Below are 57,671 nucleotides of genomic sequence, written 5' to 3' on the forward strand. Positions count from 1 at the left end.
ATCGTCGCGAGCGGACCGGCGAGGATCCGCGTGAAGTCGGCTATCCGGACACCCTCGAGCGGTCGGGCCAGGGGTGGCGCACCGTCCGGAGGTCGGGGAGCGGCGCCGGTACCGGGGCGGGAGAACCCGTGGTCCTCCGGCACGCCTCGGTCGTCCTCCTGGGATGGTCGTGGGTCGGGATCCGCCGCGGGGCACATGAGTGGAGCCGCCGGAACCCGAAGGCCCCAACGGCTCCAATCACCATTATCGCCCCTCTCGCTGCTTCCGGTCAAGTCCGGATCGGGCCCTTCGGCGGCGCCTTCGGACGCAACGGGCGGGGGTGGCGGCGACGCTGGGAGGTCTGCAACGATGGAGCCATGAATCAGGAGAGCCTGGACCGTGCGAACGCGTTCCTGTCGGTCGTGGCATCGAGGACGGAACCCGGAGAGATCTCCCCGGTGACCCCTGCCGAGGTCGGCAAGGAGCTCGGGTTCGGCCCGCCCCTCGTCGCTGCTCGCGCCGTTCGCGCCCTCGTCTCGCGCAAGCGGATCGAGCAGATCCCTGGGGACGGCTACCGCCTCCTCGATCCGCGCCCGGTTGCTCCCGGAGAGCCCGAGTCGGTCATCCGCCCTCGGCGCCCGCGGAAGAAGAAGACGCGATCCGGCGAGGGCGGTGCGGCGGCGAACGGTTCGCGGTCGGAGGACGTCACGTACGGGGAGTTCGGCCGGGAGGTCGTCGATCGCGTGATCGATCTCGGCCGCGAGGTCGGCGAGCTACGGGGGAACCTGAAGTCCACGCGAGAGGAAGCGCGGGATGCCCGTGAGGCCAAGGCCGATGCAGAACGCCGGGCCGTCGAGCTCGGCGCCCGCGTTCGAGAGCTCGAGGCACGAGCGGAGATGGCCGAGAGCAACCTGCGCACCCTGCTGGCGACCGCTCGTGGCGCGGGGCGGGGCGACGATGCCCCGGTCGCGGCGAACGAGATGGAAGCGATCCTCGGCGTGCTCAAGGGTGACGGCGGCGCCCCGGCCTGAGCCGGGTCAGACGTCGTCGATCAACGGCTCGGACGTCGCTCCCGGCTCCCCGTTCGGCACCGATGCCGACACGCCGGCGCCACCGGTGACGAACGCCAGGTGGCAGGCCGTGAAGTGCCGCTCGCGCAGTTCCTTGGGGAACACATCCTGTTCCCCGCACGCTCCCTCGACCCCCGCACGCGCCGCGTCACCGTTCACGACCGCCGGGCAGCGAGGATGGAAGCGGCACCCCTCGGGGATCCGTGTCGGATCGGGCGGCTCGCCGGTGAGGTAGGGACGTTCGGTCGCGTCTCCCGTGTCGGTGATGACGGCAAGCAGCGCCTTCGTGTACGGGTGGAGCGGCGCGGTGAGGACGTCTTCGGCGGGGCCTATCTCGACGATCCGCCCGAGATACATCACCGCGACGCGATCGGCGATCGTCCATGCCAGGCCGAGGTCGTGGGTGACGATCAGGATCGTGATCTGCAACTCGTCCCGCAGCTTCAGCAACAGCGACAGGATCTCGCCCCGGACCGAGGCGTCGAGGTTCGAGACCGGCTCATCGGCCACGATCACCTCGGGATCGAGCGCCAGCGCCCCGGCGATCACGACGCGCTGGCGTTGCCCTCCGGAAAGCTCATGCGGGTAGAGCAGGTAGAACCGCTCGGGTGGGCGCAGTCCCGCCCGCGAGAGAGCGCGCGCGACGAGTTCCTCTTCGTTGCCGGGAACCTTGTGGATCCGGAGTCCCTCGGCCACGATCTCGTAGATCGTCTTGCGGGGGTTCAGCGATCCGGTGGGATCCTGAAACACCATCTGCACGCGGCGCCGATAGTCGCGCAAGCCGCGACCTCCCATGTCCAGCTGCTTGCCCTCGAAGCCGATCGTTCCCGCGTTCGGTTTGATCAACCCCATGATCGCGCGCGCGAGCGTCGTCTTGCCGCAGCCGGATTCGCCTGCGAGGGCGAGGATCTCGCCGCGGCGGATGTCGAGGTCGACGCCGTCGACGGCTCGAGCTTCGCTGCCGCCGCGGCCCAGCACACCGGAGAGCAGCCCGACCCGGCCCGAGAAGCTGACCTTGAGGTCGCGGACGGAGATCAGTGCATCCGTGGGGACCGCCGTGCCACCGCCGGACGCGATCCGTGTGTCGCTCATCGGGCATCACCGGCGTCCGAGGAGACGGGTGGTGGAGATCCACCGGCGGTCGCGAGTGCTCCCTCGACCCGGAGGCACGCCGCCCGGCGGTTCGTACCGGCGGAGTAGAGCTGCGGATCGATCCGGTGGCAGTCGTCGAAGACCTCCGGACACCGCGGGTTGAAGGTGCAGCCCTCCGGGAGCTTCTGCGGATCCGGTGGGTCTCCCCCGAGCCCCATCGGCCGCCCGCGGAACCGTTGATCGCCGATCTCTGGGAACGCTGCCGCGAGGGCCTTGGTGTACGGGTGCGCCGGCGTCTTGAAGACGTCCTTGGCGGGCCCTTGCTCGACGATACGACCCGCGTACATGACCGAGAGGTGGTCGGAGACCTCGATGAGGACCGACAGGTCATGGGTGATGAAGAGCATCGCCAGGCCGAGGTCCCGCTGCAGTTCCTTCAACAGCCGGAGCACCTGCGCCTGGACCATCACGTCGAGCGCCGTGGTCGGCTCGTCGGCGATGATGAGACTGGGATTGCATGCCAGGGCCATCGCGATCATCACGCGCTGCTTCTGCCCGCCCGACATCTCGTGGGGATAGTCGAGGATCCGCCGCGGCGGCAGCCCGACCTGTTCGAGGAGCGCACCCACCCGCACCATCGCTTCCTTCTCCCCGGCCTGCTGGTGCACGGTGATCGCTTCGGCGATCTGCTCGCCCACCCGTCGGACGGGGTTCAGCGCGTGAAGGGCCCCCTGGAAGATGATCGAGGCACCCGTCCACCGCACGGCCCGCAGGCGTCCCGGCTTCATCGCGAGCACGTCGTCGCCGTCGAGCACGATCGAACCCTCGACTTTCGCGTCCTTGGGGAGCAGGCGCAGGATCGAAGCGGCGATCGTGGACTTGCCGCAGCCGGATTCGCCGGCGAGGCCGAGCACCTCTCCCCGTTCGATCGACAGGTCGACGCCGCGAACGGCCGGCACGCCGCCTCCGCCCGTCGAGTAGGTGATGTGCAGGTCCTCGATGTCCAGGATGCTCATGCTCACCGCTTCCGAAGTTTGGGGTTGATGATCTCGTCGAGCGCGAATCCGATCAGCGTGAACGCCAACACGACGGCGCTGATGCAGGCCCCCGGGAACGCGAGCCACCACCACCAACCCGCCGTCGCAGCCTGTCCACTCGAGGCCTGCTCCAGGATCTGTCCCCACGTCACTCGGGTCGGATCGCCGAGCCCGAGGAACGACAGCGCTGATTCGGACAGGATCGCGATCGCGACGATCAGCACCGCGTTGGCCATCACGATCGGCATCACGTTCGGCAGGATGTGACGGGAGATGATGTGCCAATTCGAGGCGCCGAGCGCCCGGGCCCGCTCGACGTAGTTCCGTTCCCGCACCGAGAGCGCTTGCGCGCGCACCAGGCGCGCCGTGCTGGGCCAGGTGGTCACCCCGATCACGAGCACGATCACGAACAGCGAGGTGCCGAAGATCGACGCGAGGACGACCGCGAGCACGAGCCAGGGGATCGCGAGGCCCCAGTCGGTCACACGCATCAGCACGACATCGGTCGCCCTGCCCCGGTAGCCGGCCACGATGCCCACCAGGGTGCCGATCACCATCGTGATGACGGTCGCGGAGAGCCCGACGAGCAGGGAGACCGGGGTTCCGTGGATCACGAGGGTGAGGACGCTTCGCCCGCTCTCGTCCGTGCCCATCGGATAGTCCAGGCTCGGCGGCGCGCCGATCGGCCCCTCCGCGTTGATCCGTTCGGTTCCGGTCTCGTCGGCGAACAATGCGAAGATCGCCACCGCGACGAAAAGAACCAGGATGGTCAGGCCGAGCATCCCCAGCTTGTCCTTGCGGAACGCGTGCCAGAACCGGAGGGCGGCGGCTCGACGCCGGGTCCACGCGATCTTCCGCGGCGATCCGGGTTCGAGCGACGCAGGAGGGAGGGGATCCCCCGTCAGGGGTGTCTCGACGTCGGTGTGGAGCGGGGGCGTCTGCATCAGGCCTCCCGCACGCGCGGATCGAGGTAGGCATACAGCAGGTCGCTCGCGAGGTTCGCCAGGATGATCGCAGCGGTGCTGAACAGGAAGATGCCCTGGAGGAGCCAGTAGTCGCTGGCTTGGATCGCGGTGTAGGTGAGCAGCCCCAGCCCTTGGTAACCGAAGACGACCTCGACCGTGATCGCACCCCCGAGGACATAGCCCAGGCTCAATGCGACGAGGGTTACCGTCGGGAGCAGCGCGTTGCGAACGGCATGCCGCCGCAGCACCATCCGCTCCTTGACACCCTTGGCCCGCGCGGTCGTGATGTACTCCTCGCCCAGGACGTCGATCAAGGATGACCGCATCACGAGGTAGTACTCACCGAGGTAGGCGAGCGACAGGGTGAGGGCAGGCAGGAACAGGTGGTGGGCCATGTCGGCGATGTAGCCGAAGGTACCGAGACTCGACGAGTCCAAGGAGATCCGACCCGACACCGGGAACCACCCGAGCGTCGAGGAGAACAGCAACAGCAACAGCATCCCGAGCCAGAACTCGGGCATCGAGTACAGCAGCAGGGAACTCCCCATCGAGAACCGGTCGAACGCGCCTCCGCGGTTCCACCCCGAACGGATCCCCATCCAGATCCCGAACACCGTGGACACGATCGTCGCGACACCCACCAGCAGCAGGGTCGGCCACAGGAACCGGAGGAACACGTCGAGCACGGGCTCGCCCTGGTAGAAGCTCGAGAGTCCGAGGTCGCCCCGGAGCGTATCCCCGGCGAAATCGCTGAACTGCCCCCACGTGGACTTGTCGAGCCCGTAGTTGCGGATGATGTCCTGTCGTTCGGCGAGGCTGAGCTGCGCGCCCTGCCCCCGGGTCAGGAAGCTGACCGGGTCTCCCGGTGACCAGACCCGGAACAGGAAGAAGTTGAAGATCGTCACGGCAACGAGGGTGAGGAGCGCCTGGCCCACCTTCTTGAAGACGTAGCGGCGCGTCCCCACCCCTGTTGCCTACCTCTCCTTCGCCCCGACCCTCAGCGGATCAGGCCTCGTCCTCGTCGCGGCGCCGACGGTTCATCGTGACCCCGACGATGATCGCGACGACGACCACCGCGGCGATGATCCCGATGATCAGCCCCGTATTGCCGCCACCGTCGTCACCGCCGGCCGTCGATGCCGACACGGGGTGGACGTTCCGGTACGAGTACGTGCCGTACTGGAACACCAGGTACCCCTGCGGCTCGGGCTGCTCGACGAACCCGGTCCAGGAGTTGTTGTACGCCTGGAGCGTGCTCTCGTAGTACAGGACGATCTCCGGCTTGTCGTCGTAGAGGATCTGCTGCATCTCGTCGGTGATCGCCCGGCGCTCTTCGACCGTCGCGGCCTTCCGCTGCTCGTCGTAGAGCTTGTCGTACTCCGGGTTCGAGTAACATGTGTCACTCCAGACACCGCACTGACCCTCCGTGTACGTGGAGAGCTGGAAGTCCGGGTCGGGTTCGACACCCCATCCCCAGATGTACATGTCGTAGTCGTTCGCGTACCAGATGTCCGTGAGCTTCGTGTCGGTCACCGGCTGGGTCTCGGTCCCGATCCCGATCTCCGCGAGCCATGCGGTGATGTACTCACCGGCCTTGATCGTGTCCGGGTTCTCGGTCCGCACGATGAACCGCATGTTGAGCGGCTCGCCGCCGCCCGGCATCTCGCGAACGCCGTCACCGTCGGTGTCCTCGTACCCGGCCTCGTCGAGGATCCGGTTCGCCTCCTCGAGGTCCTGGGTGTAGGGGTTCTCCGGCTCGAAGTGCCACTTGTTGGTGCTCAGCGTGACGGTGGTGCCAGGCACGCCGTAGCCGCGCCGGACCTGATCGACGAGCTGTTGCTTGTCGATCGACAGCGCGATCGCGTCGCGCACGTCCTGGTCGAGCAACGCCGGGTGCCCGGTGCTCGGGTTGTCGGCGCAGTACTCCACCTCGTCGGTGCACTGGTTCATCGACATCTGGATGAAGTAACTCTGACCCGCCTCATGCAGGGTGATGTTCGGCTCGTTCGCCAGCGACGGTGCGAGGTTCACCGGGATCGAGTCGGCGAAATCGATGTCTCCGGCCTTCAACGCCTCGACCATCGACTCCTCGTTCTTGAAGACCTGGAACCGGAGCTCGTCGATGATCGGACCACCGTCGATATAGTCGGGGTTGGCCTCCAGGATCCAGAACTCGCCGCGTTCCCACTCCGTCATGTGGAACGGACCCGAGGTGATCGGGGAGGGATCCTCGAACCCCTTCCACTTGTTGATCGCCTCCTTGTCGGCGAACTGACTGAACAGCGACTCCGGGAGGATGAAGATGTAAGGGGGGTACAGGGGTGCGCCGGTCGGCTCGGTCGTCTTCCAGATCAGCGTGTCGTCGTCCTCGGCAACGATCTCGTCGGTGAACGGCAGGTAGTCGCTGAACGCGCCGAACTCCTCGTCGAGGATCAGGTTGTAGGTGAAGGCCACGTCGTGCGCGGTGACGGGAGTGCCGTCCGACCACGTCTGTCCCGGGCGGATCTCGAAGGTCCAAGTGAGGCCGTCTTCGCTGCGCGTAGGCAGCTCCGCCACCTCCGGGATCGGGTCCATCGTCTTCTGGTCGAAGCCGAGCAGCAGGTTGTACTGCGCTCCCGCCGCCTCGTACTCGGGGGTCTCGATCATCTTCAGGGGGTTGAAGGTGATGGCATCGTTCACCATGCCCACGGTGAAGGTCACCTTCTCGCCGCTGTCTGCCGGGGTCTCCTCCTGCGCCAGGGCGGTGCCCGCGGCCGTGATGATCGCCGCGGTCATCGCCATGACCAAGAGGGTCGCGCCGGCACGGATGTTCTTACGCATCGCGTGTCCTCCTCTGCCCTCGTTCCCTGACGTGCCCGATCCCCCGTTCCCAGGGGGGTGGTTCCCTGTACCTATCTACGTCGCGCCTCGTAGCGCGGGTTCGCCGACCACGAGGCTGCGTGCATCGGCGTCCAACGTCGCCTTCACCCCGAGGGGGAGGGTCGCGAGATGCTTCCCGTGCCCGAGCGGGAGCTTGTATAGCACGGGTACCCCGAGGGGTTCTAGGCGTTCTTCCAGCACGTCTTCGAGGCTCCGGGTCCGGGGAGCCTCCGGCCGCTGCTCGCTCCAATCGCACCTGGCCATGTCCCCGACGACGACGCCGGCCACCCCCTCGAGCTTCCCGGCCTGGCCGAGGTGCCAGAGCATGCCGTCGACGATGTAGGGGGGTGAGTCCACGTCCTCGAAGAACAGGATGCACCCTTCCGCGGAGAACTCCCAGCGGGTTCCGAGGCTGTGCTGCAGCAGCCAGAGGCACCCACCCACCAGGGGGGCGGTGACCTTCCCGCCGACGATCGTCCGACGGTACGGGTCATCGGGGTCCGCGGGCACCTCGCCGGAACCGTCGCCTTGGAAGTACTTCACGTGGTACTCGCGGTCCCACTCCGGGCGATCGGCGTCGCCCATGCTCTGCAGGTTCAACCCATAGAACGTCGCGAGCCCGCTCTCTCCGCGGATCGCGAGATGGAGCGCGGTGATGTCGGAGTAACCGACGAACGGCTTCGGGTTGTCCCGGATCACATCGAAGTCGATGTGGGGCAACAGGTGGGCGGCACCGTAACCACCCGTCGAGCACTGGACGAGGTCCACCTCGGGGTCCGCGAACATCGCCGTCAGATCGTCGGCACGGTGATTCGCGGGACCGGACACGTAGTCGTCTCGCTCCCAGAAGTGGTCGGAGAGCTTGACGCGGAACCCCTTGGACTCCCACCACTCGATCCCTCGGAGCACGTCCGATCGGTTGAACCACGGCCCGGAGGGAGCGGGAACCCCGATCGTTCCCCCGTCGGGCAGAGGAACGCCGAAACGGTCCGCCGCGACCTGCATCGTCAAGCCCTCGTTCCCCCTCGTTCTCGGTGTTCTCGGTCGCCGACCGGGCGGTCGCGCCCTCGAGACACCCGGACGTCCCTCACCCGGCCCCCCTCCCCCCCGGAGCCCGTGGCCGGGAGAGGATCGATCCGTGCGTTCGACGGGTTCGCCGGCCGAATCAGGCGATCCGTCCGGCGTCAGACCCGATCGGACCCGGATTATTCAGCAACCGGCCGCCGCGCGCTACCCCTCCTTCCCGGCAACGACCGCCGGGCAGGCGGGGGTGCGGTCGGAAACCCCGTGAGGTTAGTCGTTGAGCACGGCCGCGAGGTCGATCTCTTGGTACGGGGTTTCGCACGGGTTCCCTGGGGCAACCCACATCCGGCCGCTCTCGAGCTCGGCGACCATCGAGAACATCACGGCGGACGCCTCTTCGCCCTCGTCGGGGTCGGGGTGCAGGCAGATCGCCTGGGGGTCGGATCCATGGTCGGTGAGGATCCCCATCACGTCTTGAACCGTCGTCGGGCGACGTTCAGCGAGCAGATCATCGATGCGCCCCAAGCGCGCCGCGCTCCCCTCGGAGGGTGCCGGCGCGATCGCCGCCAGGCCGGGGTCGCGGTAGTGGTTCGTGTGCGCTCCGGGTCCTGTCATCACCGCTTCGCGCGTTGCGGTCGTTTCGATCGTGACGGCATCGCCGCCCCGGAACCCAAGGACGTGTCCATAGCCGCCTGCTCGCCCCGCAACGCCGGCCTTCGCGATCGCGTCCTCGCGATCGCGAGCTGTCAGGGTGGAACGAGAGACCATCACCCGCGGGATCCCCGGGCCGTCGTCCGACGCCGTGAGCGACCCGATCCCTTGTGCTGCACCGTACCCGTTCGCTCCCACCGCAGGGAGGCAGCACACGACGGTGGGCGAGATGACCGGAACGTCGTCGCCGGGAACGTCGACGACGACGGCCACGTTGTCGAGGTCACCCGCGAGCCAGTGTTCGTTGTGCGCGACGATCGTCGATCCGGGAACCGACACGGTGAAGCTCGAGCAGTGCTCTGACCGTCCCGCCGCACCCTCGGTCGCCGGGAGCGAGGGCGGCGCGGTGTAGCCCTCCTTGCGTTGGAGGAACAGGAGTTCACCCTCGGGGGATTCCAGGAGCGGTTCCAGTTCCTCGAACGCGTTGACCGCGAACAGTTCGAGGACCGGCACCATCGCTCCCGCGGACATCCCCTTGAGAACCTCCATCGACGAGGGGTAGGTCGTCTCGGCGGCGGAGAGGTACGGCGTCAACAGCTCGGTCAACTCCGACGAGGACACCCCCCGCTTGTGGAGGTACCGATGGTAGAAGTCGATCGAGGTGTTCAGAAGGTCGCGCAGCTCCGACCCCACGATCGAGCCCCGCGTGAAGGGGTCCCCTTCCGCCCGTACGAGCCTGAGTTCGGCCACGATCCTCCTCGTCGCTTGGGGGTGCTGCAGCCGTGCCTTCGAAGGGCAGGCGAAACCCCTCCAAGTGTCATCGGCGCGTTCGGCCCCTGTGCTGAGCGGAGGCGGGAGGGTTCCGCCGCCGTGCCCTTTCAGCTCAGGCGTCGAGTACCTGAGGATTGAGCACGGTCGGGGGCCGGGTGCCGTCGAAGGCCGCGAACACGTTGTCGACTGCGAGATTTCCCATCGCGTCGCGCGTGTCGAAGGTCGCGCTGCCCAGGTGGGGGATCACGACGGCGTTCTCCAGCTCCAGCAGGGCCGGCTCCACCTCCGGCTCCTTCTCGAACACGTCCAGGCCGGCCGCGAAGATCTCGCCGGCGCCGAGCGCCTCGGCGAGCGCCGCCTCGTCGACGACGGGACCTCGCGAGGTGTTCACGAGCACCGCCGTGTCCTTCATCCGCCCGAACTGCTGCTTACCGAACAGGTGTCGGGTCTCCGGCGTGAGGTTCGTATGGATCGAGATGAAGTCGGACTCTACGAGCAGATCGTCGAAGTCGCGGCGCTCTGCTCCGAGAGGCTCCGTGACGTCGGCCGGCAGCTCGATCGCGTCGTGGTACAGCACGCGCATCCCGAACCCGTTCGCTCGCCGTGCGACCGCCTGGCCGATCCGTCCGAAACCGACGATACCGATCGTCTTGTGATGCAGGTCCTGCCCGAGCATCATCAACGGACCCCAGATCCACCGCGGTCTGGCACGCAGGAACCGCTCGCCCTCGCCGACACGCCGCGCGGCTGTCATCAGCAGAGCGAACGCGGTGTCGGCGGTCGTCTCCGTAAGGACGTCGGGCGTGTTCGTCGCCATCACGCCGGCAGCGGTGCAGTCCTCGAGCACGATGTTGTCGAACCCGACCGCGTGGTTGGCCACGATCTTCAGCCGCGAGCCCGCCGCCCTCAGGAACTCGGCGTCGACCTTCTCGGTGAGCATCGTGATCACGGCGTCGTACCCGCTCACCACATCGAGCAGCTCCTCCCGCGGGATCCCGAACTCGTTGTGGTGGACCGTGAGATCGCAGCGTTCCTCGAGGCGCCGCGTGGGTTCGGGCATGATCGGTCGGGTCACGAGGACCTTCGGTCGCTGGCTCATCGGTTCCCTCCGTGGGTCGGTCGTCGCCGCCGGTTCGTGCCGGGACGCTACGGAGGTCGCCTCACGCGAGTCAAATCCCGTTCGCGGCCGCCGGTCGGGTTCGGACCGGGCGCTGCTAGCATCGCTAACTCCCATGGATCTGCCCGAGGAACTGCGCAATCGTCCACCCCGCAAGGCGGGCCAGGAACCCACAGCCAGCTTGACGCTCGATGCCTACGGCAGGCTCAAGCATGAGCTGGACGGCCTCGCGGTCGACGGCCGCGAGCACATCGCCGACCGGCTGAAGGCCGCGCGCGAGCACGGCGACATCCGTGAGAACGCCGAGTACGACGCCGCGAAGAACGAGCAGGGGCTCATGGAGGCGAGGATCCGCCAGCTCAGGGAGATCCTGCGCGACCCGGAGATCGTGGAGACGCCGGCCGCCGCCGATGCGCTCGGTCCCGGGATGCTCGTCACCCTGCGACCCCTCGATGACGACGAGCCGGACGATGAGCTGTACCTGCTCGCCGAATCGAAAGAGGAACGGGCGTCGGGCGCGAGGACGGTGACGACGACGTCGCCGCTCGGCAAAGCTCTCGTGGGTGCCGCCGTCGACCAGGAGGTCGTCTACGAGGCACCGGGAGGCAACTTCCGGTACGTCGTGGTCGGTTTCGAGCCCCACACGGGCTGACGATCCGGGCCTGACTCCGCACGAGCGGCCGGGTCCTCGGTCGATGCCGACACGGGTAGTCTGGCGCCGCGATGTCCGACGAGCGCCCCCGGCCCCGAACCCGTCGATCCGGCGAGCACGGCCGGACGGAACCGCCGCCACGAGTGCGGGACATGCCCGCTCCGCGCCCGAACGAGAGCGTCGCGGCCCCGTTCCTCCGCCGCACCCTGTTGTGGCCCTATCGCGTGGTCCTCGCCGCGCTGCTCCGCCTCGGTGCGCGTCCGTGGCACCTCACGCTGGCCTCCGTTGCCCTCTCGGCCGCCGCCGCCGTGGGGATCGTGACCGGGCGATGGGTGATCGCGGCGATACTCGTGCTGCTCAGCGGGATGTGCGACGTGTTCGACGGCAGCGTTGCTCGCTACCGCGGCGAGCAGCGCCGTTCCGGGGCGTTCCTGGATTCGGTGCTCGACCGCGTGTCGGACATGATCCTGTTCGGGAGTCTGTTCTGGGCGTTGTCCGCGGAGGGCAAGGAGCTCCAGGCAGCGCTCGCGCTGGTCACGCTGGTCGTTTCGCTGCTCGTGAGTCACCTGCGAGCCGAGGCCGAGGCGGCCGGCGTCGAGCTGACCGAAGGCGTGTTCCAGCGACTCGAGCGGGTGCTCGCGCTGATGGTCGGTCTGCTGATCCCGGGCGCGATGCTGGTGGTCCTGGTGCTCCTTTCGGTCCTCGGAGCGGCCACGGTCATCCAGCGTGTATGGACGGCGTTCTCGAGACTCGCGAGGAAGGGTCGGGCCGACCCCGCCTGACGAATCGGGGGTTGCAACTGCTCGGCGCGACGGCCTACCGTCGGTTCCTCGATGCGTCGTTGGGCGGCGACCTTCACGGTGGTGGCCTGCCTCGGACTCCTCGTCGGGGTAGGAGTCGTTCTCGCCGAAGCGGCTGACGAAACGCCGACCTGCGACACCTCCCCGAGCCCCACCGACTCCCCGAGCCCCACCGACTCCCCGAGCCCCACCGACTCCCCGAGCCCCACCGACTCCCCGACGACCTGTCCGAGCCCCACTCCGAGTCCGAGCCCGTCTCCCACAACGGTCCCTCCGGGTGTCGGGGTCTCCTCAGACTTCAACGGGGACGGCTATGCGGATGTGGCCGCCGGGACCCCTCGCGAGAACATCGGGACGAATGTGGACGCTGGATCGGTCACCGTGCTCTATGGCTCAGAGGAGGGGCTCCGCGGCGTTGGCTCGCAACTCTGGCACGAGGGCTCGTCGGGTGTTCCGGGGAAGCCGATCGCGGGCGATCTCTTCGGGTTCGCTTTGGCGTCCGGGGATCTCGACGCCGATGGGTTCGCCGACCTTGCGATCGGCTCGCCGTTCGACGACCCACGCTCGCTGCGCAACGCGGGCTCGATCAACGTTCTGTACGGGAGTACTGAAGGGCTGCAGGTCGATCGCGCGCGACAGTTGTCGCAAGACACGGTAGGCCTCCCCGACTTCGCGGAGGAGGGAGACCGGTTCGGTCATTCGCTCGCCGCTACCGACCTGAATGCCGACGGGTTCGTCGATCTCGGTGTCGGCTTGCCGGGGGAGAGCCTCCCGGCCGCGTCGGGGATCGTTCAGAAGAACGCGGGGGGACTCCAGGTGCTCTTCGGTGGTGCGTCGGGACTCACGACATCGGGAGCGGTGCTCCTGTCGCAGGCCAGCCGCGGAGTTCCCGACGACCCCGAACCCGGCGACGGCTTCGGATCGACGATCGAAGCCGGAGACCTCGACGGGGATGCGCATGGAGACGTCATGGTCGGTGCCCCGTCGGAGGACGTCGGCGGAGCGATCGACGCGGGAGCCACCACGGTCATCCCCGGCGCCGACGAGGGAGTCCGCTCGATCGATGCGTCGATGCTGCATCAGGGGAAGCCGGGTGTCGCCGAGAGGCCGGAGGGGGGGGATCTCTTCGGCTGGACGATCACCGTCGGGGACCTGAGCGGTGACGGTCGGGACGAGTTGGTCGTGGGCGTCCACGGGGAAGGCGTTTCCGGGGTCGGTCGCGCAGGAGCGATGCACGTGTTCCCCGGCGCGGAGGGAGGAGTGAGCCGGGCCGGCTCGGCGCTCTGGCACCAGGACGTCGAAGGGGTCGAAGGGACTGCGGGCAACGCCGACGCGTTCGGCAAAGCCCTCGCCGCCGGGGATCTCAACGGGGACGGGCTGGACGATCTCGCCGTGGGGGCGAGGTACGACGACGAGGGAGGAGTCCCCGGCGCGGGTGTCGTGCACGTCCTCTACGGTTCCCCGACGGGGCTGACCACGACGGGATCGCAACTGTGGAACCAGGGGATGACCGGATCGGATCTGACAGGAGATGGCAAGGACCACTTCGGGAACATCCTGGCGATCGCCTCGCTGCGAGGTGACGCGATCGCCTCGCTCCTGATCGGCGCGCACTTCGAGTCGTACGCCGGTCATGCGCACGCCGGTGTGTTGCACGTGCTCCCTGGCGCGGCCGGTGGAGTCACCGTGTCAGGCACTCAGCTGTGGACCCAGGACTCGACCGACGTGCCCGAGGAGATCGACGGAAACGATTTCTTCCCGTTCTCGCTCACCGGTCACTGAGCCTGCTGGATCGCTCCCGGAGGAGTGACTAGTCGATTCTACTTGCGCCCATCGGCGTATGCCGAATAGCGTTGTTGCTCGATGCGTCGCTCCATGCTGGCTCTCGTGGCGGTCGCCCTCTGTGCGCTCCTCATCGGTGCGGGCGCCGCCATGGCCGACATCTCGAACAACAAGCCCCCCTGCCCGCATCCTCCCTGGGCGGGGGAGGAGGCGGTGGGCCGGATCCGACCCCCACACCCAGCCCGAGCCCAAGCCCGACCCCCAGCCCTACCCCCAGCCCGAGTCCGAGCCCAAGCCCTACTTCCAGTCCTACCCCGAGCCCGACTTCGACCGAACCACCTCCGAGCGCGTTGGGGGTGTCGTCCGACTTCGACGGTGACGGGTTCGCAGACCTCGCGACCGGAACGCCGAGGGAAGACATCGGCGGGATCCGGGACGTGGGCTCGGTCACGGTGCTCTACGGGACCGCGCAAGGACTGCGCGGTGCACGATCGCAGCTGTGGCACGAGGGATCCACCGGTGTCCCGGGGGACCCCTCGACCAGCGATCTGTTCGGGTTCGCACTGGCGGCGGGGGACATCGACGGGGATGGCTACGCCGACCTGGTGATCGGCTCGCCTTTCGAGGCCGTCGGGACGAAGACGAACGCGGGAGCCATCGTGGTGCTGTACGGCACGGACGAGGGCCTCGGCGCATCCGGCGCGCAACGCTTCACCCAGGACACCGCGGGCTTACCCGATGTCGTCGAGAAGGGCGATCAGTTCGGCTACTCGGTGGCCGCGGGCGATCTCGGCGGAGACGGGTTCGTCGACATCGGGTTCGGAGTGCATCGCGAAGACCTGCCCGGCGAATCGGGCACCGAGCGAGCGAATGCCGGAGCGGTGCAGGTCCTGTACGGAAGCGCGGAAGGAGTGGCGACCTCGGGAGGCCGGCTCATCTCACAGGCCACCGCGGGGATCCCGGACGACGCAGAGCGGGGAGACGCGTTCGGTTCGGCGATCGTCGCCGCCGACTTCGACGGCGACGGCTCCGACGACCTCGCGGTCGGCGGCGCGGACGAGGACGTGACCGGGGCGAGGGATGCAGGCATCGCGATCGTGATCCCCGGAGGAAGCGGCGGGATCGATCCGTCGGCGGCGATCGCCGTTCATCAAGCGAGAGCCGGGGTCGCGGACGAACCTGAGAACGGCGATCTGCTGGGATGGGCTCTGGCCGCGGGAGATCTGGACGGCGACGGGCGAGACGACCTCGCGGCGGGCGTGCACGGTGAGACGATCTCCGGCCGTTCGAGCGCGGGCGCGGTGCACGTGATCCCCGGGAGCGCCGACGGGATCCGCCCGGGATGGTCCGTCCTGTGGCACCAGGATGTCGCGAACGTCGCCGGGACCGCGGGGACGGCGGACGCGTTCGGCAAGGCCCTCGCCTCCGGGGACCTGAACGACGACGGGCATGACGATCTCGCGATCGGCGCGCGGTACGACGAGGAGGGAGGCGCACTCGGCGCGGGTGTCGTCCACGTGCTCTTCGGCTCCGCAACCGGACTGACGCCCGCGGCCTCCCAGCTATGGACGCAGACCGCGACCGGGGTGGGTGAGACCGGTGAGGAGAAGGACCACTTCGGCAGCATCCTTGCGATCGCCCACGTCCGGGGAGGTGTTCTCCCCGCACTGGTGATCGGGACCCACTTCGAGTCTCTCGGGGGGGCCACGTACGCGGGGGTGTTCCACGTCCTCGCCGGAGGCACGGGAGGGCCGACCGCGTCGGGCGCGCAGCTGTGGAGCCAGGACTCGACCGACGTGCCCGAGCAGGCGGACGCCAACGATTTCTTCCCCTTCTCGCTCGCCGGTCACTGACGACGTCGCCCGGGTCCGTGCCATGCGCGCTCGACGGGTAGCCTTGCGCGCATGGAGTTCGTCCGCGTCGGCGCCCTCGCGGAGATCCCCGACGGGGAGCTTCGCGCCTACGAGCTTCCCTTCGGGCGGGTGGCGGTCGCGCACCTCGGCCACCGGCTCTACGCGGTCGGCGATACCTGCACACATGCCGGGTGCCCCGTGTCAGAAGGCTCGCTGTCCGACACGGAGTCTGCGGTCGTCTGCTCGTGCCACCGGAGTGTGTTCGATCTCGCGACCGGCGAGCCGATCGACGGACCGGCGACCGATCCGCTCGCGATCTATCCGGTGCGGACCGATGACGGCTGGGTCGAGGTCGCCACCGAGGCCGGGACGGATCCGTGAGCCGCACGGCGGAGAGCACGACGTCCGGCGTGGTCCACGCGGCCGAAGAGGAACGTCCCATGCCGCAGGTGATCGTGATCTTCGGCGCGTCCGGTGACCTCACGCGCCGGAAGCTGCTTCCCGCCTTCTACAACCTGTATCTCGACGGGCGGATGCCCGAAGGGTTCGCGATCGTCGGGTACTCGCGGAGCGAGCTCTCGGACGACGACTTCCGCCGGATCGCCCGCGACGCCGTGGCCGAACACACGTCCCACACACCCGATGGGCAGGTCTGGGCGAGCTTCGCCGATCGGCTTGCCTACGTTCCGGGGGAGTTCTCCCAACCGGGGGGGATGAACCACATCTCCGAAGCGCTCGCGCAGATCGATCTGCGGGAGGGAACCCTGGGCAACCGGTTCTACTACGCGGCGACACCACCGGCCGCGTATCCGGACATCGTCCGCCGGATCGGAGAAGCGGGTGAGGCCGACGGCGCGAAGGTCGTCTTCGAAAAGCCCTTCGGTCACGACCTCGAATCTTCCCGTCGGCTGAACGATGTGACCTCCGAGGTGTTCGACGAGTCTCAGGTGTTCCGGATCGATCACTATCTCGGGAAGGAGACGGTGCAGAACATCCTCGCGTTCCGCTTCGGGAACGGGTTGTTCGAGCCGGTGTGGAACCGTCGCTACCTCGACCACGTGCAGATCACCGTCGCGGAATCGATCGGGGTCGGGACGCGGGCCGAGTTCTACGAACAGACGGGGGCGATCCGCGACATGGTGTCGACGCACCTGTTCCAGATGATGACGTTCCTCGCGATGGAGCCGCCCGCCTCGTTCGACCCCGATCGGCTGCGCGACGAAACCGTGAAGGTGCTTCGCTCGGCCAAGCTCTGCGATCCCGACTGTGCGATGCGGGGCCAGTACCGCGGGTACCGGGACGAGTCGGGGGTCGCCGATGACTCGGTGGTCGAGACCTATGCAGCGGTGAAGGTGGAGATCGACAACTGGCGTTGGGCCGACGTGCCGTTCTATCTGCGGACCGGGAAGAACCTTGGGAGCAAGGTCAGCGAGGTCACGCTGAAGTTCCGGAAGGTGCCGTTCAACCTGTTCGAGGACGTCGGTGTGGAGCACCCCCGACGCGACCACCTCACGTTCAGGATCCAGCCCGACGAGGGGATCACGCTCGCGGTGAACGCGAAGAAGCCCGGTCCCGGGCTCGAGTTGGGGCGTGTGCGGATGGACTTCGACTACGCGGATGAGTTCGGGGGCGGGATCTCCGACGCGTACGAGCTCCTGTTGCTCGAGGCGTTGGAGGGTGATCACACGCTGTTCCTGCGCCAAGACGGGGTGGAGCGTGCGTGGGAGATCCTCGAACCCGTCCTGCGACACCCTGGACCGGTCGCCCCGTACGAGCCCGGGACCTGGGGGCCACCGGAGGCCGACGCGCTGATCGCGCCGCGCAAGTGGCATATCTCCGGCCTCCCACCGCAGGGATAGCCCCGCCGCCCCGGTCGTTGTGGCGAGCGGCGGACCGGGGTAGGTTCCGACGATGGACGACGACCTGACACCTTCCACGTCAGCGCCCGAGAACCACGACGCCCGACCTCCCGTTCGCCACGGCCGGGGGCCTCTGATCGTCGGGATCGTCGTGGCAGTGGTCGCGCTGGCGGCGATCGCAGGATCAGCGGTCGCACGAGGCGTCGATCCATCGCTGCCGAAGACGTTCCAGGCGACCGATGCGGTGCCGTACTCCTTCCGCTACCCGCAGGAGTGGACGGCCGAGGACGCCGGCGCCGGACTGGTTATCGCCTCGCCGGTCTCCGACATCGCACAACTCACGCCCGAGGCTCTCGCGGAGATGCTGCGCTCCGTCCCCGAAGAGATCGTCGTGTTCCAGGTGTTCGGCGTCGTGCCGAACGAGACGTTGCCCAACGTCAACGACCTGCAGGGCGAGCTCGAGATCGGATCGGACGAGGCGGTCGAGGTCGACGGTCGCGACGGCCGAAGGATCGTGGTCGGCGGCAAGGTGTTCCGAGCGGGAGATCAGGGGCCCGACAATCACGGTTCACTCACGCTGTGGACCGTCGAGCTCGACGCGAGTCGCTCCGCGCTGTTCTTCTTCACCGCGACCGAACAGGCGGAGGATCAGAAGCTGTTCGACGACATCGTCGACACGATCGACTTCGACACGCCGCAGATGGAGGCCACGCTCGCCCAGCCGCCGGCGCCCGCCGGCATCCCGAGTCCTCCGCCGGCGAGCGCTCCGAGCCCCGCCGGCTGAGACGGATCGCCTCCGTTCGCCGGTGTTCGGCGTTTCGCTCGCCCCGTGTCCACCCTAAGCCGCCGTAGTCACAAGGGATCAGTGGCCGGGGGACGTGCGTGTCGGCCGATCGGCCGGATCCGTGCTGCAGTTCCGACCCCTCGGATGCCGATACCCCCTCCAGACACTAGGGAGGGCCGGACCGTGAGCCGGCACCCAGGGGGTGACAGATGGAGCACCGACCGACCGTACTGGCCAGAGGGCTGGCAGCCGAAGGCATCGACCAGCGTCGACGCACCTCGATCATCGTTTTCGGCGTCGCGCTGTTGTCGGTCCTCGCGCTGGGCTTGTGGCGTACCGCGCCCGCGTACGCGGAGGGGACGGCCGACGCGGCCGTCGACAAGCTCTCCGAGAACGCGGTGAAGAAGGGCATCGACGACGATGACGACGATGGCGATCATCTCGTCAGCGATCGCGACGGCAAGCACACGAAGGGCACGAGAGGAACGACGCGAGGCACTCGCAAGGGAACGAGGGACACCCGCGGTCAGAAGGACACGCGCAACTCTCACGGCGGGAAGGGCACCGGCAAGGGTGGGGGAACCGGCAAGGCAACGGGCAAGACGGGTCCGGGTACCGGTCCCACCGGCAAGACGGGAAGAACCGGCCCCGGCTCAGGCAAGGGAACGGGAATGACCGGTGGAACCGGCAAGGGGACGGGCAAGGCAACGGGGAAGACCGGCCCGGGAACCGGGTTCACGGGCAAGACCGGCAAGACGGGTCCCGGAACGGGCAAGGGGACGGGCACGGCCAAGACGTGCACGGACGGCACCGGCGCCACCGGGAAGACCGGAAACACCGTCGTCACCAGTTGGACGGGCGTCTAGCCGGACACGGACCAAGGACCGTACCCCGGGGTCGCGAGGCCTCGGGGTTCGGCGTTCTCGGGCGAGGTCGGTCAGTGAAGGCTCGGCCTGGCGCGACCGAGCACCCGGCCTTTCGTGAGGTTGCCGAGCAGCGGTTCGAGCCGAACCGCGATCTCCGCCGGCGTCGGGCGGCGCTCCGGGTCGAACTCGAGACAGTCCAGGATCGTCTCCTCGAGGTCCGGAGGGGTTCCGGTGGGGAGCTCGTACGGATCCGCGTGCAGCTGCGGCCATCGTTGTCGCGGGTCGTCCTCGTCATGGTCCTCGGCCTGTGGGAACGGAACGTGGCCGGCCACGGCATGGAACAAGGTCGCGCCGAGGCCCCAGACGTCGGCCGCCGGACCGATCCGGCCCAGGGAGGGGTCGCACTGCTCGGGCGCCATGTACGCGTCGGTGCCGATCGCGGACGTGATCCGCTGGGCCGGCTCGATCCCGCGGGCGACCGAGAAGTCGATCAGCCGTGGGGGAACGCCGAGGATCACGTTGCGCGGTTTCACATCGAGATGGACGATCTCGACCGCTCGCAAGTACGCGAGTGCGCTCGAGAGCTGGAACCCGAGCGGCAGCACCTGGTCGAGCTCGAGGGGACCGAAGCGGCGGATCGTCGACGCGAGGGTCGGCCCCTCGAGGTGCTCCAGCACCAGATGGGGCCGGGGTCCGTCCGGGACCACATCGAACCCGCGGACGATCACCGGGTGCGCCAGTCGATCGAGCACGGCGGCCTCCCGCGCGAGGTTCCGGAGCGTGTGGTCGTCCTCGACGAGGTGGGGACGGACGATCTTGGCGACGACGAGCGCGTACCGCTCGTCGTCCCAGGCGAGGTAGGCCTCGAAGTCGTAGCCGCCGCCGAGCGATTCGAGCGCGATACGCCCCGGGACGATCTCGTCGCCCTCGGCCAGCCCCCAGGCCTCGGAGGGCGGTGGCGCCGGATCCACGGTCCCGTCAGGAACCACCTCCGACAGGGGCAACCGCGGTTCGGCTTCGGCGTTCGATCCGGACATGGCCATCGCGCGCGCTCCTTGGTGGCCGCGTGTCGCGGCCCGCTGGGTCTCCATCGGCATGGGCCCTGGCGGGGTGAAGGGCTTCCCGCTGGCGCGCTCGCCGGCGACCCGATACGCTCGGCGCCCGTTCATCCGCACCGGCCGGCGGAACGCGCAGCGCTCGCCGCCCACCGGGTCAGAGCACAGGAGGATCCTCGAATGAGCGAGGTGCGTACCCGGTTCGATCTCGGTCCCGACGCCATCCCGCCGGCCTGGTTCAACATCATGCCTGCGCTCGCGAGCGTCGCCGAGCCGTTGCCGCCCCTGAACCCCGGTACCGGTGAGCCGATCGGACCGGAGGCGCTCGCACCGCTGTTCCCGGAGTCGCTGATCATGCAGGAGGTGTCGACGGACGAGTGGATCGACATCCCCGGCGAGGTGATCGACGTCCTGCGCCTATGGCGTCCGGCCCCGCTGTTCCGGGCGACGCGGCTCGAGGAGGCCCTCGACACGCCGGCGCGGATCTACTTCAAGTACGAGGGTGGTTCCCCCGCCGGCTCGCACAAGCCGAACACCGCCGTCCCACAGGCCTTTTACAACAAGCAAGCGGGTATCAAGAAGATCGCGACCGAGACCGGAGCGGGGCAGTGGGGTTCCGCGCTGGCATTCGCGACATCGATCTTCGATCTCGAGTGCCTCGTCTTCATGGTGAAAGCGAGCTACGAGCAGAAGCCCTATCGGCGCAGCTTCATCGAGCTCTACGGAGGAAGGGTCCTTCCCTCGCCCACCGAAACGACGGAGGCAGGACGGAGGATCCTGGCCGAGCACCCCGACTCGACCGGCTCGCTCGGCATCGCGATCTCCGAGGCGGTCGAGGTCGCCGCGACGAACGAGGACACGAACTATGCGCTCGGCAGCGTCTTGAATCACGTGCTGCTGCACCAGACCGTGATGGGGCTCGAGGCCCAGAAGCAGATGGAGATGGCGGGAGAGCGCCCCGACGTGATCGTCGGTTGCGTCGGCGGTGGGTCGAACTACGCCGGTCTGGCCTATCCGTTCATGGCCGATCGGTTGCGGGGCAAGTCCGACACGCGGTTCGTGGCGACCGAGCCGACCGCCTGCCCGACCCTGACCAAGGGCGCGTTCGCCTACGACTTCGGCGACACCGCGCAGATGACGCCTCTGCTGCCGATGTACACGCTGGGACACGACTTCGTCCCGGCACCGGTGCACTCGGGCGGACTGCGGTATCACGGCGACGCGCCGAGCCTGTCGGCGCTCGTGCACAGCGGAAACATGGAGGCGAAGGCCTACTCGCAGAACGAGATCTTCGAGGCCGCGATCCTGTTCGCGAAGACGCAGGGGATCGTTCCCGCGCCGGAACCCAGCCACGCGATCAAGGGCGCGATCGACGAGGCGGTGGCCGCGCGTGATGCCGGTCAGGAGCGAGTGATCCTGTTCAACCTGTGTGGACACGGCCACTTCGACATGGCCGCCTACGACGACTACCTCGCCGGCCGGCTCCCCGAGATCGAGTTCGATCCGGCGGAAGAGGCGGAGGCGCTCGCGCACCTGCCCACGAACGTCCCTTCGATCAGCTAGCGGACCCCGGCGGGAGATCGGAGCGGGTGAGCGACCGCATCCGTTCGTCGAGGAAGCGACGCTCGGTGTCGTTCGTGACGAGTTCGAGTGCACGACGGTAGGCGTCGGCCGCTTCCTGGGTCCTCTCGAGGCGGCGCAACAGGTCGGCATGCGCCGAATGGAAGAGGTAGTAGTCGTCGAGGTCGCCGGAGACTTCGAGCGCGCCGAGCAGGGCCAGGCCCGCAGCCGGTCCGTCCGCCATCGCGACGGCGACCGCGCGGTTCAGCTCCACGACCGACGAGGGAGCGATCCGCGCGAGCTCGTCGTAGAGGGTCGCGATCTGCGGCCAGTCCGTGTCCTCGGGACGCGGCGCTTCGGCGTGGCACGCGGCGATCGCGGCTTGGAGTTGATACGGACCGACCGACCCTCTCGGCAGCGCATCGCGCACGAGCGCCAGTCCCTCGTCGATCGCGTCGTGATCCCATCGGGCGCGATCCTGATCTTCGAGCAGGATCATCGACCCATCCGGTCCGGTGCGTGCGGCGTGACGAGAGTGCTGCAGCAGCATCAGCGCGAGCAGGCCGCGTGCTTCCGGCCCGTCCGGCATCAGGGTGCAGAGCACCCGCGCGAGACGGATCGACTCGGCGCACAGTTCGTCACGGATCAGAGGGCCGCTCGTCGTCGCGTAGCCCTCGTTGAAGATCAGGTACAGCACCGCGAGAACCCCCGGCACGCGCTCGGCGAGGAGCTCCGACGGTGGCACGCGGTAGGGGATCCCCGCGTCGCGGATCTTCCGCTTCGCGCGGACCAGCCGCTGGGCCATCGTCGCCTGGGGCACGAGGAACGCGCGCGCGATCTGATCGGTCGACAGGCCGCCGAGGGTGCGCAGCGTGAGTGCGACGCTCGCATCGGCCGCAAGTGCCGGATGGCAGCAGGTGAACAGCAGGCGCAAGCGGTCGTCGGGCAGGTGGGTCACGTCGTCATCGCTCCCCAGGTCGCGCAGCGCATCGAGTTGCGCCGCCGCTTCGAGCTTCTGGCGGCCGACCCGCTCACGGCGGAGACGATCGACCGCGCGGTTGCGAGCCGTCGCGGTGATCCACGCCCCGGGGTTGTCGGGCACGCCTTCGTGGGTCCATCGATCGAGCGCTACCGCGAAGGCTTCCTGGACCGACTCCTCGGCCAGGTCGAAATCGCCCGTGACACGGACGAGGGTCGCGACCGCCCGCCCCGCCTCATCGCGGAACGTGCGGTCGACGACCGCTCGAGCGTCGGTGGAGGTGGGTACCGTCCTACCCCTGATCGAAGACCAAGACCGGCCGGACCTCGACGGTGCCGTACAGCGCGCCAGGCAAGCGTTCGGCCGCCTCGATCGCCTGGTCGAGGTTGTCGCACTCGATCACGTAGTACCCACCGAGCTGCTCCTTGGTTTCAGCGAACGGCCCGTCGGTGGTCGAGGTCTTCCGGTCGCGCACCCGCACGGAGGTGGCCTCGGTCGTGCGTGTCAGCGGCTCGCCCGAACGCATCCATCCCTTGTCGTTCAGCCACTTCCCGTAGGCCTCGTAGGCGCTCATCCCCTCGGCCTGTTCCTCGGGCGTCAGTGCGTCCCATCCGGCCTCGTCGGCGTAGATCAACAGCATGTATTGCATCGGGTGCTCCCCTCGCTCTGGGCCCAACGGGCCGGTGGACGACGCCTCCGAGGACGCCTTCACCCTACCGACGAACGGATCAGACCGATATCGACACCCGCGTGAAGGAACTTCGTGCCTTCGACGACCGGCTAGGCTTGGGCCCGATGAGCGGAGCGATCGACCCCCTCGACCTTCTCGACCTCGATGGATCGCTGACCGACGAGGAGCGGGCACTACGCGACCGCGTGCGTGGATTCGTCCGCGACCGGGTCCTCCCCGACATCGAGGGGTGGTTCGAGCGAGGGGAGTTCCCGCTGGCGATCGCCAAGGAGTTCGGCGCGCTCGGGGTTCTCGGGATGCATCTGGAGGGGTACGGCTGCGCCGGCCGCAGCGCGACCGAGTACGGCATCGCATGCCGCGAGATCGAAGCCGGCGACAGCGGCCTGCGCAGCTTCATGAGCGTGCAGGGTTCCCTGTCGATGTTCCCGATCCACCGCTTCGGGTCCGATGAGCAGAAACAGCAGTGGTTGCCGACGATGGCGACCGGCGAAGCGATCGGGTGCTTCGCCCTGACCGAACCGGGCGCCGGGAGCGATCCCTCGGCCATATCCACCTCGGCACGGCGGGACGGATCCGACTGGATCCTCGCCGGCCACAAGAAGTGGACCACGAACGGCACGGTGTCCGACGTCGCGATCGTGTGGGCGCGTACCGACGACGGGATCCAGGGCTTCCTCGTGCCGAGCGGTGCTCCCGGCATGCGGTTCGAGCCGCTTTCGGCCTGGTCGCTGCGCGCCGCCGCGCGATCGGAGTTGTTCCTGGACGACGTGCGCCTGCCAGCCGACGCCGTGCTCCCGGGGGCGGTGGGACTCAAGACGGCCCTGCAGTGCCTCACCGAAGCCCGGTTCGGCATCGCATGGGGTGCGATCGGCGCGGCCCGCGCCTGTTACGAGGCGGCGCTGTCGTGGACGACCGAACGGGTGCAGTTCGGCAAGCCGGTGGCCGCATTCCAGCTCGTGCAGGCCAAGCTCGTCGAGATGTCCCTGGAGATCGAGAAGGGGATGCTGCTCGCCATGCATCTCGGCCGGATGATGGACGAGGGTCGCGCGCTTCCCGAACACGTGAGCTTCGCCAAACTCAACAACGCCCGTGCGTCGCTCCGGGTCGCGCGCGAGGCGCGGGCTCTGCTCGGGGCGAACGGCATCACCCTGGACTTCCCGGTGATCCGCCACATGAACAACCTCGAGTCCGTGGTGACGTACGAAGGTACCGAGGAGATCCACACCCTCATCGTCGGAGCGGCGCTGACCGGGCTGCGCGCGTTCGACTAGCGCCGGCTCGGGTCGCTCGCCTGTATCCCGGCTAGCCTGTGATCTTCGAGATCGATGCAAGACGACAGGAGGTCGACGGTGGCGGGCGAACGGGAGTGGATGGCGTTCGAGAAGGCGGTCGAGATCACCGTGTCCGCGGTGCGGGGCGCGATGACCGGGCAGGATGGTCAGGATCCCCGCTTCGCCGCCGACGTGTTCCGGGAGATCCACACCGCGATGAAGGAAGTCGTCGACACGCTCCCGCAGCGTGGGAAGACGGGCTTCGGCGGCTGACCCCGGGCGTTCGCGTCCGGGCGACTCAGGTCGGGTGGTCGCTGCTCGTATAGCGACCGAGGTCTCGCAGCGACACGACCCCGAGCAGCGTGCCGCCGTCGAGCACCGGGAGGTGGCGGAACCCCTTTGACAGCATCAGGTCGAGTGCGTCCTCCACGGCAGCGTCCGCGGCCACGGTCACGGGCTCGTCGGTCATCCAGTTCTGCACGAGGTGGCCCGCGGCGTCGAAATGCTCGGACAGGGCGCGGACGATATCCCGCTCGGTGAAGATCCCGACCAGACGTTCCCCGTGCAGGACGAGCACCGATCCGACGGCATGCGATCCCATCACGGTGGCGGCCTCGGCGACGCTGGCCGAGGGGGGGACGCTCACGATCGAGTCGCTCATCGCATCACGGACGGACGGCATCGCGCCTCCTCGTCGGTGGTCGTTCCGAGAGCCTACCCCGGAGGGGTCTCCGGGGGAAACGGTTCCCCCTCGGTCCTGTCGCCGCTGCGCGCGTCTCGCTCGAGGTCCCGCTTCCCGGTAGCGTGCCGCGGATGGCGGTCGCGATCGAACCGATCCAGCTGAACGAGCCCCTGTTGGCGTGGTACGCGCCCCGGCGGAGGACGTTCCCGTGGCGCCGTTCCCACCCCGACCCGTACCACGTTCTCGTCTCCGAGGTGATGCTGCAGCAGACCCAGGTCGCCCGCGTCGTGCCGGCGTTCGTCGCGTTCATCGAACGCTTCCCCACCGTCGCCTCGCTCGCGGCGGCGCCGCGCGCCGCGATCCTTCGCCGTTGGGAGGGGCTCGGGTACAACCGCCGGGCCGTCGCGCTGTCCGAGGCCGCCCGGATGTTGATCCGCGAGCACGACGGTGAGGTGCCCGACGATCTCGTCGCGTTGCGCCGTCTCCCGGGCGTCGGTCCGTACACCGCGAACGCGATCGCCTCGCTCGCGTTCGGTCGAGCCGTGGCGGCCCTGGACGTGAACGTCGCGCGGGTCGTCGCGCGGGTACGTCTCGGCCGTGAGGCGCACGACGGACCGATCGAAGAGGTCGAGGAGGCCGCGGCCGGCTGGATCGACCGCGAGGCCCCGGGAGCCTGGAACCAAGCCCTGATGGACCTCGGTCGCGAGCTCTGTCGGCCCGTGCCCCGGTGCGGGGGGTGCCCGCTGGCGGGGGGATGCGGTTTCCTCCGGGCCGGTGCACGACCGACCCGGCGTCCTCGCTCCCAGGGTCCGTTCGAGGGGTCGGACCGCCAGGTGCGGGGCGCGGTCGTCGAGGAGCTGCGTCATAGATCGTCCGCGACCATCGGCACCCTCGCCCTGGTGACCGGGCACGACGAGGACCGGATCGCCTCCGCCGTTACCGCGCTGGACCGCGAAGGCCTCGTTCGCGCGGGACCCGCGGCGCTCCGAGGCCGCGCGTCCGGGAGGGTGCGGCTCGCCGGCTGAGTGCCGGTTCGGTTCGGTCGTACACGACTATTTGACGTCGATCCGCGGCTCCGGTAATGTCCAAGTATGAGAATCGTTATCATTCTTGGCATCGGATTGGGTCTCGCCGGCGCCGCGTGCGGGGACCGCGGACCGGCCGCCGGGTCGGACGGCGCGGCGGAGGATCCGCTCACCGTCGTGGCGAGCTTCTATCCCCTAGCCGAGGCGGCCGAACGGGTCGTCGGTTCCTCCGTGGCGGTCACCAACCTCACCCCTCCGGGCGTCGAACCGCACGACCTCGAGCTCTCGCCCGACCAGGTGGAGCTGATCGCGACGGCCGATCTCGTCCTCTACGCCGGCGAGGGTTTCCAGCCCGCGGTGGAAGAGGCCGTGGTGACGATCGCGGAGGGCACCACGGTGGACGTGCTCGACGGCCTTCCACTGATCCAGGGTCTCGGTGGCGACCACACGCACGATGAGGGGGAGGAACCGGCCGAGGAGGGGGTTGACCCGCACGTCTGGCTGGATCCGAGCCTCCTGGGCGACATCGTCTCGACGATCGAGGGGTCGCTCGCCGAGCTCTCACCCGACCGGGCCTCGAACTTCTCCGACAACGCCGAGGCGTTCGATGCCGAGCTCGCCGCCTTGGACGAAGAGTTCCGGACCGGTCTCGCGACGTGCGAACGACGGCTGCTGGTGACCTCGCACGCCGCGTTCGGCTATCTGGCCCGCGCCTACGATCTCGAGCAGGAAGCGATCTCCGGACTGTCGCCGGAGGCGGAGCCGAGCGCGCAGGAGCTTGCCGACATCACCGACGAGATCCGTGCCGACGGCGTAACGACGGTGTTCACCGAGACGCTCGTGTCGGCCGCGCTCGCCGAGACCCTCGCGAGCGAGGCCGACGTGGCCACCGCGATCCTGAACCCGCTCGAGGGGCTGAGCCAGGAACAGGCCGACGCCGGTGCGGACTACCTGTCGGTGATGCGGGAGAACCTCGACGTGATGCGAACGGGGCTAGGCTGCAGGTAGATGGCGCCGATCCTCACCGCGGAGCACGTCGGGTTCGCATACGGCGCGACCTCTGTCCTCGACGACGTCTCGGTCGCGATCGAGCCCGGCCAGTTCGTCGCCCTCGTCGGGCCGAACGGGTCGGGGAAGTCGACGCTGCTGCGCATCCTCCTCGGTCTCCAACGGCCCGATCGCGGGAACGTTCGCCTGTTCGACCGTGATCCCGCAGCCCTCGAGGAGCGGTGGCGGATCGGCTACGTGCCCCAGCGACCGTCGCTCGAGTCCGAGCTGCCCGTCACCGTCGAGGAGCTCGTTGCCGCGGGGCGTCTGAGCCGGCGTGGATGGTGGCGGCGGTTCGGCGCACCCGATCGCGATGCGGTCGAGCACGCCGTCGAGTCGGTGGCGCTCGGTGAGCTTCGAACGCGTCCGATCAAGGAACTGTCGGGTGGGCAGCGTCAACGGACGTTCATCGCGCGCGCGTTCGCTTCCGATCCCGAGCTGCTCGTGCTCGACGAGCCGATCGCCGGCGTCGACGCGGAGTCCCAGCGACGGTTCCGGGGATCGATCGCCCACCTCCGGGAGCAGCACGGGTCCGCCGTCCTCCTCGTCTCGCACGAGCTCTCGGCGGTCGCCGACGATGTCGACCGCGTGATCGTGCTGAAGGGCCGCGTGCTCTTCGATGGGCCGCCGGAACGCCTGATCGCCGAGGGTGTCTCCCTCGGCGTGCACCGCGAGGACCTCCCGCTCTGGCTCGAGGGGCTGCGTTGATGGCGCTCGGACCGCTGGCGCTCTTGCCGTATCCGTTCGACGCCACGTTCATGGAGCGCGCGCTCGTCGCCGGCCTCGTCGTGGGCGTGTTCGCGCCGATCATCGGCACGTTCCTCGTGCAGAAGCGGATGGCCTTGATCGGGGACGGGATCGGGCACTTGGCCTTCGCGGGCGTGGGCGCCGGCTTGCTCGTCGGCGTCTGGCCCCTGTGGGGAGCGCTCGTGCTAGCGGTCGGCGGGGCGATCGCCGTCGAACGGATGCGCGCGCGGAGGAAGGCGTCCGGTGACCTGGCCCTCGCGTGGATCTTCTACACGGGGATCGCGCTCGGCGTCGTTCTCGTCGGCCTGGCGGGATCGCTCAACGCGAACCTGTTCTCGTACCTGTTCGGGCAGGTCCTGCTCGTGACGGGATCCGAGCTGGCGCTGATCGTTCCCCTCGGGATCGTCGTGACCGTCGTCGTCCTGGTCCTGCGCCGTCCACTGCTCGCGGTCGTGACCGACGAGGACTGGGCCCGCGTGGCGGGCCTGCCCGTCGATCTGCTGAACATGATGCTCGCGGTGCTGACCGCCGTGGCGATCGTCACAGCGATGCGTGTCGTCGGCATCCTGCTCGTCGCCGCGCTGATGGTGCTGCCGGTGGCGAGCGGCCAGCTGCTCGCCCGTTCGTTCCGTGGAACGATGGCGTGGTCGGTGGGGATCGGCATCGCATCGGTCGTCGGGGGCCTGGCGATCTCGAGACTGTGGGGGTTCGCTCCCGGAGGGACGATCGTCTTGCTCGCCTCCGCCGTGTTCGCCGTCGTCGCGTTGACGACATCGCGCCGGCCGGACCGTGCGATCAGGGCGATCGGACTCCGGGTGGACGAACCTGCGCCGCAGCACGGATCGGGACACGACTCCGATGTCTCGGGAGCCCCTGTTCTCGGCGATTCTCAGTCTGACTGATACACTCCCCCGCCATGGCAGCCAGCGACCTCCACACGATCGTCGGCGCGCGCCTCCGGACTGCGGGTCAGCGGTACACGAGCAAGCGTCGTGTGCTGGTGGAGATCCTCGAGCGCGCTCGTCAGCCGGTGTCGATCCCCGACATCCTGCGTTCGCGCAGGGGATTGGCGCAGAGTTCGGTGTACCGGAACCTCGCGGCGCTCGAGCAGGCGCACGTCCTGCGCCGAGTCGTCACGGGCGAGGACTTCGCGCGCTTCGAGCTGTCCGAGGATCTGACCGAGCACCATCACCACCTCGTATGCTCGAACTGCGGCACCGTGCAGGACGTCACGATCCCCCAGCGCCTCGAGCGCAGCATGGAACGCGCGCTCGATGAGATCGCCGAGGGAACCGGGTTCACCGCGGTGAGCCATCGGCTCGACCTGATCGGCACCTGCAAGGCCTGCGCCTGACACGCGTTCGCCCGCCGGACACGACCGTCGGTGTCGGGCGACGGGTCTACGGGGAGAGGTACGCGGGGTTCGGTTCGGTCGCCGCGGTGATCGACGACTGGTCGACGATCACCTCACGGCCGAGCGGGTAGATCGTTCCGTCGACGGTGACCCACTCGTCGATCTCCCACGTGCCGGGAGGAACGTTGACGACGCGAACGGAGGCGACCGTTGCGTCCGCCACGCAGCACGAGACGATGAACCGGGTGAGGAGGAACTCGTCCGCGGGCGTACCGGGCTCCCTGTCGACGAACCCGACGAACGAGACCTGTTCACCTGCTCGCTTCGCGAGCGCCTGCTGACCCTCCTTCGAGGTCTGCGCGCCCGCGACGTCGAGCAGCGTGAGTGCTCCCTCGCCGATCTCGCTCGCCGACGCGGTGTAACCGGCGGCGGCCGCATCGCCCCGTCGCCCGGCCGCGAACGAGGTCAGCGTGGACGGCGGCAGTACGAGCGTCACCAAGACCGGGACGAGGAGCAGCCCGAGCATCCATGCCTGCCGCCGACCGAGCGGGGTGGGGTCGCGCTCCCGGGCCGTGAGCAGTCGCCCGACGGCAGCGACCGTCAACAGCACCGCGCCAACCGGAACCACCCACTCGGTGCGGCTCGACAGGTATTGCGACGAGCGGCCGCTGACGAGCAAGAACCAGAACGTGCCGGCCCACAGGGTCAGCACGATCCCCGTCGCCACCCGGTACGCGCTCCAGGTCGCATCGGAGGCCGAACGGGGCCGCACACCGTCGCCCGTCGTGGCGTTCATCCGATCAGCACCTGGAGCCAGAGACAGGCGACGAGCACCATCGCGCCGGTCACGATCACGACCATACGCGCGAAGCCACGATTGAAGATCCCCATGTAGAGCGCCACGAGCTTCATGTCCACCATCGGCCCGAACACGAGGAACGCGAGCTGGGACGAGGGACCGAACTGGACGAACGAGGCGGCGACGAACGCATCCGATTCCGAACACAGCGAGAGCAGGAACGCCAACCCCATCATCGCCAAGATCCCGAGCACCGGCGCGTCGGCGACCCCGTTCACGATCGACTGCGGCACGAACGTCTGCACCGCCGCCGCCAAGGCAGCGCCGACGACGAGGAACTTCGCCATGAACAGGAAGTCACCGCCCAGGTGGCCGAAGAAACGCGGCCACCGAGCCTCGACCGGTCGCTCATCGGCTTCTTCGACAGCTTCGTGCGCCGCCAGCGGTCGCAGCAGCTCGTCCTTCGAGCGCGATCCGACGACCCAGCCCGCCACGATCGCCACGAGGATCCCGAGCGCCGCGCGGCCGAGCACCATCGTCCACACGACGCTCCGTCCTTGGTAGGCGAAGAACGTGGACGCGAGCACGACGGGGTTCACGATCGGCGCGGCGAGCATGAAGGTCACCGCGGCGGCGGGGGACAGCCCCTTCATCGCCAGGCGACGCGCGACGGGCACCGATCCGCATTCGCACACGGGGAACGCGACCCCGCCCAGAGCCGCCGCCGGGAGCTGCATCGGCTTCGGGAGGCGCGCGAGCCGCTCGAAGGTCGACACCGGCACGAACACCTCGATCGTCGCCGACACGAGCGCTCCGAGGAGCACGAAGGGGAGTGCCTCGATCAGCAGTCCGCTGAACACGAGGAAGAAGTTCTGCAGCCACGCGACCGAGTCGGGATCGGTGATCCGCAGCAGGACCGCTCCGACAGCGAGCGTCACGAGGACAGGAACCGCCGCCCGCCACGGGTGGGAGCGTTCGGGAGGGATCGGCAGGGGAGCGTGCGGCGGCGTCCGGACCGTCTGCGCCATCAGCAGAACCTCCCGAACTGGACGGCGAACCCGCCGAACGCGTCGGCGAGCAGTGCCGTCCCGTCCGGCTGACGTGATCCGAGCATCGCCTGGACCGCCGTGCCCGAGCCCACGCCGGCGGCGACCAGCGCCTCCTGGTCGAGGAACAGACCGCCCGGTTGCGACCACTCCACGGCAGCGGCCTCGCCCGGCACGGCGTCGTCCGCGGCGCGGATGAGCTGGTCGACCGGGATCGTCGCCCTGCCTCGCACCGGACCGGTGGCGGAACCGGTTCCTACGACGCTCACCAAGAGCCGATCGCCGCTCGCGGCGCGGGCCCGTTCCACGATCCCTCGCAGTTGGTCATCCATCGCCGGGATCGAGTCTCGCACGACGGCCCCAAGCACGTCAGGGGTCGCGTCGCCGCCGAAGCCGTCTGCGAGCAGACGCCCGGTCGCCGTCTCCGTCTCCCCGGGACGCGCGAGGGTGACCTCGTCGCGGTCGCCGACGGCGTACCAGTCGCGACCGACCAACCCGAGATCGGCGGGGTCATCGGCGACGAGGCCGATGCGGGCGGATCCGGCGAAGGGACCGTCGTACTCGAGATCGTCGGCGAACGTCGCGATCACGCTCAGGGGTGCCTCGGCGCTCCATGCGCGGGCGAGCGCGCCGCCGCGGTCGTCGTTGCGGAGCCAGGTACCGGTGATCCCATGATCGGCGGGCGTCGCCCCCGTGCCGATCGTCGTGAGCGTGGCTGCCGGGTCCAGCGGCAAAGATCCCGCATCGCCCTCCAGCGTTCCCGACCCCTCGCGCAGCAGCGAGCGCAGGAACGGCCACGCCCGCGGCTGAGCCTCGAGCTCGGCCGACCCGATCCCCTTCAACGCCACGACGAGGACGAGCCGGGCTCGTTCGGTCGAGGTGACCGCGATCGGTTCGCCCGGATGCACGCCCGGGAACGCCCAATCGGAACCGAGCGCCTCCAGCAGCGTCGGGGCCACCGCGTCCAACCCGGCACCGTCGGGGATCGGAGCGTTGGGATGCACTCCCGTTCCCGCGAACACGATCGGGACGCGGCCCGACGGTGGGTCGTTGGCCGACGGCCACGCGGGGTCCACCCCTCGCTGGCCGCCGCCGTCCCACCCCCAGAGCACCGGCTCGCCGGGAACCGTCAGCACGTCCGGGGACCGTTGCTCCCGGTACCCCGCGGCGAGGTCTTCGCGCAACGGGGCCGGGAGCGAACAGAAGGGGACCTCGGAGGAGGCCGCCGCCGGTTCGTCGCAGCTGCTGCCGATACACGCGATGTCGAGCGCGATCGCCGGCAGGGCGACGACCGCGAGCACGGTGAGCAGGGGGACCAGCCGAGTTCGGTACGTCACTCCGACCACGCTACCGCCCCGGCCCGGGGACGAGGACCGCGCTCTGGTGCACGCCCGTGAGGAATCTGTGCTGAACGGCGAACGTGCCTGCCGGCGGCGGCGAAGGGTCTGATAGGTTGCGATTCTCCTCCCGCGATCCCCTGGTCAACCGTTGGAAAGGCCGTCTCGACGTGCGAAAGGCAACCTGCTCCTCCCGATGAAACACCGTGCCCGCCTCGCTGCCGCCGTCGCGACCCTGTCCCTCGCTGCCGCCGTGCTCGTCGCCGCGCTCCCGGGATCGCAGGCGGCCGGACAGTCGGCGACATCCCAGCGTCGGGTCGAGGAGGCCGCCTGCGACGTCCCGCACCAGTACCTGTTGCGAACGTGGCGCGGATGGCGCCCCGATAGGGGTCCGGAGATCGCGATGATCCCGATCTACCCGAACTACGTGGGTGCCGGTCTGCCGCACGTCGGTCCGTGGCCCTACGTGCAGGAGGTTCCGATCCTCTGGTACGGCCCGGGACATGTCCCCCCGACCGGTGAGGTCAAGCGCCCGGTCACCGTCGCGGGCATCGCTCCCACGATGGCCGAGATGCTCGACCAGCCGTTCCAGGCGATCGACGGCCAGCCACTTCGCGAGGCGCTCGGCCGAAAGGGGGAGCGCGCAGATCCGCCGAAGCTCGTGGTGACGATGATCTGGGACGCGGCGGGCAACAACGTTTTGAAGGAACATGCCGGCGCCTACCCCTACCTCGAGTCGCTGAAGGACGCGGGCGTCTGGTACTCGAACGCCACGGTCGGGTCGAACCCCACCTCGACCGCGCAGATCCACACGACGATCGGCACGGGCGCGTTCCCGCGCAATAGCGGACTCGTCGGTCACCGGCTGCGGATCGGCGAGGAGATCACGACGCCGTGGTCGCAGGGTCCCGCCTTCATCAACGTTCCGACGTTCGCGGACATCTACGATCGGGCGAACGGCAACGAACCGGTCGTCGGGCTGATGGGAACGGTCTCGATCCACGCCGGCTTGATCGGACACGGGTCGATGTGGGGTGGCGGCGACAAGGACATCGTGATGCTGCGCCAGGCCGTCGACGGCGACACGATCGGCGAAGAGACGTTCCAATGGAACCTGCCGGGGTCGCTGCAGGCGTACTTCGAGTTCCCCGAGTACGCGAACGCCGTCCCCGGCTTCGAGGCCGACGTCGACGAGATGGACCGTGCCGACGGCAAGCTCGACGGGAACTGGCGGAACAACGAGATCGCGCCCCTCCTGGACGGGTTCGACACGCCCGCGCGCCCGATCTATCAGGAGCGGGTGCTCGAAGAGCTGATCGAACGCGAGGGCTTCGGGCAGGACGACGTCACCGACCTCTTGTTCGTGAACCACAAGATCATCGACTACATCAGCCACGTGTGGACGATGAACAGCCCCGAGATGAACGATGCGGTCAAGGCCGAGGATCGAGCCCTCGAGACGCTCGTGACCTTCCTCAACGAGCACGTCGGGAAGGACGAATGGGTGCTTGCGCTCACCTCGGACCACGGATCGATCCCCGACCCGAAGATCTCGGGTGCCTTCCAGATCTCGACGACGCCGATCGCGGCGGGGATCAACATCGAGTTCGATACCGATGGGGACGAGAACTACATCGTCGAACTCGTCCAGCCGGTCGGGATCTTCATCGACGAAGAGGAACTCCGTCAGAACGGCCACACCCTCGCGGAGGTTGCCGAGTACGTGATGGATCTCACGAAGGCCGACGTCGCGGCGGAGGGTGTGAACGTCCCGGCGGGTCAGGCGGACGATCGGGTGTTCGAGGCCGCCTTCCCGATGGAGTCGATGACCGACGTCCCGTGCCTGCCGGAAGCGCGTCGCGGCTGAGCCGCCGCGGGTCGAGCCTCGTGGCGGCGCTGGTGCTCCTCGTCGCTGGATCGGCCGCGTGCACCGCCTCGGGATCCGATCCCGATGCGCGCACGGCCCGCGATCGGCCGTCGCCGGATCGGTTCGTGCCTGCGAGAGACACCGACCGTGCCTGGGGCCTGGCGGCGTGTGAGGTGCTCCCGGCGGTCTGGCTCGAACGGATCGCTCGCGGGTACCGCGCGGACCGCAGCGGAGAGGTGCAGATCGTTCCTCTGTATCCGAACCAGATCGATCCCGGACTTCCGCACAATGGACCGTGGGACGAGGTGCAGGACGTGCCGTTGTTCCTCTACGGCCCCGGCGTGATCCCTGCGGTCGGGCGCGTCGAGCGACCGGTGACGGTGGCCGACGTCGCGCCGACGGTCGGGGCGCTCGCGGACAGTGGCTTCGAGGCCCCCGACGGCCATGTGCTTCACGAGGCGGCCGACGGCCGCCGGAGTCCGCGACTGGTGGTCGTTCTCGTCTGGGACGCGGTCGGGCGCGGCGTGCTGGACCGCCACGCGGATGCGTGGCCGACGCTGGCATCGCTGATCGACGACGGCGCGTGGTACGAGCGGGCGTCGGTCGGTTCGTCGCCGTCGCAGACCGCGCAGGTGCACGCCACGATCGGGACGGGTGCCTTCCCGCGGACCCACGGGCTGATCGCGCATCGGTTCCGCGTCGACGGCGAGCTGGTCACGCCGTGGGGCGAGGGAACGGCGTTGCTCGAGGTCCCCACGGTCGGCGACATCCTCGACATCGAGCACGACAACGCGGCCCAGGTCGGGTTCGTCGGCACCCTGATGATCCACCTCGGGCTCCTCGGCCATGGGAGCGACTTTCCGGGCGGTGACGCCGACCTCGCGGTGCTCCGGGAGCAGGAGGGCGCGCAGACACTCGGTGCCGAGGGCGAGGAGTGGAACCTGCCGGCGCCGGTCGCGGGCGCGTTCGCCTTCCCGTCCTGGGTCGCGCGCGTCGAGCCCGGTCTGGCGCACGACGTCGACGCGCTCGATCGCGCGGACGGTTCCCTCGACGGAACGTGGCGCGGCAACGACATCGCGACCCTGCTCGACGGATTCGACACGCCGGCTCGTGCGCCCTACCAGCAGCGGGTGATCGAGGCGGTGATCGAGCGGGAGGGGTACGGCGCGGACGAGGTCACGACGGACGTCCTGTGGGTCAACGAGAAGTTCACCGACTACGTGAGTCACGTGTGGTCGGTCGACAGTCCCGAGATGGCCGACGCCGTCCGTTCGCAGGACGACGCCCTCGCGCGGCTCCTCGCGTTCCTCGATGAGAAGGTCGGGCGTGGGCGGTGGGCGATCGCGCTCACCGCCGATCACGGATCGGTGCGTCCCCCGCCCTCGACCGGCGGAGCCGTTCTGTCCTCGGTGGCGCTGCAGGCCACGCTCGAGCGCCGGTTCGGCGAGGGTGTCGTCGAGCTCGTGCAGGACACCCAGCTCTTCTTGGACACCGATCGCCTGGAACGCGACGGGGACACGGCCGCGGACGTCGCCCGGACGGTCCTGGCGCTCACCGCCGGGGAGCTCGCCCCCCCCGACGCCGATCTGGACGCCGATCTTCGGAACGCTCCTGCCTTCGAGGCGGCGTTCCCTTCGGGAGCGCTCGAGGCGATGCCCTGCATCAGCGAGGCCGCCGCATGAGGACTAGGGGTGCGCGACCGCTCGTCATGGCCGGGGCGATCGCCCTCGTCTCGGCCGTTGCCGGCCTCGCTGTTCGACCGGCAGCGGGAGCCGAGGCGTTCGACCACGGGGCGGCGCGACGGCGGGCGATCCGATCTGCGTGCGCGCTTGCACCCGAGCAGCTCCGCCGGATCGAGGACGGGATCCGCGCCGATCGCAGCGGCGAGATCCAGGTCGTCCCCGCGGAGCCCGACTACCTCGACGGCGGACTGATGCACGCCGGACCCTGGGACTACCTCCAAGAGGTGCCCGTGCTCTGGTACGGACCGGGCTTCGTCCGTGACGCGGGCCGGGTCGACCGACGGGTCACGGTCGCCGATATCGCGCCGACGCAGGCCGCGTTGCTCGGTTTCGACGGCTTCGATGCCCCCGACGGCAGCACGATGACCGAGGCGCTGCCCTTCGACGCCGGGGAGGACCCACCCAAGCTCCTCGTCACCCTCGTCTGGGACGCCGCGGGGCGGAACGTGCTGACCCGTTGGCCGGACAGCTGGCCGACGCTCGCGGGGCTGGTCGAAGACGGCACCTGGTACGAGCGCGCGGAGGTGGGGTCCTCACCTTCGAATACGCCACCGATCCACGCCTCGATCGGGACGGGCGCGTTCCCCGACCACCACGGCATCGTCGACGTCTTCATGCGCGTCGGCGACGGCCCGCTGATCCAACCGATGAACCTCGGTCCGGGCAACCTCCTCGAGCCCACGCTCGCGGACGTCTACGATCGGGCGTTGGGCAACGAACCGGTGGTCGGCGCGGTCGCCACCTTGTCGGGCCACCTGGGATTCCTCGGGCACGGATCGATGTGGGGTGGCGGCGACAAGGACGTCGCGGTCACGAGGGAACTGATCGATGCCGCGGTCGGTGGGTCGGAGGGTCCGCAGTGGAACCTCGCGCCCTCCATGGCGCGCTGGTACCGGTTCCCTGCCTACGTCCTCGACGTCGGGGGCTACGGGGCCGACGTCGATGCGGTCGATCGCTCCGACGGCGAGTTCGATCGAGCGTGGCACGGCGATCCCTTCACGCAGCTGAACGCAGGGTTCGATTCTCCTGCGCGCATCCCGTACCAGACCCGCGTGATCCAGCAGGTGCTGCGGCGCGAGGGGTTCGGCCGGGACCGGGTCCCGGATCTGCTGTTCCTCAACTACAAGGCCATGGACCGGGTGGGTCACCTGTTCTCCGTAGATTCACCACAGATGCGGGAGACCTTGGAGGCGCAGGACGAGTATCTTCGCGTGCTGATCGACGAACTCGATCGAACGGTCGGCGAAGGGGACTGGGCGATGGTGATCACCGCGGATCATGGGCACCAGTTCGATCCGGAGGTCAGCGGGGCGTTCCGGATCTCGATCTCCACGACCCAGGATCTGTTGGAAGAACGGTTCGACGACGGGGACGATGTGAAGCTGTTCGACAAGGTCAAGCCGACGCAGGTGTGGCTCGACGAATCGGAGCTGCAGCGCAACGGGCATCCGCTGCTCGAGCTCAACGATGCGCTGTTGTCGCTGACCCAGGCGCAGACCGCCGCGTCCCCCGAGCTCGTCCACGACCCCGACGCGCTCGCGCTCGCCGCCGCGTTCCCGACGGATCTGCTCGACGAGCTCCCCTGCGCCCCCGAGGGCGACGCGTGAGCGCGCGCCGTCTGCGTGCGGGCGCACGTCGCATCGTGCTGCCGTCGGTGGTGGTGGCCAGCCTCGTGACCGGTCTCGCCGTCGCCGCAGGGGGCGGCGCGTCCGCCGCGCAGGACGGGTTCGACGAGATCGCGTGCTCGCTGCCGCACGAGCAACTCGTGCGCGTCTACAACGGAACGCACCCGACGCGCTCGGGCGACGTGATCGTCGTTCCGGACGAGCCGAATTTCCTGGGGTCGAACTTCCCGCACTCGGGTCCGTGGGACTACCTGCAGGAGGTTCCGATCTTCTGGTACGGCCCCGGCCACGTCCCGCCGGTCGGAGAGATCCCGGGGCGGGTGACCGTTGCCGACCTCGCACCGACCTTCGGTGAGCTCGTCGGGTACCCCTTCGATGCTCCCGACGGGACGCCGCTGCCCGAGATCGTCAAGGGCGCCCGCGGTACCGAGGCTCCTCGCCTGATCGTCACCCTCGTCTGGGACGGCGGCGGTCGATCGGTGCTCGAGCGATGGCCGGACGAATGGCCCTACCTGAAGTCGTTGCTGCCCCAGGGCGCCTGGTATCGCAACGGGGAGGTCGGCTCATCTCCGTCGATCACACCCGCGACCCACGCGACGATGGGCACGGGCGCGTTCCCTCGGCTGACCGGACAGGTCGACAGCGAATTCCGGCTCGCCGACGGACTGGCCCGCAGCGGACAGCTCGGTCCGGCGTTCCTGCAGGAGCCGACCTTCGCCGACCTCTACGATCGTGCGCTGGACAACGAGCCGATCGTCGGCATCGTCGCGAGCGTCACCTGGCATCTGAACATGATGAGCCACGGCGCGATGTGGGGTGGCGGCGACAAGGACATCGCGATCCTGCGCACGACCGAGGGCGACGAGGGCGCCGAGGGGACCGCCTGGAACCTCCAGGGGAAGAACCGTCCCTTCTACGATCTGCCCGCGTACGCGAACGATGTGCCCCCCGTCACCGCCTACACCGAAGCGCTCGACCGGCAGGACGGCAAGCTCGACGGCAAGTGGCGGCAGGACTCGATCGAACAGCTGCACGAGGGCTTCGACACGCCCGCGCGCGTTCCGTACCAGACCGCGGTGGTCGAGCAGCTCCTCCAGAAGGAGGACTTCGGCTCGGATGAGGTCACCGACCTGCTGTACCTGAACTACAAGATCATCGATCACATCGGGCATGTGTACAGCGCGAGCAGCCTCGAGATGAAGGACACGATCCGCTGGCAGGACGACGGCTTGCGCGAGCTCGTTCGGATCCTCGACCGGGAGGTCGGCAAGCGGAAGTGGCTCTTCGTCCTCACCTCCGACCACGGCCATCAGTTCGACACCGAGGAGACCGGCGCCTTCGGTGTCGCGCCCGGTGCGCTCGAAGCGGACCTCAACGTGGAGTTCGACGACGGGGACGACACCCCTGCGGTGCTGAAGGTCCGAACGAGCCAGGTGTACATGAACCGGGATGAGGTTGCGGACGCCGACGCGACGATCGACGACGTCGCACGGTTCACCGGCGCGTACACGAAGGAACAGGCCGCTCCCGATCTCAGCGCCGTCCCCGCGAGCGAGCGCTCCGACCGGGTGTTCGACGCCGTGTTCCCGATGGAGACCCTCGACGACCTCGCCTGCCTGAAGGAGAACCGATGAGTCCCCACCTCCCTCGGCGCCACCGGCGCCTCGTCCTGCTCGTGGTGACGGCGTCCGTGGCGCTCGCCGGCGTGCTTCCGTCGATCGCGGCAGAGAGTCAGGACGCGTTGTCGGATCGGCTGTGCTCGACGGTCGACCCCGAGCTGCTGCGCCGCGTGCGCGACGGTGTCGACCTGGCACGCAGCGGGCAGGTGCAGTTCATCGCCGAGGAGCCGAACTTCGTCGACGGCGGTCTGACGCACGCGGGGCCGTGGGGTTACGTGCAGGATGTGCCGCTGTTCCTGTACGGATCGGACTACTTCAAGCCCGGGACCTACGAGCAACGGACCACACTCGCCGACATCGCCCCGACCCAGGCGGAGCTGCTGGACTTCCCGGCCTTCCGGGCGCCCGACGGCCGGGCTCTGACCGAGGCGATGCAACCGAACGACCGTCGCCCGATGCCGAAGCTGGTCGTCACGCTCGTCTGGGACTCGGCGGGGATGGATGTCTTGAGCGAGTGGCCGAAGTCCTGGCCCTACCTGAAGTCGTTGCGCAAGGACGGAGCGTGGTTCACGAACACGATCGCCGGCGCTTCCCCGTCGAACACTCCCGTGAGTCACGCCACGATCGGCACGGGAGCGCTCCCTTCACGGCACGGGTTCACCGACGAGTTCATCTTCCTGAACGACAAGCTGCAGAAGCCGAACGAGAACGGTCCCGGGTTCTTGATGGAGCCGACCTTCGCCGACATGTACGACGCGTCGAACGGCAACGAGCCGATCGTCGGCGTGATCGCCACCCTCTCGGCGCACGTGATGATGATGGGTCACGGGAACATGTGGGGCGGGGGCGACAAGGACCTCGCCGTTACCCGGGAGAAGGAGGACGCCGAAACCGGCGGTGCCGAGAGCGTCACCTGGGGGATGACGACCGACATGGCCCCCTTCTACAGGTTGCCGCAGTACGTCAACGGACTCGGCCCGATCACGCCGTTCAACGAGGAGCTCGATCGCGCGGACGGCAAGGACGACGGGAAATGGCGCCAGAACGATATCGCGCAGTACGCGAACGGCTTCGACACCCCTGCGCGCACGCCGTACCAGACCCAGCTCGTGAAGGAAGTGGTCACGGAGGAAGGGTTCGGCAAGGACGATGTCACCGATCTGCTGTTCCTGAACTACAAGGCGATCGACACGATCGGCCATCGGTTCAGCGCGAACGGCATCGAGATGTCGGACGCCGTGAAGACCCAGGATGACGATCTGAAGCAGCTCGTGTCGTTCCTGGACGCGGAGGTGGGGAAGGACCGATGGGCGATGGTCCTCACGTCCGATCACGGGACGAACCAGGACCCCGCGAAGACCGGTGCGTTCCAGATCTCGATCGACCAGCTCGAGACCCTGGTGATCGAGGAGTTCGACGATGACGACGACGTCCCGGTGATGCTGCGGATGCGGCCGACGCAGGTCTGGCTCGACGTGGCCGAGCTCGAGCAGAACGGGCACACGATCGAGGAGGTGGCCGCGCGCATCGATGCATTGACCCAGGCAGAAACGGTGAAGCCGACCTTGGCGCCCGCGCCGGAACCGGGCGAACGAGTGTTCTCGGCCGCCTTCCCGTCGTCTATCCTGTTCGAGCTTCCGTGCCTGCCCGGCGCGCGCGGGGGAGCGGAACCGGGCGACTGACCAGGCGCAACGCACGACCAGAGGGCGCACCAGTGGCCCACGGCTCGAGGGGAAGGGACGCACCAGCATGGCGTTGACGAAGGACGCCCCAGCGCAGCGCGATGCCGCCGCGGTCGCCGGAACGGGCCCCGGACGGATCTGGAGCGCCCCGTGGGTGCTGATCGCGCTGACCGCGGTCCTGCTGACCTTCCTCGCGTGGGGCTTCATCGACGATCCGACGATCAGCGCCCCGACCCGCGATCCGGCCTGGTACACGTGGCGCGCGAACGTGGTCTTCGAGGACGAGCCGGTCAGGATCGTCGAGGAGTGGGGCCCCTTCAGCGCCTTCTCCGGCGGCTACCGCGTGACGGTTCCGATGTTCGGCGCGCTGATGCGCGGCGTGGGCGGCGTCGAGACCTTCCAGTTCAGCGGCATCCTGATGATCGGTATCCCGGTGCTCGCCGGCTTGGCGATGGGCGCGTTCGGCTATCGAACCAAGAAAGATCCTGCCCTGATCCTGCTGACGTTGTTGGCGGCGGCCGGGTTGTTCCTCACGACGCCGTACGTCGGTTACCTCGACAACATCTTCGTACTGTTCGTCCTCGCGTCGATCCTCGCGTTCGTCCCGAGCGCGCAGACGTCCTGGGGGGCCCGAGCCGCGTGCTTCCTGCTCGGGATCCTCGCCGCCTTCACGCACCCGACGACGTGCGTGCTATTCGGGTTGTCGTTGCTCGCGGTGTTCGGGTGGCGTGTGCTGACGGCTCGGTTCCGATTCGGCGACGCTCTTCGCCGGCACGGTCCTGCGCTGATGTCCGTCGGGTTCGGGATGGTCGTCGGGCTCGCGATGTGGGTCGTCGGCATATGGGGGAAGCCGGCGTCGCTCGTCGAGGCGGCGCTCCCACCGCCCTACGAGGGGACCTTCTTCAACGATCGGCAGCTCGACTGGATCCTCAGCATGAAGCCGCTCGTCACGTTCACGCTCGCGACGATCGCGGTCGTCGCCACGATCGCGATCTCACGACGACGTCGCGAACCGGCCGACACCTACAGCGTCACCTCGATCTGGTTCCTGCTTCCGTACGCCGCGATCCTCGCCACGCCGCTCAACGCTCAGGCGACCGGGGACGAGAACGGCTTGCCGCTCTACCGGTTCTTCAACGCCACGACCGCGATCATGGTCTTGGCGGGTCTCGGGGCGTGGTTGTCGATCCGGTGGCTCTCCGGTCGCCCGGGGACTCAGAAGACGCTCGGCGTCCTCGCCTCGTCCGTGATCGTGGCTGCCCTCGGCTGGGTGTTCGTGAGCGGCTGGCAGACGTGGATCAAGCCGGACAACCAGTGGATCAGCCAGGAGACGCGTGTGGCGCTCTCGTCGGCCAACGAGATCGCGGAACGCGTGGACGATGTGCCCCTCGCGATCATCGGGAACTACGCGACCGAGCCGCAATCCTACGGATGGGGCAAGACGTTCACGAACGTGTTCCGCACGACGCTGCCGGGAGAGGACGCCGAGCGGGTCGGAACCTACTGGGGCACGCTCGACAACTTCATCGCCGGCGAACCGACGAACTTCGAGAAGGACCGTGTGCCGACCGTCACGAACGACGAGCGGACGATGTCGGAGGGCTACCTCGCCCACCTGACCGCGGTGGCGGAGGAGCAAGGGGCCCCGCCCGTCGTCTTCGTCGTACGCGAGTTCTCGCTCGGGGAGAACAAGGAGCTGTTCCCCGAGGATGAGTCGTGTCTCGACGAGGGCACGGTGCCGCGGGAGGAGATCGTTCCGCTCGGGTGTGACATCGGCATCGTGTCCGTCGACGGTGTCACGACGACACCTTCCGACGAGGTGCTCGAGGCCGCTCGGCAGGCCGAGGTCGCGCAGCAGGCCGAGTTCGACGACCACGAGGGCCCGTTCGGGAACCCCGGTCACCTGCTCCAGGTCCTGCTCGCGCTGTTCCTCGTGTTCGTGCTTCCGGGTCTGCTCGCGGCTCGGTTCTTCGAGCTCGAGGGGTTCTTCACGAAGTTCAGTCTCGTGCCGGCGATCTCGGTGATGCTGACCCTGCTCACGGCGATCGTCGTCGCCGCGGTGTGGCGCGGACCGTTCGATGCCGCGCACGGATGGACCGCCGTGATCCTCGCGTCGGCGATCGGCGGCGCCCTCACCCTGTGGCGCGTCGGGATCATGAAGCCGTTCCAGGCGATAGCTCGATTCTTCAACGGGATGTTCGGCCTGTTCTCCGAGCGCGACTTCGCCACGCTGATGGGTGTCCAGTTCTTGATCCAGGCCGCCGACGGGGTGCTCCGAGGCACGATCGGCAAGTCGATCGGGTTCGGCGGTGAGGAGGGCTTCGACGTCACCACGGTGCCGTCGCCTCGCTACCTGCTCGCGGTCGTGCTCGCGCTCTACCTGCCCTACACGATCATCAGCCCATTCATCGGCGTGTTCATCGACCGCTTCGAACGCCGGCGGGTGCTCACCGTGTCGGCCGCCGCGACTGCGGTGCTCGCCGTCGTGATCGCGGCGCCGGTGTTGCTCTCGATCGGGGACGAGTCCTCGGAGGGCAAGGTCGGCGTCACGATCGCGTTGATCGTGGCGGTGCTGATCATCCAGGCCTGCGTGCGCATCATGCTCGCGGTGAAATCGGCCGCCTTGCCCGGGGTGCTTTCGGGCAGGGACCTGCTGCAGGGCAACGGTCTGTCCCAGGCCGGTGGAGCGTTCTTCCAGATCGTCGGGATCGCGTTCGGTCTCGGAGCGAGCGCGTTCCTGCCGTCGTGGATCCTGATCGTGATCGGTTCCGGCATCCTCGCGATCTCCGTGCTCGTCGCCCGGCAGATCCGGCGGATGGAGGTCACGAAGCACACGGCGACCTTCCGCGAAGAGGCCAAGCGTGTCGTCTCGGACATGATCGACGGACTGAAAGAAGTGGCGGCGCGCAAGCCGGCGGCGATCGGACTCGCCTCGTTCCAGATGTTGCGCTACCAGTTCTGGGGTTTCACGCTCTTCGTGTTCGCGCTCTACGCGTCCGAGCTGGCCAAGGGTGAGGACGCGAGCCTCGTCTCCCTCGCGCTGACCGGCGTCGGAGGGCTCCTTGGCGGCGTGCTCGGGATGATCCTCGCGCAGAAGTACAAGGACAAGATCCCGCCGATCCGGTTGCTGCTGTCGGCGATGTTCCTCCTCGGTGCCGGAGCCTTGGTGTTCGGGGGCTTCCTCGAGCTGTGGAGCTTCGGCTTGATGCTGTTCTGCGGGTTCCTCGGATTCTTCGTCGGGAAGATCTCCGCGGACACGATCGTTCAGCAGTCGATGCCCGACGACTTCCGCGGCCGCGCGTTCGCGCTGTTCGACATCGCCTACAACCTCGGATTCGTGATCCCGGCACTGATCCTGTTCTTCCTCTACGACGACTCCCGCGTCGCGGCGATCCTCGTCGGATCGGGCGCGGTCTTCCTCGTGCTGACGGCCCTCGTCGCGCGGTGGGCGGGGAAGCACTCGTCGGAGTTCCAGACGCAGGACGATCTGCACGACGTGGAACACGGAGCCGTGACCCAAGAGCCGACCGGCTGACGATCGGTCAGGGCCGGTCGATCGTCTCCTCGAACTCGGGGAAATAGCGGGCGATCACCCGGACGTCGAACCGCGGGAGGATCGATCCCTTCGATTCACGCTCGAGCAGGAACGCGAAGCACGCGTGGACGAAGGCCTCGGGGGACGCGTACCCCGAGCCGAGCCGGGCGAGGTCGCCCGGGTCGAGCGTGACCTCGTGCGCGGAGAACGAGCGATCCGCGTCGGTCACCGTCACGTCGAATCGATACGCGGGTGGCGGTCCGTTCACCAGGGCCACGTCGATCGTTGCCACCCTGCGCCTCCTCAGAGCTTCCGGTCCTCGAGCCAGTCTTCGACCGCGGTCAGCCAGCGCTCGGGGGCTTCGAGCTGAGGAACGTGCCCGCAGTCGTTGAGGATCCGCAGCGACCAGTCGGGATGGTCGAGCCAGGCGCGCTCGGCCGAGGCGGCGGGGACGAACCGGTCGTCGCGCCCGTGGACGACGAGCACCGGGCAGGCGATATCGTCGAGCGCCGCCCGGAACCGGCGTCGCCGGTCGTAGAGCCGCTGGATCGATCTCGCCGCGTCCAGGAACGCCGCCGGCGCCCCCGGGTCGCGGCGGTGCACTTCCGCGACCTCGATCTGCGCTTGCACGATGTCCTCGGGGATGCGTTCCGGGTCGTTCGTCGTCAATCGGAACCCGAGCCGTACCAGCTGCTCGGAGCTCATCCCCTCGAAGCGCTGCTTCATCATCCACGCCCCCGTTCCCCGCCCGCGGTAGGCCAGGAACGCACCCGCCACCACCGGCGACGGGAGCGCGGTCCACAGTGGCGGCCAGATCGAGGAGGTCGCTATCACGCCGGCGACCGAGCCCGGCTCGAACGCGGCCTGGAGCAGGGCGATGCCACCACCCATCGAGTTCCCGGCGAGCAGCAGCTCACCGGTCCCGACCTCGGCGAGGAACGCGGACAAGAGCCTGCGGTTCTCCGGGAGGCTCGCGCCGCGGTCGCCGCGCGGTGTCCGGCCGAACCCCGCCAGGTCGACGGCGATCGTTCGTCCCCAGCTCGACAGGTCCGGAGCCACGCGCAGCCAGTTCACGTGTGAGCCGCCGAGGCCGTGGACGAGGACGAACGTGCGCTGATCGGGCCCGTCCCAGACGGCGTAGTGGACCGGCACACCGAGGTCACGGATCCGTTCGCTCGCACCCGCTGCGGTCGCGGGACCGGGCGCCGGATCCGATGCGGCGGCGGTGTTCCGAGACGACGGGAGCGCCATGTGCCAAGGGTACCCGTAGCGCGATGAACACCACGGCCGACCTCCGACTGTTCGTGAGCGAAGCGGTGCGTGTCAACGATCCAGGGCGTGGACGTAGCGCAACTGCTTGACCGGGTCGAACGCGCGCTCGTCGGCGATGCAGGCGAAGAACATCGCGGTCACGACGAGGACGAAGAACGGCGTCGTGAACAGCTGCCCCGCCGCGACGCCGACGGCGAGGACGAGGTCCGGGTCCGACGGTGAGGCGTCGGTGAACAGTCCTGCCACGGTGCGGATGCCGAAGTTCACCACGATCGCCAGGAACGACGCGACGAGGATCGCCCCCACGACCTGCCACAGGCGTCCCTCGGTGAGCAGCCACGAGCGCCCGATCGCGATCCGCCCGCGGCGTCCCTCGGCGATCAGGAGGAGCTCGGCGAACGCGAGGCGGGTCGAGAAGAACACCAGGAGTGGGATCCCGAGAACGGTGCCCACCCAATAGCCGACCCGTTCGCTCGCGAGGGCCCCGGCGAGCAGGCTGGCCGCGAGCACGATCGCGCCCACCGCCAGATAGACGATCGCGACCAGCAGCGAGATCCACAGCATCGATCTCCATCGAAACAGGCCCTGGCGAAGCATCGCGGAGAACGAAAGCTTCTCTCCCAGGTACGCGCCCACCGCGATCCGGGTCAGGACGACCAGGTAGGCGGGCCACAGGAACAGCTGGCTCACGACCTTCAGCGCCAGCAACCACGCGGGCCCGTCGTCGAACACCAGCGGGAGGAACGATTGGGCCGTCCCCACGACGTTGCCGGTGATCCTCACGTCCGCGAACAACGAGGTGGTGATCGTGACCGGGGCCACGAGGAGGAGGGTCAGGCCCGCGAAGGGGACGATCCGACGGGCGTAGGTGCGAACCCCCCATTCGACCGCGGAACCCACACTCAGCGGTGGTCCCGGCAGCGAAGGTTCGGGCGGGGCGGGAGGCGGTGGGGGTGCGCCGGCCGGGCCCGGGCGTGGGCCGGACGGGGGAGGCTCGACGGCCGACGGGCCGGGAACATCAGCGGGCGGCCCGTGGTTAACCATGACGGGCAGCGACGCTACCGGTGACCTTTGGTCTTCACAAGACCGCCACTTGCCCGGCTTTACAAACATCGGTCGCGTGCGTACGATGCCAACAGGTGGGCGTACCGATGCCCCCGTTCAGCACGCGCTCAGCCGGTCTGGGCACCTGACAACGCGAGATCCCGAAGACCACCGATGCCGACTCCCGCGCGGCCCGGGGCTTCGAGGAAAGGGAGTGAGATCGTGCCAGAGCCCGCACGTCCCTTGGGCACAGACGACGCAGACGACCTGCGCCTCTACTTGGAGGCCGCGGCCCGTGAGCCGCTGCTGACCAAAGAGGAAGAGGTCGAGCTCGCCATGCTCATCGAGGCCGGCAAAGAGTCGGAGGAGAAGCTCCGAGCCGGCCGCCTGCGCGCGGAGAGTTCGATCATGAAGGCCCGCAAGGCCGTCCGGAAGGCCGAGGCCGCGCGGCAACGTTTCATCATGGCCAACCTCCGGTTGGTCGTGTCCGTTGCCCGCAAGTACCAGGGCCAGGGGCTGCCGCTGCTCGACCTGATCCAGGAGGGCAACATCGGCCTGATGCGCGCCGTCGAGCTGTTCGACTGGCGCCGTGGGTTCAAGTTCTCCACCTACGCGACGTGGTGGATCCGCCAGGGCATCACCCGGGCGATCGCCGACCGCTCGCGGTCGATCCGGCTGCCGGTCCACATCCACGACCGCCTGCGCAAGCTCAACCGCACCCGGTTCCAGTTCGCTCAGAGCATGGGCCGCGAGCCCAGCCGCGAAGAGCTGGCGAAGGCGCTGGACACCACGGTCGACGAGATCGACGATCTGACCGAGATGGGCCGCCGCGAGCCCCTGTCCCTGCAGTCGCCCGTGGGCGAGGACACCGAGCTCGGCGACCTGATCGAGGAGGTCGACTCTGACGCCGCGTTCAACGAGGTGGAGGACGGCCTGCTCCGCGAGGAGATCGGGGACGCGGTCGATCGCGTGCTCGACGAACGCGAGCGCCACGTGGTTGCCCTCCGCTACGGCCTCGAGAACGGCCAGCCGCTCTCTCTGCGGGAGACCGGCAAGGTCCTCGGACTGTCCGGAGAGCGCGTTCGGTTGATCGAGCGCGAGGCGCTGCGCAAGCTGCGTGACTCGAACCTGATCACGGCCGCCGCGGTTCTCTGACCACGCACCCTCAGCAGCACCGAACGGCCGCCCTCCGGGCGGCCGTTCTGCGTTCCGACCGCCGTTCCCGCTCCTGAACGGCATTCAGGGCGCGCTGGGGCACAACGGTTCAGGCAGGGGGCGCGACCTCCGATACCCGTAGGAGGTCCGGGTGGCAGCCTGCCGCCCAGCGGAGGCGTGGCGGGTTCGATGCATGAGAACGAGCTCCAGCGACTGCTCGGCTTCCTGCTGGGCGACGTTCCCTTGCACGACGACGACCTCGAGGGAGCCGATGCGGACACGCTGCGCGAGCGTCTGAACGACGCCCGGCGTCAGCTCGAGGAGATGCGCACGCTGTACCGCAACGTGGTGGAGCAGCTCCCCGCGTTCCTCTACATCGACTCGCCGGAGGCGGACGGCCCCACCTACTACGCCAGTCCCAAGATCGAGGAGATCCTCGGGATCACCGCGCAGCAATACATCAACTTCTCCGAGATCTGGGACGACATGATCCACCCCGACGACCGCCAGCGAGCGATCGACGACTACAACTCCTACGCCAAGTACGGGTATCCCGACCGTGGCGACTTCCGCTACATCCGGCCCGACGGCAGCGTCGTCTGGGTCCACGACCGCTCGAGCAAGATCCTCGACGAGGCCGGCAACCCGATCCTCGTCCAGGGAGTGATGTTCGACATCACCCAGCAGAAGGAGGCCGAGCTGGCGGTCCAGCACATGGCGTATCACGACACCCTCACGGGCCTGCCGAACCGACGCATGTTCGAGCAGCACCTGGAACTCGCCCTCGCGCGTGCCCGTCGCGACGATCACGGCGTGGCCGTGCTGTTCTGCGACCTCGACCAGTTCAAGCTCGTCAACGACAGCCTCGGGCATGCCGTCGGCGATGATCTGTTGAAGCAGGTTGCCGCGCGGCTCCGGGACGCGACACGCGACACGGACCTGATCGCCCGGCAGGGTGGAGACGAGTTCCTCGTCCTCGTCGGTGACGTCGAGCGGGGTGAGGACGGCAGCGACGCCGCGACACGGGTCGGGCAGGGCGTGGCCGACCGCATCGCGGAGGAGTTCCGACGTCCCTTCAAGGTCGGCGGGGTCGAGATGATCTCGACGCCGAGCATCGGGATCAGTCTGTTCCCCGACGACGCCCGCGACGGCCAGGAACTGATGCGCAACGCGGACGCGGCGATGTACGTGCACAAGCGCTCGGGAGGAACCGGACGTTCCGCGGTGCACTCGGGCAGTTCGAACGCGATGGAACAGCTCTCGTCGTTGACGCGCCTGCGCAAGGCCGTCGAGGACCAGCATTGGGAGCTGCACTACCAGCCGATCGTGGACCTGGGCTCCGGCGAGATGCTCGCCGCGGAGGCGCTGCTGCGGTGGCGTGATCCGGCGGGTGGGATCACGCGTCCGGGAGAGTTCATCCCCCTCGCCGAGGAGACGGGGCTGATCCAGAGCATCGGGGACTGGGTGCTCGGTGAGGTCTGCCGGCAGATGCGCGAGTGGCACGATGCCGGGATCGACCTGGACGTCAGCGTGAACGTCTCCCCGCTACAGCTGTCGCGATCGGGCATCGTGGACGAGATCTCCTCGCATCTGGACGTGCACCACCTGCCGCACGAGGCGATGATCGTGGAGCTCACCGAGTCGACGGCGATGGCCGATCCCGAGCAGATCCAGAAGCTGTTGTGGGAACTCCGCGGGCGGGGCGTTCGCATCGCGATCGACGACTTCGGCACCGGCGCCTCGTCCCTCGCCCGCCTGCGACACCTGCCGGTCGAGATCCTGAAGATCGATCGGTCGTTCGTGGCCGACACGGTCCTGGATGAGGACGCCGCATCGATGGTCGGAGCGATCGTCGAGCTGTCGCGCACGCTGGGGATGGTTCCGCTCGCGGAGGCTGTCGAAACGGAAGAGCAGCGAGGGATCGTCGAGCGGCTCGGCTGCTCCCTCGCGCAGGGCTACCTGTTCTGCCGCCCGATCCCCGCCGTCGACCTCGTCGCAGACATCCGCGAGGGCCGCCTACGCCTCGCGATGAAGGGCGCGCAGAGCGCCGACGTCGGTCGCGGCTAGCACGCTCAGGCCAGATCGATCTGTTCTCTCCGTGAGGTGTGGGTAAGTCTCTCTAGGGCGACCGCCGTGGCGATCGGGACTCGGCGTCGGACCTGGCGGTGGCGACGGCTGCTTCGAGACCGGTGCGCACGCGGGCCGTGAATACCTCGAGGGCGTCCTGGTCCGCGGGGCCGCCCGACGGGCGGATCGGCTCGCCCACGGCGAGCGTGACCGGGGGCCGCACGGGGCGGGAGAACCGGAGCCGTCCTCGCGGCCAACGTGCCTGCGTTCCCCAGATGCCCACCGGAAGCACCGGCGCACCGGCGGCGAGAGCGATCCGCGCGATGCCGGTCCGGATCCGCTGGAGGTCACCCTCCGGCTCGGGGTTCACATGGCCCTCGGGGAAGATGCCGGCCAGCGCGCCGGCATGAACGGTGCGGATCGCTTCGTCGAGGGCGTGCTCGTCGCGCTGCCGACGTCGGATCGGGATCTGCCGGGTCTTGCGCAAGCACCAGCCGACGATCCTCGGACGGAAGAACTCGACCGCCGACAGGAACCGCACGATCCGGCCCCGACCGTACGGAGCGAGACAGACCACCGGTCCGTCGAGCATGCTCACGTGGTTCGCAGCGACGATGCCGGCGCCGGTCGCGGGGATCCGTTCGGCGCCGAGGATCCGGAGACGGAAGACCAGTCGCGTCAGAGGTGCGACCATGAGCCACCCGAGACGCCACCACCCGTCGATCTCGTTCCCGACCGGGGCCGGGCGTGTTCCGGGACCCGGACCCTTCGGACCGGAAGTCGAGCCCATGGCCTTAGGGCCGTCGTCGTGCTGATCGCTCACGTTCCGATGCTACCCGCACCTATACTCGCCCTCGTGGTGGACATCCCTGCGCTGCTGGAGTTCGCGGAGGGTCGACGTGACGTGTTCGCGGCCGATCTGCGCTCGATGGTCGACGTTGATTGCGGGTCGTACACGCCCGACGGCGTCAACGCGATCGCGGATGTGTGCGAGCGACGGTTCGCGAACGACGGTTGGATCGTGGAGCGCCGGTCGCACCAGCCCGACGACGAGGAGCCGCGCCTCGGTGACCTGGTGATCGGCACGCTCTCAGGTGCAGGTGGACCGCGTGTGTTGTTGACCGGACATACGGACACGGTCTTCGACGAGGGAACGGTCGCTCGGCGGCCGTACCGGGCCGAGGGAGACATCGCGTTCGGGCCGGGAACCTCCGACATGAAGGGCGGACTCCTCGCCGGGTTCGAGGCAGTCGAGGCTCTACAGCACATCGGGTTCGATCGGTTCTCCTCGATCACCTACGTGTGCAACCCGGACGAGGAGATCGGGTCTCCCTTCTCGGGCCCGGCGATCCGGGAGCTGGCCGGGTCGGCAGACGTCGCGTTCGTCCTCGAGTGCGCACGGGCGAGTGGGGATCTCGTGTCCTCACGCAAGGGCGTGACCGACTACTCGATCGAGTTCGTCGGACGAGCCGCGCACGCGGGCGTCGAACCGGAGAAGGGGGCCAGTGCCGTCCTCGCCGCCGCTCACGCGACCGTCGCCCTGCACGAGCTCAACGCGCGGTGGCCCGGCGTGACGGTGAACGTTGGCGTGTCGCGCGGCGGCTCTCGCTCGAACGTCGTTGCCGAACGGAGCGAGCTGCACGTGGATCTGCGCGCGCCCGACGAGGCATCGATGCGCGATGCAGAGGCGCAGATCGGGGAGATCTCCCGCGAGGCCGCCGTCCCCGGCGTCGAGGTGCTCCTCCACGAGCACGGATGGCACCGGCCGATGGAGAGATCCGGGCGAAGCGCGACGCTCGCCGATCTCGCGGTCCTGACGGCCAAGGAGCTCGGTCTCGACATCACCGACGTCGCGACCGGCGGAGCCTCCGACGCGAACACGACGAGTGCGATGGGGGTTCCGACGCTCGACGGTCTGGGACCGGTGGGCGGCGACGCGCACGCGGAAGGTGAGTGGCTCGACCTGGCGAGCGTTCCGACCCGGATCGCGCTGCTGGCGGCGCTGATCGCCCGCGCGGGGGAGGTCTAGCCGATGCACGGTGCCGGCGGAGGCCCTGGCGACGGTGGACCGGAGCCCGACCGGTTCTGGGACGGTCTCGAGAGCGCGGAGGCGTATCGCTCGCTCGCCGAGGGCGTCCCCGCGATCCTCTACATCGATGCGGCCGACGAGCTGAGCACGAACCTGTATACGAGTCCGCAGCTCGAGCCGCTGCTGGGCTATTCGACCGAAGAGTGGGTCAGCCGCCCGCAGATGTTCGTGGAGCTGTTGCACCCCGACGACCGCGAGCGCGTGGTCCGCGAGAACGAGGAGAGCAACCGCACCGGCGAGTTCACGACCGAGTACCGGCTGCTCGCGAGCGACGGGCGCATCGTCTGGTTCCGCGACGAGGCGGCGCTGGTGCGCGACGCCGCCGGACGTCCGCGGTTCTGGCGAGGTGTGATGCAGGACATCACCGAGCGCAAGCGCAACGAGGACAAGCTTCGCCGGAGCCTGGAGATCCTGCGGCGCACGATGGACCAGCGGCGCGAACTGATGCATCGCGTCGAGGAGGCCCAGGAACAGGAACGACGCAGGATCGCCGCCGACATCCACGACGACCCGATCCAGGTGATGAGTGCCGCGGACATGCGGATCCAGGCCTTGCTCGAGCAGGTCGGCGGCGTGGACGAGGGCCAGGTGCGTACCGCGCTCGAGGAGGTCCACGAGGCCGTCGCCCAGTCGATCGAACGCCTGCGGCATCTGCTGTTCGAGCTGCGACCGCCTTCGCTCGACAAGCAGGGGCTCGCCGCGGCACTCGAGATCTACCTGGACTACGTCGGCCGCGAGGCGGGGTTCGCTTCGGCCGTGCGCAGCTCGCTCGAGGGTGAGCCGCCGTCGGACGCCGCGTCGATCCTGTTCCGCATCGCGCAGGAGGCCGTTGCGAACGTTCGCAAGCACGCTCGCGCCACGACGGTGGCGGTGCGGCTCGAGCCGCAGGACGACGGCGTCTTGCTCCGGATCACCGACGACGGCATCGGGTTCGATCCGACCGCTCTCGAGGATCCGGCGCCGGGACACCTCGGGATGTCGGCGATGCCGGAGCGTGCCGAGCTCGCCGGCGGCTGGTGCCGCGTCGAAAGCACCCCGGGGACGGGAACGACGGTGGAATGCTGGATCCCCGTCGAACCCACGGCCGGGGCTCGCTCCACCGCCTGACCGGCGGCCGCGCGTGGGCGCGAACCGGTAGCCTTGCCCAGATGGTCACCGTCGCCCGCCTTTCGACCTCGCCCGTGAAGTCGCTCGGGCTCTCCCATCCCGAACAGATCCGGGTAGATACGTTCGGCGTGGCCGAGAACCGGCGGTTCATCCCCCTGTCCGAGCGGCGCGCCCTCTTCGACGCGAAGCGGCACGGCAAGGTGATGCTGATCGGCTCCGAAACCGATGCCGAGGGAACGCGCCTCGCGTTGCGGTTCCCCGACGGCACCGAGGTGGCGGACGTGGTGCAGCTGCAGGGCAACCCGTTCCCGATCGACATGTGGGGTCGCACGCTTGTGGTGCGGCTCGTCGGCGGTCCGTTCGCCCAGGCACTCAGCGAGTTCGTCGGCGAGCCCGTGTTGCTGAGCCGCACCGAGCGACCCGGCGACGGGAACGACGAGATGCCGGTCTCGCTGGTCTCGACGGCGTCGGTGGAGGAGCTCGGGCGGCAGGGCGGCCGGAACGGATCGATCGGGGCGGGACGGCTGCGGATGCTCCTGGAACTGGAGGGCACGCAGCCACACGAAGAGGATTCCTGGCTCGGAAGGAAAGTGCGCGTCGGCGAGACCCTGATCCATGTGGCGCGACACTGCGCCCGTTGCGTAATCACCACGATGAACGACCGGACGGGCGAGGCGGACTTCCCGACCCTGAAGGTGATCGCCGCCTACCGTGGGGCCGACGATGGCGATCTCCACATGGGGATGTACGCCTCGGTCCTGCAGCCGGGAATGATCCGTGTTGGCGATCGGGTCGAGGTTCTCGCGGTCTGAGTGTGGTGGGTCCGGAGGGACCCGCGGGGATTCGCGCGTGCCGAAACAGGGAATAGCCCCTGCATGGCAACGCACGGGCAGGGCTCCGAACCAGGAGTATCGGACAACTGGGTTCTCGACGCGGATCGCGCGCCCTCCCGCCGACGGTTCTTCGCACGTCGCAGAGAGGGTGGGCCGCCGGGCCGACGTCGCAAGGTCTGGATCTGGATCGTCGCGTTGATCGGCCTCCCGCTGGTGCTGGGGGTCGCGACGTTCGGGGCCCTCTACGCGCGCACCCGCGTCCCCGATCTGCCACCGCTCGCCGAGGACACCGTGCTGTTCGACCGCCGGGGCAAGCCGCTCGCCACGCTCGCAGGCGAAGAGGATCGCGAGATCATCGCCTTCCGCAAGATGCCGCGCTCCCTTCGTCAGGCCGTGATCGCGACCGAGGACGCGGAGTTCTACGACCACCCGGGGGTCGACGTCAGCTCAACCGTCCGCGCCGCGCTCGCGAACATCCGTTCCGGAGAGTTGGAACAGGGGGGTTCGACGATCACGCAGCAGCTCGTGAAGAACCTCTACACGGGTGCCGACAGGACGATCTCCCGGAAGGTCGACGAAGCGCTGATCGCGATCAAGCTCGAGCAGCAGCTCTCGAAGGACGAGATCCTGCAGAAGTACCTGAACACCGTGTACTTCGGACAGGGTGCGTACGGTGTTCAGGCCGCCGCCCGGACCTACTTCGATCGCGACGCGAAGCAGCTCACGGTGCAGCAGTCGGCCGCCCTGGCCGGGCTGCTGGCGGCGCCCACGCATTGGGATCCACTCGAGCATCCTGAACAGGCGGCGGAGCGTCGTTCCTTCGTTCTCCACCGGATGGCCGACGAGGGCTACCTGTCACCGCTGCGTGCGCGATCGCTCGCGCGCAAGGACCTGCAGGTCGTCGAGCGGCAGGACTCGTGGACCGACGGGGGAAGTGCCTACTTCGTCGAGCACACGCGTCGCTGGCTCGAGGATCGCTACGGTTCCGAGCGCACGTACGCGGGCGGACTCGAGGTCACCACCACGCTCGACACAGAGTGGCAGCGCGTCGCCGAGCAGGCCGTCGATCAACAGCTGTCGGCCCGGAGCGGTCCCCAGGCTGCCCTCGTCGCGATCGATCCGGCAACCGGCGAGATCCGCGCGATGGTGGGCGGCCGCGACTTCGACCGGACGAAGTTCAATCTGGCATCTCAGGCTGCACGTCAACCGGGGAGCGCGTTCAAGACGTTCGGCCTCGTCGCCGCGATCGAGGCGGGGATCTCGCCGCTCGAGCGGTTCGCGGGTCCGCCGAGCATCCAGATCCGTGACGAGCCGTGTAGCAGTTCGGGGGACCCGTGGGAGGTCGAGAACTATGCGGATGCGTCGGCAGGAACGACCGACCTGTTCGGCGCGACCGCCAACTCCGTCAACACGATCTTCGCGCAGGTCGTAGCCCGGACGGGTCCGACAGCGGTGGCGCAGGTGGCCGAGCGGATGGGGATCCGTTCTCCACTCGACGAGGTGTGCCCGATCGTCCTCGGCTCCGAAGAGGTCACCCCGCTCGAGATGACGTCCGCATACGCGACCCTGGCAGCCAACGGCGTGCACCGTACGCCGACCCCGGTGCACGAGGTGGCGACGCGCGAAGGAGGGGTCGAGAGCGGCGCCTCGGAGGGAACGCAGGCGGTGGGCGAGGCCGAAGCCGCCGTCGTGACCCACGCCTTGGAAGGCGTCGTGACTTCGGGCACGGGCACCGCCGCCAGTCTCGAGGACCGACCGGTCGCAGGGAAGACCGGTACAGCGCAGGAGTACACGAACGCGTGGTTCTGTGGCTACGTTCCCCAGCTCGCCGCGTGCGTGTGGGTCGGCTACCCGGAGGGGAACCGTCCGATGGACGGGGTCACCGGGGGTTCGATCCCCGCCGAGATCTGGCACACGTTCATGACCGAAGCGACGCGGGGGATGGAGGTGGTGGCCTTCCCGAAGGTCGATCTGTCGATCTTCCGTCCGGAACCTTCGTCCACTCCCGCGGACCGAGGTGCAAGCGATGCGAGCCCGAGCCCGACCACGACCGTGGTTCCGAGCCCGGACGCGACGCCGACCCAGCCCGCGCAGCCCTCGCCGACGCCCACCGATGACGGCGACGATCCGGGCGGTGGTGGCGGTCCCGGTGGATCCCCCAGCCCGAGTCCGACCGCAACCGTGACGCCTGAGGCGGCCGACGCCTGACCCGGGTTGAGGATCTGCCGCGACGATGCGGTACAGGATCCGTGATCGACGGCCGTACTTCGCGACGGAACGATGCATGTCAAAGGGCGACGCCCCTTTCCGCCAGCTCGCGGCCGTGGGTTCCGGTCGGGCCGTCGCGCGTCGGAAACGGGTACGCTAGCGACCTCGGACACTCGTCCGAGGATCTGCGGCGCGCGACCCCATCGCCGATGCATCGGCATCGGCCCTCTCGCATCTCGGATCGTTGGCATGGGGAACGGGAGGAACCATGGCCGGACACAACAACCGAGGCGGTGCGCAGGTCGGAGCACCGAATCGCGGACGTGAGGCGTCGTCGAGGGCCGCAGCCGGTCGTGTGTGTTCCGCTCTCGGATGCTCGACGATCCTGTCCACCTACAACTCGTCGGAGACGTGCGGCATCCATGCCGAGCCGACGTTCCGGCCTCTGCTTCCGCCGAAGTCTCGCTGAACGAGACCTCATCGAGTACGTGGGTTCCGCCTCTCCTGAACCCAACCGCGCCGGAAGAGCACGTGGGGATCCCGCTGCGAGTCGAAGTCACGCTCGCAGACGAACCAAGCCTCTCTCGATCCGAACCAGGATAGGATCCTTGCCGTCATGGTTTCGCGGCGCCTGGAACGTCATGAGGATGCCTACGGGGCCGCGATGCTCGCGCACCACGAGGGAAGCCCTGCCTTCGAGGTCGTCGAGAGAGACGACGGGTCCGTCCACCCGGGAGCAGGGCCGGACTTCTACTTCGCTCCCTTCCGGCTGTGGCGACCCGACGAACGTCACGCGATGCGCTTCGTTCGGGGACACACGCTCGACATCGGGTGCGGCGCGGGACGCGTCCTCCTGCATCTTCAGGATCGACCGGGGATCACGGCATCTGGGTTCGACATCTCCCCGCTCGCAGTCAAGGTCGCGACGCTTCGCGGTGCGAGGTCGGTCCGGATCGGATCGATCGGGGATCTCGATGCAGATCCTGGCTCATTCGAAACCCTTCTTCTCCTAGGCGGTAACTTCGGCATGCTGGGCAGCAGGTCGGGGGCCGAGCGACTCCTACGGCGTATCT

The 57,671-nt window shown here is 68.6% G+C and carries 49 protein-coding genes (1 of these 49 cut by a window edge); 29 read left to right on the forward strand and 20 right to left on the reverse strand.

What is annotated here, in order from left to right; translation table 11 throughout:
* Positions 1-143: the start of a CoA transferase gene (locus WEF05_03905; protein MEX1101040.1), read on the reverse strand. The gene continues 1,081 nt to the left of window position 1, outside the view; only the first 143 of its 1,224 coding nucleotides appear in the window; it begins with the start codon at positions 141-143; the stop codon falls past the left edge of the window.
* 213 nt (positions 144-356) lie between these two features.
* On the opposite strand from WEF05_03905, the gene WEF05_03910 reads away from it, so the two are divergent.
* Positions 357-1,010 (forward strand): hypothetical protein, encoded by a 654-nt coding sequence (locus WEF05_03910; GenBank protein MEX1101041.1) that lies wholly within the window; start codon positions 357-359, stop codon positions 1,008-1,010.
* A gap of 6 nt (positions 1,011-1,016) precedes the next feature.
* Here WEF05_03910 and WEF05_03915 read toward each other — a convergent pair whose 3' ends face one another.
* The 8 genes from WEF05_03915 to WEF05_03950 form a co-directional block, all read right to left on the reverse strand.
* Entirely contained in the window at positions 1,017-2,141 is a 1,125-nt protein-coding gene (locus tag WEF05_03915) for an ABC transporter ATP-binding protein (GenBank protein MEX1101042.1), read from the reverse strand.
* The gene (locus WEF05_03920) at positions 2,138-3,157 is read right to left on the reverse strand and encodes an ABC transporter ATP-binding protein (GenBank protein ID MEX1101043.1); all 1,020 of its coding nucleotides are present in this window, start codon (positions 3,155-3,157) and stop codon (positions 2,138-2,140) included. Before WEF05_03920 ends, WEF05_03915 begins: the two co-directional genes overlap by 4 nt.
* A gap of 2 nt (positions 3,158-3,159) precedes the next feature.
* Positions 3,160-4,122, reverse strand: coding sequence for an ABC transporter permease (locus WEF05_03925; protein MEX1101044.1), 963 nt, complete (start codon positions 4,120-4,122; stop codon positions 3,160-3,162).
* On the reverse strand, positions 4,122-5,108 hold the full coding sequence (locus WEF05_03930) for an ABC transporter permease (protein ID MEX1101045.1): 987 nt from the start codon (positions 5,106-5,108) through the stop codon (positions 4,122-4,124). Before WEF05_03930 ends, WEF05_03925 begins: the two co-directional genes overlap by 1 nt.
* 40 nt (positions 5,109-5,148) lie before the next feature.
* Positions 5,149-6,963, reverse strand: a complete 1,815-nt coding sequence (locus tag WEF05_03935; GenBank protein MEX1101046.1) for an ABC transporter substrate-binding protein — start codon at positions 6,961-6,963, stop codon at positions 5,149-5,151.
* Positions 6,964-7,038: 75 nt separating this feature from the next.
* Positions 7,039-8,007 carry an LD-carboxypeptidase gene (locus WEF05_03940; GenBank protein ID MEX1101047.1) on the reverse strand — a complete coding sequence of 323 codons (969 nt, stop codon included), beginning with the start codon at positions 8,005-8,007 and terminating at the stop codon, positions 7,039-7,041.
* A gap of 288 nt (positions 8,008-8,295) precedes the next feature.
* The gene (locus WEF05_03945; GenBank protein ID MEX1101048.1) at positions 8,296-9,426 is read right to left on the reverse strand and encodes a C45 family peptidase; all 1,131 of its coding nucleotides are present in this window, start codon (positions 9,424-9,426) and stop codon (positions 8,296-8,298) included.
* A gap of 133 nt (positions 9,427-9,559) precedes the next feature.
* On the reverse strand, positions 9,560-10,546 hold the full coding sequence (locus tag WEF05_03950) for a D-glycerate dehydrogenase (GenBank protein ID MEX1101049.1): 987 nt from the start codon (positions 10,544-10,546) through the stop codon (positions 9,560-9,562).
* A gap of 133 nt (positions 10,547-10,679) precedes the next feature.
* Here WEF05_03950 and WEF05_03955 point away from each other — a divergent pair, with 133 nt between their 5' ends.
* The 8 genes from WEF05_03955 to WEF05_03990 all read left to right on the forward strand — a co-directional run bounded on the left by WEF05_03955 (position 10,680) and on the right by WEF05_03990 (position 19,160).
* On the forward strand, positions 10,680-11,216 hold the full coding sequence (locus WEF05_03955; protein MEX1101050.1) for a GreA/GreB family elongation factor: 537 nt from the start codon (positions 10,680-10,682) through the stop codon (positions 11,214-11,216).
* A 152-nt stretch (positions 11,217-11,368) separates the two neighbouring features.
* Positions 11,369-11,998, forward strand: a complete 630-nt coding sequence (locus WEF05_03960) for a CDP-alcohol phosphatidyltransferase family protein (GenBank protein ID MEX1101051.1) — start codon at positions 11,369-11,371, stop codon at positions 11,996-11,998.
* A gap of 399 nt (positions 11,999-12,397) precedes the next feature.
* Positions 12,398-13,798 (forward strand): FG-GAP repeat protein, encoded by a 1,401-nt coding sequence (locus WEF05_03965; protein MEX1101052.1) that lies wholly within the window; start codon positions 12,398-12,400, stop codon positions 13,796-13,798.
* A gap of 356 nt (positions 13,799-14,154) precedes the next feature.
* Positions 14,155-15,651: a hypothetical protein gene (locus tag WEF05_03970; protein MEX1101053.1), complete on the forward strand. Its 1,497-nt coding sequence runs from the start codon at positions 14,155-14,157 to the stop codon at positions 15,649-15,651.
* A gap of 51 nt (positions 15,652-15,702) precedes the next feature.
* A complete protein-coding gene (locus WEF05_03975) occupies positions 15,703-16,032 on the forward strand; it encodes a Rieske 2Fe-2S domain-containing protein (protein ID MEX1101054.1) in 330 nt (109 codons plus the stop codon).
* A gap of 59 nt (positions 16,033-16,091) precedes the next feature.
* Positions 16,092-17,510 carry a glucose-6-phosphate dehydrogenase gene (gene zwf / locus WEF05_03980; GenBank protein ID MEX1101055.1) on the forward strand — a complete coding sequence of 473 codons (1,419 nt, stop codon included), beginning with the start codon at positions 16,092-16,094 and terminating at the stop codon, positions 17,508-17,510.
* A gap of 52 nt (positions 17,511-17,562) precedes the next feature.
* Positions 17,563-18,294, forward strand: coding sequence for a hypothetical protein (locus tag WEF05_03985; GenBank protein ID MEX1101056.1), 732 nt, complete (start codon positions 17,563-17,565; stop codon positions 18,292-18,294).
* A 209-nt stretch (positions 18,295-18,503) separates the two neighbouring features.
* Positions 18,504-19,160, forward strand: coding sequence for a hypothetical protein (locus tag WEF05_03990; GenBank protein ID MEX1101057.1), 657 nt, complete (start codon positions 18,504-18,506; stop codon positions 19,158-19,160).
* Positions 19,161-19,231: 71 nt separating this feature from the next.
* On the opposite strand, the gene WEF05_03995 is transcribed toward WEF05_03990, so the two are convergent.
* Complete coding sequence (locus WEF05_03995; GenBank protein ID MEX1101058.1) at positions 19,232-20,203, reverse strand: serine/threonine-protein kinase; 972 nt, start codon at positions 20,201-20,203, stop codon at positions 19,232-19,234.
* Between the two features lie 192 nt (positions 20,204-20,395).
* Between WEF05_03995 and WEF05_04000 the strand changes: the two genes are divergently transcribed.
* A complete protein-coding gene (locus WEF05_04000; protein ID MEX1101059.1) occupies positions 20,396-21,778 on the forward strand; it encodes a TrpB-like pyridoxal phosphate-dependent enzyme in 1,383 nt (460 codons plus the stop codon).
* Here WEF05_04000 and WEF05_04005 read toward each other — a convergent pair.
* Positions 21,771-23,057, reverse strand: coding sequence for an RNA polymerase sigma factor (locus WEF05_04005; protein ID MEX1101060.1), 1,287 nt, complete (start codon positions 23,055-23,057; stop codon positions 21,771-21,773). The genes WEF05_04000 and WEF05_04005 overlap by 8 nt on opposite strands.
* Positions 23,047-23,403 (reverse strand): YciI family protein, encoded by a 357-nt coding sequence (locus tag WEF05_04010; protein ID MEX1101061.1) that lies wholly within the window; start codon positions 23,401-23,403, stop codon positions 23,047-23,049. The genes WEF05_04005 and WEF05_04010 overlap by 11 nt, the downstream gene beginning before the upstream one ends.
* 146 nt (positions 23,404-23,549) lie before the next feature.
* Between WEF05_04010 and WEF05_04015 the strand changes: the two genes are divergently transcribed.
* Both WEF05_04015 and WEF05_04020 read left to right on the forward strand, forming a co-directional pair.
* On the forward strand, positions 23,550-24,716 hold the full coding sequence (locus WEF05_04015; GenBank protein MEX1101062.1) for an acyl-CoA dehydrogenase family protein: 1,167 nt from the start codon (positions 23,550-23,552) through the stop codon (positions 24,714-24,716).
* A 78-nt stretch (positions 24,717-24,794) separates the two neighbouring features.
* Positions 24,795-24,989, forward strand: a complete 195-nt coding sequence (locus WEF05_04020) for a hypothetical protein (protein MEX1101063.1) — start codon at positions 24,795-24,797, stop codon at positions 24,987-24,989.
* Between the two features lie 25 nt (positions 24,990-25,014).
* On the opposite strand, the gene WEF05_04025 is transcribed toward WEF05_04020, so the two are convergent.
* Positions 25,015-25,398: a CBS domain-containing protein gene (locus tag WEF05_04025; protein ID MEX1101064.1), complete on the reverse strand. Its 384-nt coding sequence runs from the start codon at positions 25,396-25,398 to the stop codon at positions 25,015-25,017.
* Between the two features lie 131 nt (positions 25,399-25,529).
* Here WEF05_04025 and WEF05_04030 point away from each other — a divergent pair, with 131 nt between their 5' ends.
* From WEF05_04030 to WEF05_04050, 5 genes are all read left to right on the forward strand, one after another.
* Positions 25,530-26,423 (forward strand): A/G-specific adenine glycosylase, encoded by an 894-nt coding sequence (locus tag WEF05_04030; GenBank protein ID MEX1101065.1) that lies wholly within the window; start codon positions 25,530-25,532, stop codon positions 26,421-26,423.
* Positions 26,424-26,489: 66 nt separating this feature from the next.
* Positions 26,490-27,431 (forward strand): zinc ABC transporter substrate-binding protein, encoded by a 942-nt coding sequence (locus tag WEF05_04035; GenBank protein ID MEX1101066.1) that lies wholly within the window; start codon positions 26,490-26,492, stop codon positions 27,429-27,431.
* Positions 27,432-28,178, forward strand: coding sequence for a metal ABC transporter ATP-binding protein (locus WEF05_04040; GenBank protein ID MEX1101067.1), 747 nt, complete (start codon positions 27,432-27,434; stop codon positions 28,176-28,178).
* Positions 28,178-29,119, forward strand: a complete 942-nt coding sequence (locus WEF05_04045) for a metal ABC transporter permease (protein MEX1101068.1) — start codon at positions 28,178-28,180, stop codon at positions 29,117-29,119. Before WEF05_04040 ends, WEF05_04045 begins: the two co-directional genes overlap by 1 nt.
* A 14-nt stretch (positions 29,120-29,133) precedes the next feature.
* Entirely contained in the window at positions 29,134-29,571 is a 438-nt protein-coding gene (locus tag WEF05_04050) for a Fur family transcriptional regulator (GenBank protein ID MEX1101069.1), read from the forward strand.
* Between the two features lie 46 nt (positions 29,572-29,617).
* On the opposite strand, the gene WEF05_04055 is transcribed toward WEF05_04050, so the two are convergent.
* The 3 genes from WEF05_04055 to WEF05_04065 are packed head-to-tail and all read right to left on the reverse strand — an operon-like array spanning position 29,618 to position 32,753.
* Positions 29,618-30,367, reverse strand: coding sequence for a TIGR03943 family protein (locus tag WEF05_04055; protein ID MEX1101070.1), 750 nt, complete (start codon positions 30,365-30,367; stop codon positions 29,618-29,620).
* Positions 30,364-31,398 (reverse strand): permease, encoded by a 1,035-nt coding sequence (locus WEF05_04060; protein MEX1101071.1) that lies wholly within the window; start codon positions 31,396-31,398, stop codon positions 30,364-30,366. The genes WEF05_04055 and WEF05_04060 overlap by 4 nt, the downstream gene beginning before the upstream one ends.
* A complete protein-coding gene (locus WEF05_04065) occupies positions 31,398-32,753 on the reverse strand; it encodes a hypothetical protein (protein MEX1101072.1) in 1,356 nt (451 codons plus the stop codon). The genes WEF05_04060 and WEF05_04065 overlap by 1 nt, the downstream gene beginning before the upstream one ends.
* A gap of 196 nt (positions 32,754-32,949) precedes the next feature.
* Here WEF05_04065 and WEF05_04070 point away from each other — a divergent pair, with 196 nt between their 5' ends.
* The 6 genes from WEF05_04070 to WEF05_04095 all read left to right on the forward strand — a co-directional run bounded on the left by WEF05_04070 (position 32,950) and on the right by WEF05_04095 (position 44,823).
* On the forward strand, positions 32,950-34,620 hold the full coding sequence (locus tag WEF05_04070; protein MEX1101073.1) for an alkaline phosphatase family protein: 1,671 nt from the start codon (positions 32,950-32,952) through the stop codon (positions 34,618-34,620).
* 125 nt (positions 34,621-34,745) lie between these two features.
* Positions 34,746-36,302, forward strand: a complete 1,557-nt coding sequence (locus WEF05_04075; GenBank protein MEX1101074.1) for an alkaline phosphatase family protein — start codon at positions 34,746-34,748, stop codon at positions 36,300-36,302.
* Entirely contained in the window at positions 36,299-37,969 is a 1,671-nt protein-coding gene (locus tag WEF05_04080; protein ID MEX1101075.1) for an alkaline phosphatase family protein, read from the forward strand. Before WEF05_04075 ends, WEF05_04080 begins: the two co-directional genes overlap by 4 nt.
* Entirely contained in the window at positions 37,966-39,621 is a 1,656-nt protein-coding gene (locus tag WEF05_04085; protein ID MEX1101076.1) for an alkaline phosphatase family protein, read from the forward strand. Before WEF05_04080 ends, WEF05_04085 begins: the two co-directional genes overlap by 4 nt.
* A complete protein-coding gene (locus WEF05_04090) occupies positions 39,618-41,288 on the forward strand; it encodes an alkaline phosphatase family protein (protein MEX1101077.1) in 1,671 nt (556 codons plus the stop codon). Before WEF05_04085 ends, WEF05_04090 begins: the two co-directional genes overlap by 4 nt.
* Before the next feature lie 67 nt (positions 41,289-41,355).
* On the forward strand, positions 41,356-44,823 hold the full coding sequence (locus WEF05_04095; protein ID MEX1101078.1) for an MFS transporter: 3,468 nt from the start codon (positions 41,356-41,358) through the stop codon (positions 44,821-44,823).
* Positions 44,824-44,830: 7 nt separating this feature from the next.
* On the opposite strand, the gene WEF05_04100 is transcribed toward WEF05_04095, so the two are convergent.
* The 3 genes from WEF05_04100 to WEF05_04110 form a co-directional block, all read right to left on the reverse strand.
* Positions 44,831-45,115 carry a hypothetical protein gene (locus WEF05_04100; GenBank protein ID MEX1101079.1) on the reverse strand — a complete coding sequence of 95 codons (285 nt, stop codon included), beginning with the start codon at positions 45,113-45,115 and terminating at the stop codon, positions 44,831-44,833.
* A gap of 11 nt (positions 45,116-45,126) precedes the next feature.
* Positions 45,127-46,074 carry an alpha/beta hydrolase gene (locus WEF05_04105; protein ID MEX1101080.1) on the reverse strand — a complete coding sequence of 316 codons (948 nt, stop codon included), beginning with the start codon at positions 46,072-46,074 and terminating at the stop codon, positions 45,127-45,129.
* 72 nt (positions 46,075-46,146) lie between these two features.
* A complete protein-coding gene (locus WEF05_04110) occupies positions 46,147-46,995 on the reverse strand; it encodes a hypothetical protein (GenBank protein ID MEX1101081.1) in 849 nt (282 codons plus the stop codon).
* A gap of 366 nt (positions 46,996-47,361) precedes the next feature.
* On the opposite strand from WEF05_04110, the gene WEF05_04115 reads away from it, so the two are divergent.
* Complete coding sequence (locus WEF05_04115) at positions 47,362-48,294, forward strand: sigma-70 family RNA polymerase sigma factor (protein ID MEX1101082.1); 933 nt, start codon at positions 47,362-47,364, stop codon at positions 48,292-48,294.
* 189 nt (positions 48,295-48,483) lie between these two features.
* Positions 48,484-50,361 carry an EAL domain-containing protein gene (locus WEF05_04120; GenBank protein MEX1101083.1) on the forward strand — a complete coding sequence of 626 codons (1,878 nt, stop codon included), beginning with the start codon at positions 48,484-48,486 and terminating at the stop codon, positions 50,359-50,361.
* Positions 50,362-50,413: 52 nt separating this feature from the next.
* On the opposite strand, the gene WEF05_04125 is transcribed toward WEF05_04120, so the two are convergent.
* Complete coding sequence (locus WEF05_04125; GenBank protein ID MEX1101084.1) at positions 50,414-51,184, reverse strand: lysophospholipid acyltransferase family protein; 771 nt, start codon at positions 51,182-51,184, stop codon at positions 50,414-50,416.
* Between the two features lie 33 nt (positions 51,185-51,217).
* Between WEF05_04125 and WEF05_04130 the strand changes: the two genes are divergently transcribed.
* The 4 genes from WEF05_04130 to WEF05_04145 all read left to right on the forward strand — a co-directional run bounded on the left by WEF05_04130 (position 51,218) and on the right by WEF05_04145 (position 56,598).
* Complete coding sequence (locus tag WEF05_04130) at positions 51,218-52,390, forward strand: M20 family metallopeptidase (GenBank protein ID MEX1101085.1); 1,173 nt, start codon at positions 51,218-51,220, stop codon at positions 52,388-52,390.
* A 3-nt stretch (positions 52,391-52,393) separates the two neighbouring features.
* Complete coding sequence (locus tag WEF05_04135) at positions 52,394-53,557, forward strand: PAS domain-containing protein (GenBank protein MEX1101086.1); 1,164 nt, start codon at positions 52,394-52,396, stop codon at positions 53,555-53,557.
* 41 nt (positions 53,558-53,598) lie between these two features.
* Positions 53,599-54,369, forward strand: coding sequence for an MOSC domain-containing protein (locus WEF05_04140; protein ID MEX1101087.1), 771 nt, complete (start codon positions 53,599-53,601; stop codon positions 54,367-54,369).
* A 63-nt stretch (positions 54,370-54,432) separates the two neighbouring features.
* Positions 54,433-56,598, forward strand: coding sequence for a PBP1A family penicillin-binding protein (locus tag WEF05_04145; protein MEX1101088.1), 2,166 nt, complete (start codon positions 54,433-54,435; stop codon positions 56,596-56,598).
* Positions 56,599-57,671 lie beyond the last annotated feature (1,073 nt).

It is taken from the genome of Actinomycetota bacterium (assembly GCA_040881665.1).
In the GTDB taxonomy this organism is placed as follows: domain Bacteria; phylum Actinomycetota; class UBA4738; order UBA4738; family HRBIN12; genus JBBDWR01.

Excerpts from the sequence above, each read along its gene's own strand:
- WEF05_03910 (MEX1101041.1), top strand. The coding sequence starts at position 357 with ATGAATCAGGAGAGCCTGGACCGTGCGAACGCGTTCCTGTCGGTCGTG.
- WEF05_03915 (MEX1101042.1), bottom strand. The coding sequence starts at position 2,141 with ATGAGCGACACACGGATCGCGTCCGGCGGTGGCACGGCGGTCCCCACG.
- WEF05_03920 (MEX1101043.1), bottom strand. The coding sequence starts at position 3,157 with ATGAGCATCCTGGACATCGAGGACCTGCACATCACCTACTCGACGGGC.
- WEF05_03925 (MEX1101044.1), bottom strand. The coding sequence starts at position 4,122 with ATGCAGACGCCCCCGCTCCACACCGACGTCGAGACACCCCTGACGGGG.
- WEF05_03935 (MEX1101046.1), bottom strand. The coding sequence starts at position 6,963 with ATGCGTAAGAACATCCGTGCCGGCGCGACCCTCTTGGTCATGGCGATG.
- WEF05_03940 (MEX1101047.1), bottom strand. The coding sequence starts at position 8,007 with ATGCAGGTCGCGGCGGACCGTTTCGGCGTTCCTCTGCCCGACGGGGGA.
- WEF05_03950 (MEX1101049.1), bottom strand. The coding sequence starts at position 10,546 with ATGAGCCAGCGACCGAAGGTCCTCGTGACCCGACCGATCATGCCCGAA.
- WEF05_03955 (MEX1101050.1), top strand. The coding sequence starts at position 10,680 with ATGGATCTGCCCGAGGAACTGCGCAATCGTCCACCCCGCAAGGCGGGC.
- WEF05_03960 (MEX1101051.1), top strand. The coding sequence starts at position 11,369 with ATGCCCGCTCCGCGCCCGAACGAGAGCGTCGCGGCCCCGTTCCTCCGC.
- WEF05_03975 (MEX1101054.1), top strand. The coding sequence starts at position 15,703 with ATGGAGTTCGTCCGCGTCGGCGCCCTCGCGGAGATCCCCGACGGGGAG.
- zwf (MEX1101055.1), top strand. The coding sequence starts at position 16,092 with ATGCCGCAGGTGATCGTGATCTTCGGCGCGTCCGGTGACCTCACGCGC.
- WEF05_03985 (MEX1101056.1), top strand. The coding sequence starts at position 17,563 with ATGGACGACGACCTGACACCTTCCACGTCAGCGCCCGAGAACCACGAC.
- WEF05_03990 (MEX1101057.1), top strand. The coding sequence starts at position 18,504 with ATGGAGCACCGACCGACCGTACTGGCCAGAGGGCTGGCAGCCGAAGGC.
- WEF05_03995 (MEX1101058.1), bottom strand. The coding sequence starts at position 20,203 with ATGGCCATGTCCGGATCGAACGCCGAAGCCGAACCGCGGTTGCCCCTG.
- WEF05_04000 (MEX1101059.1), top strand. The coding sequence starts at position 20,396 with ATGAGCGAGGTGCGTACCCGGTTCGATCTCGGTCCCGACGCCATCCCG.
- WEF05_04010 (MEX1101061.1), bottom strand. The coding sequence starts at position 23,403 with ATGCAATACATGCTGTTGATCTACGCCGACGAGGCCGGATGGGACGCA.
- WEF05_04015 (MEX1101062.1), top strand. The coding sequence starts at position 23,550 with ATGAGCGGAGCGATCGACCCCCTCGACCTTCTCGACCTCGATGGATCG.
- WEF05_04025 (MEX1101064.1), bottom strand. The coding sequence starts at position 25,398 with ATGCCGTCCGTCCGTGATGCGATGAGCGACTCGATCGTGAGCGTCCCC.
- WEF05_04030 (MEX1101065.1), top strand. The coding sequence starts at position 25,530 with ATGGCGGTCGCGATCGAACCGATCCAGCTGAACGAGCCCCTGTTGGCG.
- WEF05_04035 (MEX1101066.1), top strand. The coding sequence starts at position 26,490 with ATGAGAATCGTTATCATTCTTGGCATCGGATTGGGTCTCGCCGGCGCC.
- WEF05_04040 (MEX1101067.1), top strand. The coding sequence starts at position 27,432 with ATGGCGCCGATCCTCACCGCGGAGCACGTCGGGTTCGCATACGGCGCG.
- WEF05_04045 (MEX1101068.1), top strand. The coding sequence starts at position 28,178 with ATGGCGCTCGGACCGCTGGCGCTCTTGCCGTATCCGTTCGACGCCACG.
- WEF05_04050 (MEX1101069.1), top strand. The coding sequence starts at position 29,134 with ATGGCAGCCAGCGACCTCCACACGATCGTCGGCGCGCGCCTCCGGACT.
- WEF05_04055 (MEX1101070.1), bottom strand. The coding sequence starts at position 30,367 with ATGAACGCCACGACGGGCGACGGTGTGCGGCCCCGTTCGGCCTCCGAT.
- WEF05_04060 (MEX1101071.1), bottom strand. The coding sequence starts at position 31,398 with ATGGCGCAGACGGTCCGGACGCCGCCGCACGCTCCCCTGCCGATCCCT.
- WEF05_04070 (MEX1101073.1), top strand. The coding sequence starts at position 32,950 with ATGAAACACCGTGCCCGCCTCGCTGCCGCCGTCGCGACCCTGTCCCTC.
- WEF05_04080 (MEX1101075.1), top strand. The coding sequence starts at position 36,299 with ATGAGGACTAGGGGTGCGCGACCGCTCGTCATGGCCGGGGCGATCGCC.
- WEF05_04090 (MEX1101077.1), top strand. The coding sequence starts at position 39,618 with ATGAGTCCCCACCTCCCTCGGCGCCACCGGCGCCTCGTCCTGCTCGTG.
- WEF05_04095 (MEX1101078.1), top strand. The coding sequence starts at position 41,356 with ATGGCGTTGACGAAGGACGCCCCAGCGCAGCGCGATGCCGCCGCGGTC.
- WEF05_04105 (MEX1101080.1), bottom strand. The coding sequence starts at position 46,074 with ATGGCGCTCCCGTCGTCTCGGAACACCGCCGCCGCATCGGATCCGGCG.
- WEF05_04120 (MEX1101083.1), top strand. The coding sequence starts at position 48,484 with ATGCATGAGAACGAGCTCCAGCGACTGCTCGGCTTCCTGCTGGGCGAC.
- WEF05_04135 (MEX1101086.1), top strand. The coding sequence starts at position 52,394 with ATGCACGGTGCCGGCGGAGGCCCTGGCGACGGTGGACCGGAGCCCGAC.
- WEF05_04140 (MEX1101087.1), top strand. The coding sequence starts at position 53,599 with ATGGTCACCGTCGCCCGCCTTTCGACCTCGCCCGTGAAGTCGCTCGGG.
- WEF05_04145 (MEX1101088.1), top strand. The coding sequence starts at position 54,433 with ATGGCAACGCACGGGCAGGGCTCCGAACCAGGAGTATCGGACAACTGG.